We start from the raw sequence: 42,397 nt of genomic DNA on the forward strand, positions 1-42,397 counted from the left end.
TGCTTAGCGAGTCCGACCGACGGAATTACCACCGCGCCGGCATCTTTCAGCTTGCCGATCAAATCTTGCTTAGGTGCCAACGCAAATGACGCGACCTTGACGCCTTCGCGGATCATCAGATCCACCCGGTCGGCTGCGTCGCCTGCGTCAGCGCGGATGTTGACACCGAAGGGCTTGTCGGTGGCCGCCTTGACCTTCCCGATCGCGGCGGCCAGTTCGTCGAGGGTCATGGTGGCCGAGGCCAAGATGCCCAGTCCACCTGCGTTGGCGGTCGCCGAAACCAGCCGTGCGCCGGCCACCCATCCCATTCCGGTTTGCACCACCGGGTGCTCGATACCGACCAGCTCGGTGAGTGACGTGCGCAGTCTCATCAACGTATCTCTCGGTCGCGCAATGCTTTAGGATCAACAACCTCGCGAATCAGGCGCAGTTCGTCGTCGGTGGGCAGCCTCGTCTCTGCCGCCTCGTCGAGACCGTGCACATCGAATGAGGTGGCCTCCCGGACATCGTCGGCCGAAACGCCCGGGTGCAGCGACAGCGCTCGCATCGTGTGGTTCGGCCCGCCGAAGTCGAACACCCCGAGATTCGACACCACTCGGTATGTGTTGGCAAAACGGAACGCCGGGTTTTCGGTGTCCACCTTGTCCCAGCCGATACCGCAGACTATGTCGACGGCATCGCAGAACACCCGCTTGGAATGGTTGCCGACCCAGTAGCTGGTCGCGTGGTTGATGGCGTTACCCGGTGCGCCGCGGAGGCCGAACATCTGCCGGGTCGGGTGCTGCAGCGGCCCGAACGCCGAGATATTCTGATTGCCATGGCGGTCAACCTGATTGGCGCCCATCACGACATGGCGCCGTCCCCAGGCCAGCGTCTCGAACACCCGGCCGAACGGCATCCAGCCCTCGACCGCTCCCGCTGCGCCCAGCGCGGGCGTGTCAGCCAGCAGCTGCGCCTCACCGTCGGTCAACAGGATGTCGGGGGAGAAGGTCAGCCGCGCGAGCCGCGCGCCGACAGAGGCCATATTGGCCATCGGGCTGACCATGATTTCGCCTGCGTCTCTGAACAACTCGGCGCAGGCCACCGCGCAGACTTCGGCTCGGGTGGCACTCACTTTGATGCCTCCTCGGTGAACTTGCGCACGGCCGCCTGGTATTCAGCTTCGTCACCCGACAGATAGGTCTGCACGAACTTCTGCCAGCCCTCCTCGGTGGATGCCGCCTCGGCATAGTGGCGTTGCAACTTCTCGTCTCGGCCGTAATCCGGTGCTGCCGTTGTGAAATGCGCGCCGCCGGGTGCTTCCACTACGGCGTCGACCATCATCCGGTTCACCAACAAGGCTTGTGGCGGCACCGCTTTGACCAGTTCCTCGGTCGAGACGACGCGCTCGACCGACAGGTAGCGCTTGTCGGCGGCCATCAAGAACAGATCGTCGAAGTACGGATCGATGCCGGTGTAGGCGGCATTGCCTTGGGCGTCACCGAGATTGAGGTGCACAAAGGCGGCGTCCAGGCGCAGCGCAGGCATCGCGATCAGTGTTTCGTGTCCGCCGTCCTGTGCCGGGTAAGGACTGGTCACCGTCTGCAATTCGCCTTCCCAGAAGTCCGGGACCGAGCTGCCGAGCCCTGCGCGGATCGGCAGGAACGGCAGCCGCTGTACCGCTGCCTGTAGCCCGCAGCGCAGCATGCCTTCGTCCATCTCCCTGGCCTCGACGGATCCGCTGGTGCGCGCCTTGGCAAACCACGGGTCATAGAACGGTGGCGAGTCCAGTGATACGAAGCCGTAGTAGACCCGCTTCACCTTGCCCGCCGAGCACAACAGCCCCAAATCCGGCCCGCCGTAGGTGACCACGGTCAAGTCTTTGATGTCAGTGCGCAGCATTGCCCGCACGAACGCCATCGGTTTGCGCCGCGACCCCCAGCCGCCGACGCCGATGGTCATCCCGCTGCGCAGTTGCGCGACGGCCTCGTCCAGAGTGGTGCGTTTGTCGCTCACGACTTCTTGCCCTTCGCCGTACCGGCGAACGAGTCGCGGTGCTCGTCGGAGACCCCGGAGAGATTGAGCTCGAAGGTAAAGCCTTGCTCCATACGGTAACTGGAGTTGACGCGCTGCACGTCGATCAGATTCAGCGCCTCCTTGGCCGCACGGATCACCCGGGTGTCCTTGGCGGCGATGTCGCGCGCCACCCGCAGCGCGGCTTCGTCGAGTTCCTCGCGCGGCACCACCTCATGCACCGAGCCGAAGTGATGCAAGGTAGCGGCGTCCACGGTTGCCGCGGTGAAGAACAGCCGTCGCATCAGGTGCTGTGGCACCAACCGGGACAGGTGGGTGGCCGCACCCAGCGCGCCGCGTTCGACCTCGGGCAGCCCGAAGGTTGCATCCTCGGAGGCCACGATTACGTCGGCGTTGCCTACCAGGCCGATGCCGCCGCCGACGCAAAAGCCATTGACGGCGGCGATCACCGGCACCGCGCATTCGTAGACCGCTCGGAAGGCGGCAAAACAGCCGCGGTTGGCGTCAATCAGCGCGGTGAATCCTTCGGTGCGCTGCATCTCCTTGATGTCCACACCGGCATTGAAGCCGCGACCCTCGGCGCGCAAAATCACCGCGTGCGTGTCCGGGTTGGCGCCGGCGGCGGTGAGCGCATCGGCGAGTTCGAACCAGCCCTGCGAGGGGATGGCGTTGACGGGCGGAAAGTCGACGGTGACCGCGACGATCCCCGGTTCGACGGTGCGGGATGTGATTGTCATCGAGATCCTCGGCCACTTCCTGGGGGACGATTTACCTAAGCAAGCACTTGCTTGGTACGCTAGCACAGTGACCGACGCCGAAGGAGCCCCCGCGATCAGCCTGGGCCTCGCCGGCCGGGTCATTCTGGTGACCGGCGGCGTTCGGGGGGTCGGCGCCGGCATCAGCTCAGTCTTCGCCGGACAGGGCGCGACCGTGGTGACCTGCGCCCGCCGCGAGGTCGAGGGCCTGCCCTACGAGTTCCACTCCTGCGACGTCCGCGACGACGACGCCGTGAAGGCGATGATCGATGCGATCGTCGACCGGCACGGCCGCCTCGACGTCGTCGTCAACAACGCCGGCGGATCACCATACGTTCTGACCGCTGATTCCAGCGCGAAGTTCAACCGGAAGATCATCGAGCTCAATCTGATTGGTGCGCTCTCGGTTTCCCAGCATGCCAACGAGAAGATGCAAAACCAGGAACACGGCGGCTCTATCGTCAGCATCTGCAGTCTCAGCGGTCGACGGCCATCCCCGGGCACCGGCGCATACGGCGCGGCCAAGGCCGGCCTGGAAAGCCTCACTCAGACATTGGCCGTGGAGTGGGGTCCGAAAGTCCGCGTGAATGCCTGCGTGGTCGGCATGGTCGAAACCGAACAATCGGAGCTGTTTTACGGCGATGCCGAATCGATCGCGGCGATCTCGAAGAATGTGCCGCTCGGTCGGCTGGCCACACCAGCCGATGTCGGTTGGGCCGCAGCATTTCTGGCCTCGGATGCGGCGTCCTACATCAGCGGTGCCTCATTAGAAGTGCACGGGGGCGGCGAGCCGCCGCATTATCTGGCCACAACCACTGCGAGCGCGATCAAGTAGAGGATTCGAGGAGGATGGGTAGCTAGTGGGAATAGTTGACGGTCGTGTCGTCATCGTCACCGGCGCGGGCGGCGGTATCGGGCGCGCGCATGCGTTAGCCTTCGCCGCCGAGGGCGCCCGCGTCGTGGTCAACGACATCGGGGTGGGCTTGGACGGATCGCCCGCCAGCGGCGGCAGCGCTGCACAATCCGTGGTCGACGAGATCACCGCTGCCGGAGGCGAAGCCGTCGCCAACGGCTCTAACATTGCCGACTGGGACCAGGCGGCAGCTCTGGTAAAGACCGCCGTCGACACGTTCGGTGGTCTGGATGTCCTGGTGAACAACGCCGGCATCGTGCGCGACCGGATGATGGCCAACACCAGCGAGGAGGAGTTCGACGCCGTCATCGCCGTGCACCTCAAGGGCCACTTCGCTGCGATGCGGCACGCCGCGTCGTATTGGCGGGGGCTGTCGAAAGAGGGCAAAACTGTTGACGCACGGATCATCAACACCAGTTCCGGTGCAGGCCTGCAGGGCAGCGTCGGGCAAGGTAACTACAGTGCCGCCAAGGCCGGCATCGCGGCTCTGACCCTCGTCGGCGCCGCCGAAATGGGTCGGTATGGCGTCACCGTCAACGCGATCGCGCCGTCGGCCCGCACCCGGATGACCGAGACCGTCTTCGCTGAGATGATGGCAACGCAGGACGACGCTTTCGATTCCATGGCGCCGGAGAACATCTCGCCACTGGTCGTCTGGTTGGGTAGCGCTGAATCCCGCGATGTCACCGGGAAAGTGTTCGAGGTTGAGGGCGGCAAGATCCGCGTCGCCGAAGGCTGGGCGCACGGCCCTCAGATCGACAACGGCGCTAAATGGGATCCGGCGGAATTGGGCTCGGTAGTCAGCGAGCTACTCGCCAAGTCTCGGCCTGCAGTGCCGGTGTACGGCGCCTAACACAGCATCCGTCCTAGGCCGAGTGTGCACTTCGACTGGGAGCGGCTGACCGACAGTGTGCATCGTTGTCGGCTGCCATTCCTCGACGTGACAGTCGGTTTGGTGCAGGGCCACACCGGAACATTGCTGATCGACACCGGCAGCACGCTGACCGAAGCTGCCGCGATCGACGCCGACGTGCGTCAAATTGCCGGACGTCGTGTGACACACGTGGTGTTGACTCACAAGCATTTCGACCATGTGCTGGGTTCCTCGGTGTTCGCTGATGCCGAAACCTACTGTGCGCCTGAGGTCGTCGAGTATCTCTCGTCAGCTACTGACCATCTTCGCGACGATGCGCTGCGCTACGGTGTCGACGCAGGCGAGCTAGACCGCGCGATCACGGCACTGCGGCCGCCCCAACACGCGGTCGCCAATGCTGTCGTCGATCTCGGGAACTTTCACGTGACGATCGCTTACCTGGGTCGCGGCCACACCACTTCCGACCTAGTCGTGGTGGTGCCCGGCGATGACGGCGACCGGGTGGTGATCTTCACTGGTGATCTGGTCGAGGAATCCGGCGACCCGGCGATTGATGCCGATTCCGATGTGGCAGCCTGGCCCACCACGCTCGAGCGCTTACTTGCCCTCGGCGGGCCCGACGCCATCTACGTTCCGGGTCATGGTGCTGTCGTCGGCGCGGATTTTGTCCGCCAGCAACGGGATTGGCTCAGATAGCACCGGTCACAGCCCGGCGAAGGCGTCACCCACCAGCGCGCCGGCGGCAGCCGGCGTCGCGCCGGTGAAGGCGCCGAGGATGTCATCGAACACAGCGACCGGGAATTGCGCGAGCGCGCTGTCGACTTGGTTGATGCCAGTCTGCAGTGCAGTCTCAATCGTCGCCGAATTGCCGGTCAGGAGAGCCTGATAGATGTCGTAGCCGGCGAACTGCGGCGCCTCGATCACGTTACGGAAGTCCACGAACAGCTCGGTCGGCAGGTCGGGATTCTGTGGGACCGGCACGCCGTCGTAGCTGACCAAGGTCCAGCCGTCTTGCGGATCGCCCTGGATCACCACTTCGCCCCCATTCGGCAGGAACTGACCCTTTTCGAGCAACTCGGTGAGGATGAGTGAAAAATCGGGGTTCTTGACGTTCATCAGTGCCCAGGTGGTGATCGAGCCTTCGCTGGACACGGCGATGTCGGTCGGGTTGGCGCCGGCGTTAGCAGTTTGGTCGTATATCGCGTCAACCGCTTCGGTATAGCGTTGGTCGAACGCGACGCCGTTAACGTCGGGAGAGCCCGGCATCGGCACGAGGTCTGCGCCGAATACCCACGCTATCGGTGTCGTCAGGTAGAGCAGGCCATCGAGGCTGTATATCGGTTGGCCTTCGTAAATGCCGGCATTGATTTCGTCGAGCCCGGCCATCGGCGGCTGCACGGGCATGTTGTCCAGCGCAGCCGAGATGTAGCCTGCGGTTTCAATCGCCCTGAGCTCTTCCGATGACAAGAGCTCAGCGTAGGAACCCTGATTGGCGAGGGCTAGTTGCTCGCCGATGGTCGTCGCCTGTGTGATTCCCTCGGGAGTGAGACCCGTTCCAGGGGGGACCGTGTCGATGATGCCCGCCGCGTTGTCGATCGATTGGCCGTGCCGGATGAAGTCGATCGTGATGTCCGCCGCATCGGCCCACGCGACGGCCGGCGCGATAAAGAGCAAGCCCGTCGAAATGAGCCCGACCGCAACGTAACGGCGTCGATGTTGGCGTAAACCAGGCATAGTTCCCCCTCCGCGTCGGAGCGTCTCAGCGGCGAGGTTAAGTTACCGTAATTCCCGGCCATTTTTGGGAGATTGCAAGGCAATCTATGCCGGTTCGCACACGACCAATGGGATGACCCGGTTGGTGGCCTCCCGGTACCCGCGGTAGGGCGGATAGATACGCATTAGCCGCGGCCAGTAGTGGTTCCGTTCCTCGTCGGTCGCGTCGCGGGCAGTCAGATGTAGCCGCTCGGCACGGATCTGCACTTCGACCGCCGAGTTCTCCTTGAGGTTCAGATACCAGGTCGGGTTCTCGGCGCGACCGCCGAACGACGCCGGCAAGATCACCCGGTCGCCGTCGCGCAGATACAACGTGGGAGTGGTCCGCGGCTCACCCGACTTGCGGCCGGTCGTAGTCAGAAGAGCAGATGGAAACCACAACAACCGGGCGCCGAGTCGACCATTAGTACGGCGGTAGACCCAGATGTGAACGCGGGCAAAGTATTTGAGCAAGAGAGCAAGGAACCGCGAATTGCGGATCCATTGCCGCTGCGTCACGTCAGCGTGCGGGGTCGCAGACGACGATCGGGATGGTCCGGTCGGTCCAGGATTGGTAGTCCTCGTAGGACGGATACATCTTGACCAGCTGCGGCCAATACTTGGCGCGCTCCTCGTCGGTGGCGTCGCGTGCGGTGAGTTCCAGGACCTCTTTTTTGATCTGGACAGAAACCTTGGGGTCGGCCTTGAGGTTGAGATACCACATCGGGTTTTTCGCCGAACCGCCCTTCGAGGCGGCCACGATGACCCGGTCGCCGTCACGCATGAAATACAACGGGCTGACGCGCGGCTGACCGGACTTACGTCCGGTTGTGGTCAGCAGCGCGACCGGAATGTTCTGAAACGTGCCGCCGAGCCCCTCCCCGCCGCCGCGGCGGTACATGAAGGTGTTCAGGCGGGACATCCACTTGATGAAGAAGTCGGTGAACGGCGAATTCAGAAATCGCGGTGCTGATTTCGAGGGCATGGCACTGATCCTAAGCGCGCTGGATGAACGGGCGGAGCTGAGCCCGGATGTGGTGGATCTTGCCGTCGTCGGCAGGAATGAGAAACGTCTCGTCGACGTGCGCGCACACCCGCCGCCCGGCGAGCGACGGTTTGGTGATCACGTCGAACTGCGCTCGCACCCGGTCCCCATCGACACTGAAGTCCGGCGGTGTAGTCGCAACGATGATCCGGAACTGCGGCCCGCGATTCAGGCTGCGCCGCAGGTGGTTTCCGGACAACCCGGTCTTGACGCCCTGTTCGATCCGAACGCAGTCCGGCGCGAACGGGACTTTGTCGGCGTTGTGGCTGACCAGTGCGTCGATATAGGACTGGGCCGCGGCGACGCGGTCGTCGTCGGAAACCTGAGCCACTAGATGCGCTCGATGATTGTGCCCGTCGACAGCGCGCCGCCGGCGCACATGGTGATCAGCGCGGTGTTCTGGTCGGTGCGCTCCAACTCGTGCAGCGCGGTGGTGATCAGCCGGCTGCCGGTGCAGCCCACCGGATGACCCAACGCGATCGCGCCGCCGTTGACGTTGACCCGATCCAGGTCGGCGTTGTGCACCCGCGCCCAAGACAGCACGACCGACGCGAACGCCTCATTGATTTCGGTGATGTCGATGTCGCCCATCTTCATGCCGGCCTTCTCGAGCACCTTCGCCGTGGACTGCACCGGGCCGTCCAGGTGGTAATAGGGCTCGGCACCAACCAGTGCCTGGCTGACGATGCGCGCCCGCGGGCGCAGGCCCAGCGCCTTGGCCTTATCCTCGTCCATCCACAACACCGCTGCCGCGCCGTCGGAGATCTGCGACGACGTGCCCGCGGTGTGGATGCCGCCGTCAATCACCGGCTTGAGCTGGCTCAATCCCTCCAGCGTGGTGTCCCGCAGACCCTGATCGCGGCTCACCATATGCCGCTCGCTGGTCGGCTGCTTCTGCTCGTCGAGCACTGGCGCCTCGATCGGTGAGATCTCCCGGTCGAAGCGGCCCTCGTCCCAGGCCCGCTTGGCGTGGAGTTGGGAGGCCAAGCCGAAGGCGTCGATGTCCTCGCGAGTGATGCCGCGACGCTTGGCGATGCGCTCGGCGGCGGTGAACTGGTCGGGCAGATCGATGTCCCAGGACTCGGCACGCCAATTGCGGTCGGGACCTGCGTTGGCGCCCAGCCCGACCCGGCTCATCGCCTCAACCCCGCAGGCAATGCCGATATCGATGGCGCCGGTTGCGATCAGCCCGGCGATCAGATGGTTGGCCTGCTGCCCGCTACCGCACTGGCAGTCGACGGTCGTGGCGCCCACCTGCTCGGGCAAACCCACGGTCAGCCACGACGTGCGGGTGATGTTGTTGGACTGCTCCGCGAACTGCGTCACGCAGCCGCCGATGAGCTGCTCGACGTCGCCGGCATCGATGCCAGCCTTCTCCACAAGCGCTTTCTGAACCGAGCCCAGCAGCTCGGTGGCGTGCAGCCCGGACAACCATCCGGCGCGTTTGCCGATGGGGCTGCGAGTGGCTTCAACTATTACCGGGTTACCCATGACGTCAGGCTAGAACACGTTTCATTACCCTGACAAGCGGCGATGCTCTGACGCCTTTTGGTCTGCGGTGAAGGCATGTTTTACTGGCACTAGAACACGTTGCATTGAGGAGCGCACTGATGCCCGTCCCCAACATACCCACAGGGTTCGACTTCACCGACCCCGACATCTATACCGAGCGGCTGCCGATGGAGGAGTTCGCCGAGGCGCGCAAGTCCGCGCCGATCTGTTGGATCGAGCAGCCGCCCGGCGAGGGCGGCGGATTCAACGACGGCGGCTACTGGGCCATCACCAAACTCGACGACGTCAAAGAAATCTCGCGGCGCAGCGACGTCTTCTCCAGCTACGAGAACTGCGTAATCCCGCGGTTCAACAACGACATCGCCCGCGAGGACATCGAGCTGCAGCGGTTCGTCATGCTCAACATGGACGCACCGCACCACACCCGGTTGCGCAAGATCATCTCCCGCGGCTTCACGCCGCGCGCCATCGGAGGCCTGCGCGACGAGCTCAACGAACGCGCCCAGAACATCGCGCAGGCCGCCGCAGCCGCCGGCTCGGGCGACTTCGTCGAGCAGCTGTCGTGTGAGCTGCCGCTGCAGGCCATCGCGGGTCTGCTCGGCGTCCCTCAGGAAGACCGCGACAAGCTCTTCCGCTGGTCCAACGAGATGACCGGCAACGACGATCCTGAGTACGCCGACATCGATCCCAAGGCGTCGTCGTTCGAGGTGCTCAACTACGCGATGCAGATGGCCGCGGTGAAAGCCGAGAACCCCGGCGACGACATCGTGACCACGCTGATCAACGCCGACATCGACGGTGAAAAGCTCTCCGATGACGAGTTCGGCTTCTTTGTGATGATGCTTGCCGTGGCCGGCAACGAGACCACCCGTAACTCGATCACCCAGGGCATGATGGCCTTCGCCGATCACCCCGACCAGTGGGAGCTCTTCAAGAAAGAGCGCCCGGAGACAGCCGCCGACGAGATTGTTCGGTGGGCGACCCCGGTCACCTGCTTCCAGCGCACGGCGCTGGAGGACTACGAATTGTCGGGTGTGCAGATCAAGAAGGGCCAGCGGGTGGTGATGTTCTACCGGTCGGCCAATTTCGACGAAGACGTCTTCGAGGACCCATACACGTTCAACATCCTGCGCGATCCCAACCCGCATGTCGGCTTCGGCGGAACGGGTGCGCACTACTGCATCGGCGCCAACCTGGCGAAGATGACGATCAACCTGATTTTCAACGCGGTGGCCGACAATATGCCTGACCTCAAACCGATCTCGAAACCCGAGCGATTGCGTTCGGGGTGGCTCAACGGCATCAAACGCTGGCAGGTCGACTACACCGGCAAATGCCCGGTCGAGCACTGATGGACTTCACTCCGGACCCGGCGCAGCAGGCCGTCGCCGACGTCGTCACGTCGGTATTGGACAGGGATAACAGCTGGGAAGCGTTGGTAGCGGGCGGCGTAACCGCGCTGCCGGCCCCCGAGCGCCTGGGCGGCGACGGCGTCGGACTGCCCGAGATCGCGACGGCGCTGACCGAGATCGGTCGCCACGGCCTGGTCGGTCCGGCGTTGACGACGCTCGGGTTCGGAGCCGTTCTGCTGCTGGATTTGGCGTCCGACGAGCAGCAGGATCGGTACCTCGCCGGCCTGGCCAAGGGCTCGCTGCTGACCGCGGCGCTCAATGAACCCGGCACGGCGCTGCCCGAAAGGCCGGCGACGACCTTCGTACATAGTCGACTGTCCGGCACGAAAGTCGGTGTCGGGTATGCCGAAAATGCAGAGTGGATGATCGTCACCGCCGACAGCGCCGTTGTCGTGGTGTCACCGAAGGCCGAGGGCGTGCAAGTGGCGAAGACGCCGACGTCCAACGGATCCGACGAGTACGTCGTCACGTTCACCGATGTCGCGGTCGGCGATCAGGACGTGCTGGTCGGTGCTACGACTCAGCGGGCGAACCAGTTGGCGCTGGCGGGGATCGGTGCCTATGCCGCCGGTCTGGTCGCCGGCGCATTGCGGTTGACGGCCGACTATGTCGCGAACCGGCACCAATTCGGTAAGCCACTGTCCACCTTCCAGACCGTTGCGGCTCAGCTCGCCGAGGTCTACATCGCTTCGCGGACCATCGATTTGGCGTCGACATCCGTGGTCTGGCGACTGTCCGAAGGTCGGGACGCAAGTGATGATCTTGACGTCCTGGGCTACTGGATCAGCTCGCAGGCGCCGCCGGTGATGCAGATCTGCCACCACCTGCATGGCGGGATGGGCATGGACGTCACCTATCCGATGCACCGGTACTACTCCACGATCAAAGACCTGACCCGGCTGTTGGGCGGGCCATCGCATCGCCTCGATCTGGTGGGAGCGCAATGTTCATCGAACTGACGCCGGAGCAGCGACAGCTGCAAGCCGAGCTACGGCAATACTTTTCGAATCTGATCTCGTCTGACGAGATGAAGGCGATGGAGCAGGATCGCCACAACGCCGCTTACCGCGCGGTGATCCGCCGGATGGGTCAAGACCGCAAGCTCGGCGTCGGCTGGCCGAAAGAGTTCGGCGGCCTGGGGTTCGGTCCGATCGAGCAGCAGATCTTCGTCAACGAGGCCCATCGCGCCGACGTGCCGTTGCCCGCCGTGACGTTGCAGACGGTGGGGCCGACCCTACAGGTGTTCGGCAGCGAGATGCAGAAGAAGAAGTTCCTGCCGGCGATCCTGGCCGGCGAGGTGCACTTCGCGATCGGCTACACCGAGCCGGAGGCGGGAACCGACCTGGCGTCGTTGCGCACCACGGCCGTGCGCCACGGCGACGAGTACATCGTCAACGGGCAGAAAATCTTCACCACCGGCGCGCACGACGCCGACTACATCTGGCTGGCATGCCGCACCGATCCGGAAGCCGTTAAACACAAAGGCATTTCGATTCTGATCGTCGACACCAAGGATCCCGGCTACTCCTGGACACCGATCATCCTTTCCGACGGCGCCCACCACACCAACGCCACGTACTACAACGACGTGCGCGTGCCGGCCGACATGCTGGTCGGTGAGGAGAACGGCGGCTGGCGGTTGATCACCACGCAGCTCAACAACGAGCGGGTAATGCTGGGTCCAGCGGGTCGTACCGCGGGCATTTATGACCGGCTGCACGCCTGGGCGTCCAAGCCGGGCGGTGACGGGGTCACGCCCATCGACCACCAGGACGTCAAGCGCGCGCTCGGTGAAATCTATGCCATGTGGCGGATCAACGAGCTGCTCAACTGGCAGGTGGCGGCCGCGGGCGAGGAGATCAACGTGGCCGACGCCGCCTCGACGAAAGTATTTGGCACGGAGCGTATTCAGTACATCGGCCGGCTCGCCGAAGAGATCGTCGGCAAATACGGCAACCCCGCGGAGTCGGACACTGCCGAGCTGCTGGACTGGCTCGACTCGCAAACCAAGCGCAACCTGGTCATCACCTTCGGCGGCGGTGTCAACGAAGTGATGCGCGAGATGATCGCGGCGTCGGGCCTCAAAGTTCCCCGGGTTCCGCGATGATCGACATTGCCGAAGCCGTCGCCGAGATCAAGGCGGCTGGCGCTGCCAAACCGCGCGCAGCCCGGGATCCGGTGAACCAGCCGACGATCAACAACTGGGTGGAAGCCCTCGGGGACACCAACCCGATCTACCGCGACGAAGCCGCGGCCCGTGCCGCAGGCCACCCGGGAATTGTGGCCCCCCCGGCCATGATTCAGGTGTGGACGATGTTCGGGCTGGGTGGGGACCGCCCGACCGACGACCCCATGGGCCCGATGATGAAGCTGTTCGACGACGCCGGTTACGTCGGCGTGGTCGCCACCAACTGCGAACAGACCTACCACCGGTATCTGCGGCCCGGCGAGGAGGTCAGCATCGCCTCCGAGATGCGCGACGTCGTCGGCCCCAAGCAGACAGCGCTGGGCGAGGGCTGGTTCATCAACCAGCACATCACCTGGCGCGTCGGCGATGAGGATGTCGCCGAGATGGAGTGGCGGATCCTCAAATTCAAGCCGCGCGAGTCGCAGAGCGGTGAGGCTGTCCCTGCGGATCTGGACGCCGACGCCATGATGCGGCCGGCGGTATCGCGGGACACCGCATTCTTCTGGGAGGGCGTCAAGGCGCACGAGTTGCGGATCCAGCGGCTGCAGGACGGTAGCCTGCAGCACCCGCCGGTGCCGGCTATCTGGCAGGACAAAGCTAAGCCGGTCGAGTTCGTGGTAGCCAGCGGCAAAGGGACGGTGTTCAGCTTTGTGGTGCACCACGCTCCGAAGGTGCCTGGCCGCACACTGCCGTTCGTGATCGCACTCGTCGAGCTGGAGGAGGGAGTGCGGATGCTCGGTGAGCTGCGCGACGTCGACCCTGCTGAAGTGAAGATCGGAATGCCGGTTCGGGCAACCTATATCGACTTTCCAGCCGGTGAGAGCGGGCCGGAGTGGTCACTATACGCGTGGGAGCCTGACGCATGAGCGCACCGACAATAGAGGTCGGCACGAAATTGCCTGAGCTGTCGTTGTATGGCGACCCCACGTTCATCATCTCGACTGCGCTGGCCACCAGGGACTTTCAAGACGTGCACCACGACCGCGACTTGGCACAAGCCAAGGGATCTAAGGACATCTTCGTCAACATCCTCACCGACACCGGCCTAGTGCAGCGGTACATCACCGACTGGGCCGGGCCGTCGGCGTTGATCAAGTCGATTGGGCTGCGGCTGGGTGTGCCGTGGTACGCCTATGACACGGTGACATTCTCCGGTGAAGTCACCGCGGTGGATGGTGGCTTGATCACGGTAAAAGTCGTGGGCAGCAACAGCCTTGGCGATCACGTTATCGCCACGACCACGCTCACGATTGAGGATTCTTGATGTCACCGGGTTTGCTCAGTGGGCGAGCCGCCATCGCCGGCATCGGCGCGACCGACTTCTCCAAGGACTCCGGTCGCAGCGAGCTGCGGCTGGCTGCCGAGGCCGTTTTGGACGCCCTCGACGACGCCGGCCTCACGCCTGCCGATGTCGACGGGCTGACCACATTCACGATGGACAGCAACACCGAAGTCGCCGTCGCGCGTGCGGCCGGCATCGGTGAGCTGAAGTTCTTCTCGAAGATCCACTACGGCGGCGGCGCGGCGTGCGCGACCGTCCAGCAGGCGGCGATGGCCGTCGCGACCGGCGTGGCCGATGTGGTGGTGGCGTACCGGGCCTTCAACGAGCGGTCTGGCATGCGGTTCGGCCAGGTGCAGACTCGGTTAGTGGGAGATGCCGGCGCCCAAGCCGATTCGACTGCAGCGGACAATTCGTTTTCGTATCCGCATGGGCTTTCCACGCCCGCGGCGCAGGTGGCGATGATCGCGCAGCGGTATATGCACATGTCCGGCGCGACCAGTCGGGACTTCGGCGCCATCTCGGTGGCTGACCGCAAGCATGCCGCCAAGAACCCGAAGGCCTACTTCTACGAGAAGCCGATAACCATTGAGGACCATCAGAATTCGCGGTGGATCGCCGAGCCGTTACGTCTGCTGGATTGCTGCCAGGAGACCGATGGCGCGGTGGCGATCGTGGTGACGTCGGCCGAGCGCGCCAAGGATCTCAAGCACCGGCCCGCCGTCATCGAGGCGGCGGCCCAAGGTTCGAGCCCCGACCAGTACACGATGGTCAGCTACTACCGGCCCGAACTTGGCCTGCCCGAGATGGGATTGGTGGGCCAGCAGCTGTGGCAGCAGTCCGGGTTGTCGCCCGCCGATATCCAGACGGCGGTGCTCTACGACCACTTCACCCCCTTCACGCTGATCCAGTTGGAGGAGTTGGGATTCTGCGGCAAAGGTGAAGCCAAGGATTTCATCGCCGACGGTGCCGTCGAGGTGGGCGGTCGGCTGCCCATCAACACCCATGGCGGCCAACTCGGTGAGGCCTACATCCACGGCATGAACGGCATCGCGGAGGGAGTGCGCCAACTACGCGGTACGTCGGTCAACCCGGTTCCCGATGTCGAGCACGTGCTGGTTACCGCAGGCACCGGCGTGCCGACATCCGGCCTGATCCTCGGCTGAGTCAACTGGTGCTCGAGCGTGAAGCTAGCTTCACGCTGGGCGCCCAACGTGAAGCTAGCCTCACGCTCGTCGATTGAAGTGACGCCCGGGGTAGCGCGTGCGATCCTGCGGGTTATGAGCGACCCATTCATCGGGAGCGAGGCCATCGCTCAGGGGGCATTGACCAAGAGTCAGCTGTGCACTCGCTATACGCGTCTCTTCCGTGATGTGTACGTCGAACAAGACGCCGAGGTGACGCCCGCTCTGCGTGCGAAAGCAGGGTGGCTGTGGGCTAGGCGTGACGGGGTAGTCGCGGGATTATCTGCTGCGGCATTGCACGGTAGCAAATGGGTCGACAACACAATCGCGGTCGAATTGATTCACGACAATAGACATCGTCTGCCGGGAATTCAGACGCGTGGAGACCGCCTCGAAGATGACGAGGTTGATACTGTCGCCGGCATTCCAGTCACCTCGCCGGCCAGGACAGCACTGGACATCGGTTGTTGGTACCCAACCGTGGCGGCCGTTGCCGCTATCGACGCATTGGCGCGTGTGACCGACATCAAACCGGCTGATGTCGAGATGCTGGCCCAGAGGTACACGGGACGCCGGGGCATTGCTCGCGCACGTCAAGCGGTCCGTCTGTTCGATGCCGGTGCGCAATCTCCGAAAGAGTCGTGGCTACGAGTTGTCCTAGTGCAGGCGGGCTTACCGCGGCCGCAGACACAGATTCCGGTACTCAACGAATTCGGCGACGCGATCGCATATCTCGATATGGGTTGGGAGGACGTGAAAGTCGCAGTCGAATACGACGGCGAACAACACCGAAGTGATCGCCTGCAATACACCTGGGACGTCCGGAGGTTGGAGATGCTCGAGCGTCTTGGATGGATTGTCGTACGAGTGCTGGCGGGAGACCGGCCTGCAGAGATCGTGAGGCGCGTCCGCGCGGCGTTGGCCCGTCGAGCGTGAAGGTGGCTTCACGGTCGTTGTCGAATGTGAAGCCAGCTTCACTCTCGACGTACGCAACAGCAGCGTTAGGCGGGGACCAGCTCCACGCCACTGAGCACAACCGCGTCTTCACGCGAAGGCGCGCTTACGTTGGCCAGCAGTCTGCCGTCTTCCTTCCAGACGGCGGCCTTCAGCGTCTCGCCGGGGTAGGCCACGCCCGTGAAGCGGGCGCCGTAGGACGCGACGGCGGCGACATCGGCGTCGAGTAATGCGTCGACGAGGGCCTTGCACGTCATGCCGTAGGTGCACAAGCCATGCAGGATGGGCCGCGGAAACCCTGCGGCAGCGGCAAATTCGGGATCGGAGTGCAGCGGGTTGCGATCGCCGCAGAGCCGATACAGCAGCGCCTGCTGCGGCGATACCACGATGTCGAGTTCGAGATCCGGCGACCGGTCGGGTGCGCTCGCAGCAGTGGACGCTCCGCGCTCGCCGCCGAACCCGCCTTCGCCGCGGGCGAAGATCGACCGCCGCTGAGTCCATAGCAGCGTGCCGTCTGGCGCCGTCGCTCGCGTCTCGGACCAGATAACCGCGGCCTTGCCCTTGTCCCAGATGTCAGTGAACCGGGTGATGGCTTTCGCGGAGCCGGACGGCGGCAACGGCGCCGGCGCGGTCACCTGCTCACTGGCGTGCAAAACCTTGCTCAGCTCGATGTCGATGCCGGGAAACTGTACGGTCGGCGGCTTTGTGGCGTGAAAGGTGGCGGCGACGTTGCCGAATGTCGGCAATACCTGCGGGGTGTCGTCGACCAAATAGCGCAGCTCACGCGGATCCATCGGGTCGGCGCCGGCGCCCAATCCCAGGTGGTAGAGCTGCACATCGCTGCTGCTCCACGAGAATTCGATCGGATCGAGCTCGGCGGCCAGTGCGACGTCCGGATCAATAGGCATGTCTAGGACCGTCCTGCTGGCGATTGAGAAATGTGCAGAGCTGCCAAGTAGCCGAAGGTCATCGCGGGGCCGATGGTGCCGCCCGGGCCGGGATAGGTATGTCCCATCACCGGTGAACTCACATTGCCTGCCGCGTACAAGCCTTCGATAATGCTGCCGTCGTCGCGCAGCGCACGGCCGTGTTTGTCGGTGCGGATGCCACCCTTGGTGCCCAGATCGCCGGGCACCATCTTCGCGGCGTAATACGGCGGATTGCTGATCTCACCGAGGTTGGGGTTCGGCTTGTTGGTCGGGTCGCCGTAGTACCTGTCGTAGGCGCTCTCGCCGCGGTGGTAGTCGGTGTCGACGCCTGAGCGGGCAAAGCCGTTGAAGCGTTCGACCGTCGCCTTGAATTCGTCGACCGGTAGGCCGGCCTTGCTGGCCAGCTCCTCGAGCGTGTCGGCCTGGACGATCACGCCGGATTCCAGCCATTTGCGCGGAATACGTTGTCCTGGCTGCAATCCGGCGAAGATGTAGCGGTTGCGGTACTGCTGGTCGAATACCAGCCACGCGGGGATGTGTTCCCCGGGACCCGGACCTTGCCCGTACTCGCCGCCGTACATGTGGTGGCAGGCCTCGACGTAGGGCATGGATTCATTCATAAATCGCTGGCCGGACATGTTGACGATGATGGAGCCGGGCGAGTTGCGCTCCGACAACGCAAACCACGGCGCGCCCACCAGCGGGACCGTCGGCCCCCACCAAGCGTCTTCCATGATCTCCAGTGCCGCGCCCAGCTTTTCGGCGGCGAGGATGCCTTCGCCGGTGTTGGCCTTGGCTCCGACTGTCCACTCGGTGGTGATCGGTGCGCGCTGATATTTGACCCGCATCTGCTCGTTGTGTTCGAATCCCCCGCTACCGAGGATCACGCCCTTTCGGGCTCGAATGAGTTGTGGCTCACCGGATTCAGGTGCTTCGGTGTTGCGCACGTAGACGCCGCGGACCACCCCGTCTTCGACGTAGAGGTCGGTCAAGGCGGTGTTGAGCTCTACCGGGACGCCGGCCTCGCGCAGGCCGATTCGAAGTGGCGCGATGAGCGCACGTCCCATCCCGACAAGGTTCTTGCCCGTCGCTTTGGCCCACATCGTCCGCGCGCCAACCTTGAGGCTGCGCAGCACGCCTCTCGGATGCCGCTTGAGCTGGTTCAGTCGCACGTAATCCTGTTGCATCACAACGACGTTGAGCGGAACTTTGCCGTATGCGGGCTCCAGCCCGGGCAGGTCGGGGCCGAGTTTGTTGGCGTTGAACGGCTTCGGCTCGATGGACCGGCCGCCTGGGCGGCCGCCGGCGGCCTCGGGGTAGTAGTCGGAGTACGCGGGCACCCAACACATCTTCAGCGGCGTGTGCTTCAGCACGAACGACAGCATTTCGGGCCCACGTTCGAGGTAGGTGTCGATGCGTTCGGGCTCGACAACATCGCCGATGATCCCGTGCAGGTATGTGCGGGCCGCTTCGGCGGTGTCCTTGACGCCGTCGCGCTTGAGTACCTCGTTGTTGGGAATCCACACGCCGCCGCCCGAGCGTGCCGTTGAGCCGCCGTAGTGGGCAGCCTTTTCGATGACTATCGTCGATAGACCCCGGTGGGCGGCCGCAAGGGCAGCAACCATGCCGGCGCCGCCGCTCCCGACCACGACGACGTCGAACTCCTGAGCTGTCATGTAGAACACGTTATAGAATTGCCGGGGCCGGGCGCTACTGCCCCGGTCACACGAACGAGGGGACTTCGGTAATGATCCCGCTAGCCACCCGTGATTTGCTGGCCGCCGATCTGGCGCAGGCTGAGCGCAGCCGCCAGCCGATCGCCCCGTTGACGGCCGAACAGCCCGAGATCGACGTCGTCGATGCCTACGAGATCCAGCTGATCAACATCCGCCAGCGGGTCGCCGAGGGCGCCCGGGTGGTGGGGCACAAAGTGGGCCTCTCGTCGTTGGCGATGCAACAGATGATGGGGGTCGACGAGCCGGACTACGGACATCTGCTCGACGAGATGCAGGTGTTCGAAGACACCCCGGTCAAGGCGGACCGATACCTCTACCCGCGGGTAGAGGTCGAGGTCGGTTTTGTCCTGGCGCATGACCTGCCGGGCGCCAATTGCACCGAGGACGACGTCCTGGCGGCCACTGAAGCGCTGGTGCCCTCCATCGAGCTGATCGACACACGGATCACCGACTGGAAGATCGCGCTATGCGACACCATCGCCGACAACGCCTCCTCGGCGGGTTTTGTGCTGGGCGCGGGACGGGCGGGGCCGACCGACATCGATATCACCGCGATCGAGGCAGTGCTGACCCGCAATGACGAGGTGGTGGCCAAAGGCCGCAGCGACGCGGTGCTGGGCAATCCGGCGACCGCGGTGGCGTGGTTGTCCCGCAAAGTGGAAAGCTTCGGAGTACGGCTGCGAAAAGGTGACATCGTGTTACCGGGTTCGTGCACCCGGGCCATCGACGCCCGGCCCGGCGACAACTTCGTCGCCGAATTCGCCGGCCTCGGGTCCGTCCGGCTGTCTTTCGAGTAAAAGGAGCATCCATGCCGTCCAAGGCAACTGTTGCCATTGTCGGGTCGGGCAATATCAGCACCGACCTGCTGTACAAACTTCGGCGCTCGGAGTGGCTCGAACCGCGCTGGATGGTGGGGATCGACCCCGAAAGCGAAGGGCTGGCACGCGCTCGCAAGCTGGGCCTGGAGACCACCCACGAGGGGGTCGACTGGCTGCTCGCCCAGCCCGAGAAACCCGATCTGGTGTTCGAGGCGACCAGCGCCTACGTGCACCGGGACGCGGCGCCGAAATACGCCGAAGCGGGGATCCGGGCCATCGACCTGACGCCGGCCGCTGTCGGCCCGGCCGTGATCCCGCCGGCGAACCTCCGTGAGCACCTCGACGCCCCTAACGTCAACATGATCACCTGCGGCGGCCAGGCAACCATCCCGATCGTGTACGCCGTTTCCAGAGTCGTGGACGTGCCCTACGCCGAGATCGTCGCGTCGGTGGCTTCGGTGTCCGCGGGTCCCGGGACCCGCGCGAATATCGACGAGTTCACCAAGACCACCAGCAAGGGTGTGGAAACCATCGGCGGCGCCACACGCGGCAAGGCGATCATCATCCTCAACCCGGCCGACCCGCCGATGATCATGCGTGACACCATCTTCTGCGCAATCCCGGAGGACGCCGACCGCGACGCGATCGCCAAGTCCATCCACGATGTCGTGGCCGAGGTGCAGACCTACGTGCCGGGATACCGGATGCTCAACGAGCCGCAGTTCGACGAGCCGTCGATGCACTCCGGTGGGCAGGCCTTGGTCACCACGTTCGTCGAGGTCGAGGGCGCCGGCGATTACCTGCCCCCATATGCGGGCAATCTCGACATCATGACCGCCGCGGCCACCAAGGTCGGCGAGGAAATCGCGAAGGAAGCCCTATCCGCGACGGCGGGAGGAGCACAGGCATGAGCACCCGCGAGATTTTCTTCAACCCGATCTGGGACGTCCGGATGACCGACACGTCGCTGCGCGACGGCTCGCACCACAAGCGTCACCAGTTCACCAAGGACGAGGTCGGCGCGATCGTGGCCGCCCTGGACGCCGCGGGCGTGCCGGTGATCGAGGTGACTCACGGCGACGGGCTGGGCGGCTCGAGCTTCAATTACGGGTTCTCCAAGACGCCCGAGCAGGAGCTGATCAAGCTGGCCGCCGAGACGGCCAAAGAGGCCAAGATCGCCTTCTTGATGCTGCCCGGGGTGGGCACCAAGGAGGACATCAAGGAGGCCCAGAACAACGGCGGGTCGATCTGCCGGATCGCCACCCACTGCACCGAGGCCGATGTGTCGATCCAGCACTTTGGGCTGGCCCGCGAGCTGGGACTGGAAACCGTCGGGTTCCTGATGATGGCGCACACGATCCCGCCGGAGAAGCTGGCCGCGCAGGCTCGCATCATGGCCGACGCCGGGTGCCAGTGCGTCTATGTTGTCGACTCGGCCGGAGCGCTGGTTCTCGAAGGAGTGCGCGACCGGGTGGCGGCGCTGGTCGCCGAACTGGGCGACGACGCCCAGGTCGGTTTCCACGGTCACGAAAACCTCGGCCTCGGGGTGGCCAACTCGGTGGAGGCGGTACGCGCGGGCGCCAAGCAGATCGACGGCAGCGTGCGGCGCTTCGGTGCAGGTGCGGGTAACGCCCCGGTCGAGGCGCTGATCGGGGTGTTCGACAAGATCGGCGTCAAGACAGGCATCGACTTCTTCGACATCGCCGACGCCGCCGAAGACGTCGTGCGTCCGGCCATGCCCGCCGAATGCCTGCTGGACCGCAATGCGCTGGTCATGGGGTATTCCGGGGTGTACTCGAGCTTCCTCAAGCATGCCGTTCGCCAGGGTGAGCGCTACGGGGTTCCGGCCCACGAGCTGTTGCACCGGGCCGGCCAGCGCAAGCTGATCGGCGGCCAGGAAGACCAGCTCATCGACATCGCGTTGGAGATCAAACGGGAGCAGGCCAGCGGCCAGCAAGCCGTCACACATTAGCCTCATAGCTCCAGCACAGGCTGCGGTAACGCTGTCGCGCGTACTCTCGATTAGCAGATCGAAGTACTGCGAGAGTCAGTGCGCAAAAGGAGCAATTTCATGACCATGACTTCCGGAACCCCATGGTCCCGTCGCCGCGGACTGTTTCGTCTGCTCGCTGGTGGCCTGCTGAGCGCCTCGGCCGCGACGCTCATCGCGTTGCCCATGGCGGGCGTAGCGAGCGCCCAGTGCGATCAGAACGTGGGTAATTCCATTGACCAGTACCTACAGCGGCATCCCGACCTGCACCAGCAGCTGCAGTCAAGGTCCGAGGCGGAGGGTGGCGGGCCCAACGTCATCGATTACCTAAATCGGCATCCGGATGTGCGGCAGCATCTGATCGACCTGTCGCAGCAGTGCGTGCCGTAACCACGTAGCGAGCAAGCCTCGTCGGCGAGCGCCCGCGCCAACACGCGATATGTTCGCCCATTGACGAAAACTAGAACACGTTCTAGCGTCTAGGCGTGTCCGCTCCCCTCTTTTCTGAGCCGCTGGTCTCCGCAATCGCCGAGGCCGAAAATCTGGTAGCCGCCGCACCGCATATCGAGACCGAAGCCGACCTGCTCGAAGGCCTGCAGTATCTGGCGGGGTGTATCGCCGCTTGCACGCACATGGTGTTCGACTACGAGCGTGATCATCCGATGCTGCTGTCCGGCACCGGACCGTTCACCAAGATGGGCTTGGACAACCCCGACACCCTCTACTTCGGCTGCCGAGTCCAGCCTGACCGCGATTACCTGGTCACCGGCGTGCGCGGCACCACCACCGACCTGAGCTTTCAGCTGCTCGGCGGCGAGTACACCGACGACAACGTGCCCGCCAGCCAGGCCGCGTTCGACGACCGCGAGCTGGAGATCGCCGCCGACGGCAGCTTCCAATGGCAGGTGCGACCGAGCAGCCCCGGCCAGCTAGTGATCCGTGAGGTTTACGGCGACTGGTCGGCACGGCGGGGGACGTTGTCCATTTCCCGATTGGATACCGCCGGGACCGCGCCGCCGCCGCTCACTCGCCAGTCCATTGAAAAGCGTTATGCGACAGCGGGAAAGCAGCTAGTCAACCGGATCAAGACATGGTTGCAGTTTCCGCAGTGGTTCTATCTCGATATCCCGGTCAACACGATGGTGCCGCCCCGGTTGACGCCAGGGGGCCTGGCCACCCAGTATTCGTCGGTTGGGCACTTCGACCTGCGGCCCGATCAAGCGCTGGTGATCACCATCCCGGCCTCCGATGCCCCTTACCTCGGCTTCCAGCTGGGTAGCCTGTGGTACATCTCGCTGGACTACATCAACCACCAGACATCGCTGAACAACACTCAGGCACAGGCGGATCCGGATGGCAAGGTGCGAATCGTCGTCGCCGACCAGAATCCGGGCGTTACCAACTGGGTAGAGACCCTCGGCCATCGGCGGGGATTCCTACAGTTCCGCTGGCAACGAGTGTCGCGTCAACTGACCGACGCCGACGGACCGACCGCCGAGTTGGTCGACTTCGACGCGATACCGGCGAAGCTGCCTCATTTCGAGCACAATAAGATTTCCGATGACGAATGGCAGGCGCGAATTACGCTGCGCCAACAGCAAATTGCGGCGAGGATGCTGGGATGACGAAGATGCTCGACGGCAAGGTCGTGGTGATCAGCGGGGTAGGCCCGGGTCTGGGCACGACGCTGGCGCACCGGTGCACGCGGGAGGGCGCTGATTTGGTGCTGGCCGCGCGCACCCCGGAACGCCTGGACGACGTCGCCAAGCAGATCGCCGATGCAGGGGGACGGACGGTGACGGTACCCACCGACATCACCGACGATGATCAGGTCGCCAACTTGGTCGACGTCACCATGGAGGCCTACGGCAAGGTCGACGTGTTGATCAACAACGCGTTCCGGGTGCCGTCGATGAAACCATTGGCCGGCACAAGTTTTCAGCACATCCGCGACGCGATCGAGCTCAGCGCGCTGGGGGCGCTACGGCTGATCCAGGGCTTCACTCCGACGCTGGCTGCGACGCACGGTTCTGTCGTCAACGTGAACTCCATGGTGATCCGGCATTCCCAGGCGAAGTACGGCGCCTACAAGATGGCTAAGTCCGCGCTGCTGTCCATGTCGCAGTCGTTGGCCACCGAGCTGGGTGAGCAGGGCATTCGCGTCAATTCCGTTGCCCCCGGCTATATCTGGGGCGACACATTGCAAGCCTACTTCAACCATCAGGCGGGTAAGTACGGCACCACCGCTGAACAGATATACCAGGCAACTGCGGCGAACTCCGACCTCAAGCGACTGCCCACCGAGGACGAGGTGGCGGCGGCAATTCTATTTATGGCTAGCGACTTATCCAGTGGCATCACCGGCCAGACCCTGGATGTCAACTGCGGCGAGTACCACACCTAATGACTGAACGCACCGACATCGCAACCGTCGACGAACTGCACGCCTCAGCCACCAAGCTAACCGGGCTCGACGACTTCGGCGGCGACGACGACAACTACCGCGAAGCGCTGACTGTGCTGCTGGACTCTTACCAGCGCGAAGCGGGTCTTACCGTGTTGGGCAGCAAGATGAATCGCTTTTTCCTGCGCGGCGCGTTAGTGGCCAGGCTGCTCTCCGAATCGGCGTGGAAGCAATACCCGCAACATGCCGACGTCGTCATCAAGCGGCCGATCTTCGTCACAGGATTGGTGCGGACCGGCACGACGGCGCTGCACCGGCTACTTGGCGCCGATCCGGCTCATCAGGGCCTGCACATGTGGCTGGCCGAGTTCCCGCAGCCCCGTCCGCCGCGGGACACCTGGGAATCCCACCCCCTGTATCGCCAACTCGATGCACAGTTCAATCAGCACCACGAGGAGAACCCCGGCTACACCGGCTTGCATTTCATGGCCGCATACGAGCTGGAGGAATGCTGGCAGCTACTGCGGCAGTCCCTGCATTCGGTGTCCTACGAGACGCTCGCACACCTGCCCAGCTATTCAAAGTGGCTGTCGCAGCAGGACTGGACGCCGGCATACCAGCGGCACCGCAAGAACCTTCAGCTGATCGGACTCAACGATGCCGACAAGCGATGGGTGCTGAAGAACCCCAGTCATCTGTTCGCATTGGATGCGCTGATGGCGACCTATCCCGATGCACTGGTCATCCAGACGCACCGACCTGTCGAGACGATCATGGCCTCGATGTGTTCGCTCGCGCAGCACACTGCCGATGGCTGGTCGACGACCTACGTCGGCTCTCAAATCGGCGCTGACTCAATGGAAACCTGGTCACGTGGTTTGGAGCGGTTCAACACCGCGCGCGCCAATTATGACCCGGCTCAGTTCTATGACGTCGACTACCGCGAGTTGATCGCCGATCCGATCGGCATGGTGACAGACGTCTACCGCCACTTCGATATCCCGCTAACTGATGAGGCCCGGCAGGCCATGGAAAAGAGCCATGCCGAAAGCCAATCCGGCGAACGTGCCCCCAAGCACAAGTACTCGTTAGCCGACTATGGGCTGACCGCCGAAGAGGTCAAGGAGCGCTTCGCCGGGCTGTGATACGCCGTTAGTCGTCGTCGTCGTCGCCGGCGGGCGGAGCGGTCGACTCCGCCTCCAAATAGCCCTCGGCAGCGGCGTGTTCGATGCTGTCGGCCAGCTTCGGGCAGGACCGGGTGCGCGCGCTGTGCTCCCCGGACGTACGCAGTTCGGCGAAATACGCGCAGCGCTGTGATGCGTCGGCGTTCCACTGCACCGCGGTATGCCCCGGTCCGAGCCGTTTGACGTTGACCGTGGCATGACAGAACCGGCAATCCACCGGCTGCAGACCCGACGTCAGGTAACGGGTGCGGTCGGCCTGAGTGGCCTCACGCACCGCGGCGACGCGCTGTGGATCATTAGCGAAAACCGGTGCCTTAGACCAGGTTCCGCCGCGTCCCCCAGGAGCTGCCGGTGCCGGCTCGTCATGGCTGTCGTGATCGCCATGAAGCATCAGCATCGACCGAGCCAGCCGATCGACGTCGGGCGGCTCCTCGCCTCGGTTCAAGCGCCGCTCCTCCTCATCGCTGCGTCCCCCTCGCCGCTACGCGGCTGGGAGGTGCCCCCACTGCATCGTCGCCGGCGCGGTCATGTCGCTGGCTGCTCCGCCTTTGCATCTTGGTCAGAGGCCTGCCGTTGCAAATTTTCTTCGACCTCGACATGCCACTTCTCGTTGGCGATGGTGGTATCCACCTCAATCTCGAAGCGATCGGTCATGTCCGGCGTGACATCGGCGGCGTCGACGTAGAACTGCTGATACCACCGTCGCATCTGGTAGACGGCGCCGTCCTCCTCGACCAACAGCGGATTGTCGATGCGGGTCTTGTGCTTCCAGATCTCGACGTCTTGCAAAAAGCCCTTGCTGACACCCTCGGTGAAGACTCTGGAGAGCTTCTCGGTCATGGCCTCGTCCATGCCCTTGGGCTTTTCGACGATGACGCCCCACTGCAGGACGAACGAATCCTGGGTTACCGGGTAGTGGCAGTTGATCAGGATCGACTCGGCTTTGTAGTCGCCGTAGCGGTTGTGCAGCCAGTTGATCATGAATGACGGCCCGAAGTAGGACGCCTCCGAATCCAGGTGCGCCTCACCGTAAGACGTTCCGAGATCGTTGACGTCGGGCCGACCGACATTGTGCAGGTATTGCGACGCGATGTGACCCTCGAAGACGTTTTTGAAGTAGGTCGGCAACCCCAGATGGATGTAGAAGAAGTGCGCCATGTCGGTGACGTTGTCGATGATGTCGCGGCAGTTGGACCCCTCAATGAGGATGCTGTTCCAACGCCATTCGGTCCACTCGTCGCTGTGGGCTTCCGGAATGTCGGGAATCTGCACGGCGGGATCCGGCGGATTGTTTTCGTGGTCATGCCATACGAACAGCAGTCCGCCGCGCACATCGGTGTTCCACGACCGGGTGCGGGCCGTCTTGGGTGTGCGCTTGGCGTAGGGCACCAGCTTGCAGCGGCCATCGCCGCCCCAGCGCCAGTCGTGGAACGGGCAGGCCACCTCGTCGCCCTTGACGGTGCCCTGTGCCAGGTTGCCGCCCATGTGCCGGCAGTAGCCGTCGATGACGTGCACGTCGCCGTGGGAGTCGGCGAACACCACAAGGTGGGTGCCGAAGGCCTCGACCCCATGAGGTTCGCCGTCCAGGTAATCCTTGACCGGGCCAAGGCAATGCCAGCCGCGCGCGTAGCGGTCGGGCAGGGTGCCGGCGTCGATCTCGCGAACACCGGCTGTCTCGGTAGCCATGCGGCCTCCAACTTCGTCAGCTTCTAACTAGAACACGTTACAGTTTTCATGCGCGGTAGCGCAATCACAGCGCAACGACGGCGGGCTTTACTGCCGGTTAATAAGGTCTGGACGCTGGAATACCCGGCCTGGGGTATATGTGAACGATGCCGCTGTTCTCCTTCGAAGGCCAATCGCCGAAGGTCGATCCCACGGCCTTCGTGGCACCCACCGCTACCTTGATCGGCGACGTCACGATCGAGGCCGGGGCGTCGGTGTGGTTCAACACCGTGTTGCGCGCCGACTACGCGCCCGTCATCGTGCGTGAGGGGGCCAATGTGCAGGACGGCTCGGTGTTGCACGCACCTCCCGGCATCCCGGTGGACATCGGACCGGGCGCAACGGTGGCGCACATGTGCCTCATCCACGGGGCCCATATCGGGGCCGAGGCGCTGATCGCCAACCATGCCACCGTCCTCGACGGCGCGGTGATCGGTTCACGCACCATGGTCGCCGCCGGCGCATTGGTAGTGGGCGGCACCAAGATTCCCGATGAGGTGCTGGTGGTCGGGGTACCTGCCACGGTCAAGGGTCCGATCGCGGGTACCGGCGCGGAAATGTGGGTGAACGTGAACCCGAAGGCCTATCAGGACCTGGCCCAGCGTTATCGGACTGGTCTGAAACCTATTTAGCCTGGCGGCATTTCACCGCCGCGCTTAGTTATGCGGAGGCTTATCGCATCCAGTCCGGGGTCACCGAAAGCCCATTGTGATGGCGGTATTCGGCGATTGCTTTGAGGTTTTTCATCTCCAGTAGATGGCCGGCGCCGAACATGTCCCAGAAATCGCCGACCCAGACCGGGCGTTCCGACGGGGCCGCGTCCGGGTACGGGTTCTGCTCGTAGAACGGATGGTGGCAGTTGGTCCACAGCACCACTGAGCCGGGCTTGTCTAGCACCGTTTGTGCGTCGACGACCCGCATCAGGTAGATCATCCACAGATGCTTGCCCTGGTCCCACGCGCAGTGGTAATCCACGGTGCGACCCTGCTCGCCAGCCACCGTACGGACGTAGATCTTGGTCTCCGACCCCAGCCGGTCGTAGGCCTGCCAGAGTCCTGGCTCATCGGTCTCGGTAAACCCGCGCAGGCTGTAGGTCCACTCTTCCAAGCACCGGGTATCGGCCATGTAAGCGAACAGTTCATCGGGCGGGCAATCGATGTAGTCGTTGACGGTGATGTACTGGCCGAATACCTCATCGTGCGGGTACACCGAGTGCATCATCTCCATGATGATCGGCGTGGCCTTCTCTCGCGGGCTGGTTTCGATCCGGGTTACTCCGTCGATCGGCTCGGTGTTGCCGGTGTGGGCGACGATATCTTCAAGCGCGGGCAGCGACATCGGATCGGTCTCCTGTTAAAAACGTTGCAAACACGGGGATTTCGCCAATCGAATTATACACGTATTGTAAATCTGTGGACGGGGATTTATCCGGGCTATCACGATTGAACCGATTGGGCTTCGGGCTCGTTATACCCCATACCAGTGCCTTTGCGACATGATGCTCGCATGGGCCTGCCAGTCGGTCGCGTACAGGTCGCCGCGGCCGGCCGAATGCTGCGGTCTCGCGGGAGGACCATGATCGGACGACTCGATACCTGCGACACACCAAAGCACCAGCTGACGATTGAACTTCGCGATGTGGTGCGCGAATACCGGGTCGGCGGTCAGCGTGTGCGCGCGCTCGACGAGATCAGCCTTCGGTTCGGGGGCGGGCAGTTTGTCTCGGTCGTCGGGCCGTCGGGGGCCGGCAAGAGCACGTTGCTGCACCTGCTCGGCGCATTGGATTCCCCCGATTCAGGCTCGATCAAATTCGATGGCGACGAGATTGGCCACCTCAGCGACGAACAGCAGTCGCAATTTCGCCATCATCGCGTGGGTTTCGTCTTTCAGTTCTTCAACTTGTTGCCGACGTTGTCGGCGTGGGAAAACGTGGCAGTCCCGAAGCTGCTAGACGGTGTCAGGCTGGGCAAGGTCAAGTCGGATGCCATTCGGCTGTTGGACCGGGTTGGCCTCGGTAACCGGACCCAGCACCGGCCGGCGGAACTGTCGGGTGGTCAAATGCAGCGGGTTGCGGTGGCGCGGGCGTTGATGATGAACCCATCGCTGATTCTGGCCGACGAACCGACCGGGAACCTGGACTCCGCCACGGGCGCTTCGATCCTGGCGCTCCTTGCCGAGGTGGCGCACGAGGATGGCGATAGCCGGCTGGTGGTGATGGTGACCCACAACTCCAGTGCCGCAGCGACAACGGATCGAGTGATCACCCTCCAAGACGGACGGGTCGGTTCCGACCAGTTGTCAGCGGTGCCGGGATGAGACCGGCTTCCGCCGTCGCGGCTACGGCGAGCCGGCTACGTGTGTTCAGCCTGCGCGAACTTGTTGTGCACCGTCGGCGTACCACAGCCTCAATCGCCGTAATGGCCGTATCTGCAATGTATCTCGTTGCGGTATTCGGAATTTTCGGATCGATCACCGGATCGGTTAACCGGCTGGCCGACGGGATCGCGGGAGTCGCCGCGCTCGAGGTGTCGGGCATTACCGACGCGGGATTTCCCGACGCAATCACGGCCGATGTCGCAGCGGTTCCCGGCGTGGCGACCGCGGCACCGATGATTCGGACTTCTGCGCCCACGTCATCAGGTCCCGTTCTGCTCTTCGGCGCAGACAAAAGCAGCGCTGCGTTGGGTGGCGCCTTGAAAGACGCCGTGCAGAAGCCCCTAAAGACGCTGTCCGACAATCCCAACGGCGTCCAGGTCGGGCCCGGTGTCGGTCACACTAAAGGCCAGACGTTCCGGCTGGGCTCGGCTTCGGTCGCAGTCACCGAAGTGCTCACCGGCAAGCAGCTTGCGAACCTCAACGGCGGGCACTACGTCCTTGCTCCACTTGCATTGGCGCAGAACATCGCCGGGCGAAAAGGGCAGCTCGACTCGATACTGATCACTACGAAACCCGGTGCCAATCTCGCAACAGTGCGCGCCGCGGTCACCGCGGCCGTGAAAGCCAGGGCAATCGTTGCGGATCCGAGTATGCGGGCGACCCGGGCCGGCGACGGCGTCAAGCTGATGAACTACATGGCGTTGATGGGTGCGGGAGTTGCGTTGGTGGTCGGCGCTTTCCTGATTTACACCACGATGACGATGGCGATCACCCAGCGCCGGCCGGTCATCTCGATGCTGCGCGCGATCGGCGGCCGGCGCGTCACCATCGTTCGCGACTTGCTCGCCGAAGCTGCGATTCTCGGCGTGATCGGCGGAGCGATCGGGTCGGGCCTCGGAATAGTCATGGGCCGTATGGCGATTGGACGATTGCCGCCGGCGATAACCCAAGGTCTCGAAGCTCGAATCGAGTACTGGCTGCCCGGCTACGCGATACCGGTGGCACTGGCCGCGACGGTGCTCACCAGCGCGGCAGCATCGGCGATGGCTGCGCGGCAGGTGTACAAGGTTTCGCCGATCGAGGCGTTGGCACCGGTCGGGGTGTCAGCAGCCGATTTCGTGCCGCGATGGCTGCGGCTGGTAACCGGTATTGCCGCTGTCGCGATGTTCGCGGCGTCGATCCTGATCGTCGTCGCCCAACGCGGCAGTCTCGCATTCGTTGCGATCTTTGCTCTGTTCAGTGCTGAGATCGCGCTCGGCTTCGCACTCACCGCGCCCATCGTCAAAGCGACGGCGGCTACGGCCCGGATCTTCGGATCGGTTGGGCCACTTGCGGCGGCGACGATCGAGCGTGCGCCGCGGCGGGTATGGGCCACGGTGATGACGGTGCTCATCGCAGTAGTCACCACAGTCGTGATCACCGGTACGAACGGCGACATGATCCGGTCGGCGCGGGCCATCTTCGCTCCGGTCGCCGGCGTGGACGTGTGGGTGACCGCGGATCCTCCGGACAGTTATGCGGCTGACCCGCTGCCGCAAGATCTTGCCGGCAAGGTCGCGAAAGTGCCGGGGGTAGAACGTGTCACCGAGGGCGCATTCGGCTTCGCCGAGGTCGGCGGCACCCGGGTGATGCTCGACGGGTTTTCCGCCGGGAGCGCCGATCCGCTGTATCGCGCGCTCGGGGAGCAGGTACGCAACGCGGTGCTCGCCGGTCGGGGCGTGGTGCTTTCGCAGAACCTCGGCAAAACTCTTCACGTACGGGTCGGCGACAATCTTCAGCTGCAAACGCCACATGGCCCGCGGCAGACGGCTGTGCTTGCGTTGGTTCCGTACTTCTCGACGGTCATCGGCACCGTCGGGATTGACCTCGGTCGAATGCGGACGTGGTTCGACCGTCCAGCTGCAACAGCACTCCAGATCTCTGCGGCGCCAGGCGTGGATCCGAATCGGTTATTGGCCGACGTCCGCCATGTGGTGCCTGCGCCGAACTACGTATACAACGGTCACACAGCACTGGCCGGGATCGAGGCGCCGCTGCATCAGAGCATGTTCATCGCCAACGCCGTATGGATCATTGTTGTATTCGTTGCTGCGGTAGCGCTTTTCAACACGTTGACGCTCTCGGTGCTCGAACGGCGTCGTGAGATCGGAGTGCTGCGGGCGATGGGAACCAGCCGTCGGTTCACCGTGCAGATGATCCTGGCCGAGGCGGCGGCCATCGGTGTCGTCGGCGGCGTCTGCGGCCTGCTATTCGGCTTGACGGACCAGTGGCTTTACAGCCTCGTCAGCGGCGACATCATGAATTTCAACGTTGGCTTCCGGCCAAGCCCGATGGCAGTCCTGTTCACCGTGGGCGCGCTGGCGATCAGCCTGCTCGGATCGCTGCCGCCAGCGCGACGCGCGGCCCGGCTGAACATCATCGAGGCCGTCGGCGTCGAGTAGCGCGTAGGTCTCTGAAGTTCAGCGATCTACCTCAGAGGCCGAAGAAGGCGTTTGCGACAAGGAAATCCCACAGCTGGGCGAGGGGATCCTCGAAGGGAATGATGAACGAGCTGTCCAGGGCCGGGTTCATCGTATCGACGAACGTGTTGACCGAGACGCCGGCCATCCCTATGCCCGTGTCGTCGGGAATCGGTATCCCAAGGCCAGCCAAGAGATCTGAGGAATCTTTCCCAGAAGTCAACACATCGGTGATGCCCATAGACGGAATGTTGAAAATCATCCCCTCAAAATTGTCGTCGGGGTCGGCCGCCCCAATGTCCGTGATGCCAAACATCTTAAGAATTGGGTCGGTGGCAAAGATGAAGTCCGCGTCGCACCCCAAGCTGTCGTCCGGTGCGCAAATGGCGTGGGCGACGGGGGTGTTTGCCAACGGGATGAGCCCGGCGGCCAGGAAAGCACCGGCAGCCGTGCCGACAACGAGCGTCATACGCCGAGTACTCATTGAAAACTCCATTCATGAGTGTGATCTAGCTCACTTCTAGGCTAGTGACGACCTGAGGATATACCCACGAAAGCCTGAGTGAAACCTCCTCTCCGTTGACTATTTGCTGCTGAAGCCATCAGGCGCCGAACGGAAGAAGTGCAACCCACAAGTCGGTCAGCGGATCCGTGAACGGGATGGTGAAAGTGCTGTCGAGGGTGGGATTCATCGTGTCCGTCAACGTGTTGACTGTGGCATCGACGGTCCCGGCCGTCACGTCCGCGGGCAGTCCCAGCCCCGGGTCGGCAAGAGCCAGGTGATCCGAGGGATCGATCCCCGACGTCAAAATATCTGTAATGCCGAGGGACGGAATTTGCATGATTGCCACGTCAAAATGTTCATCCGGGTCGGCGAAGCCCTGCATCGCGAAAGGGCCGAAATTTTGCAGGGGTCCAATCAGAAAGTCTGTGTCGGGCCCCGGGGGGTTGGCGATGGGGATGCCATCCCCGTCGTCTGCGTGGGCGCCGGGGATGGCACCCAACGAGGCGAGTCCGGCGGCCAGGAACGCACCGGCAGCCGTGCTGAAAACGAGTGTCATAAGCCGAGCACTCATTGGAGACTCCAATCAAACCTGAGTGAAACTGCTTCGTCAGGCCCGAGCTCGCGGGCCGGTGAGATCAGAAGCCGAACGGGAGAAGCAACGTAAATAGCTCAGCCAACGGATCGGTGAATGGAAGCGTGAATGTGGAATCGAGGGCCGGGTTCATCGTGTCGATGAACGTATTTACTGTCTCCCCGGATACGCCGACGCCCGCGGCCCCGAACCCGACACCGTCTGACGGGTCGGCTCCGGAAGTCAAAATATCTGTGATGCCGAGTTGCGGAATTTGGAAAACCGTCGCTACGAACTCATTGTCGCTTGGGTCGGCAAATGACTGGTTGGTGAAGAAGCCGAAGTCTTGGAAGGGTCCGGTCATGAAGTCGGTGTCTAACCCCGGGGCGCCATCGTCCCCGTCGGCGTGCGCGATTGGGCCGGTTGCCAGCGAAATGAGTGCGGCGGCGAGGAAACCGCCGGCGGCCGTGCCGAGGCCGGCCAGGACCTTGTGACTCATAGGAGACTCCACTTCGTACATCGTTGGATGAGGGGTGTGGACTCCCCGCGGCGACGCCCGCTCCCTTCGATGCAATGAATGATGTTGTGGGTCGCCCACCGTCGGACCTTCGCGAGCGGCGAATGTTCGGCTTAACGGGTACACGGATCGATGGTTAACAACGGATGGCTAAAAGCTGAACAACAGATGAACGACAGATAAGAATTTGCCAGCTCTGAATCCATAGGTTTCACCCGTTGTGGTCGATAACGGTGGCGAACCCCTGCAGATGAGGAGTGCACGGAGGCGGCACCAGGGTTCGTGGGATGCTGCGCAGCCCCTCGGTGTCGAATCCGGCCGCGGCAATGGCATCGATGGTTCGGCGGTTCGGCTCGCAACCGGACGCCAACCAAGACCACGGTTTGGCGATCAGGTCTTGGAACCGACCGATCACGCCATCCCCGCGGACATGCTCCAGGACCACCAGCCTGCCGCCGGGTGTGAGCACCCGGCGGATCTCACCGAGGGTGGCGGCAACATCGTCGACCGAGCACAGCACAAGCCCGACGTGCACCGAGTCAAAACTGTTGTCCGGAAAGGGAATCGCCTCCCCGGTCCCGTCGACAATGTCGGCTGCGATGCCCCGACGTCGAGCCAGCGCGGAAGCCATCCGGCGCATCGCCGCCTCCGGTTCTACGGCAGCGACCGATGTCACCGCGGGCGGAAGGAAGAGCAAGTCGGTTCCCGGCCCGAGACCGACGAGCAGCAGCCGGCCGGTTGCATTGCCCATCGCCTCTCGGCGATACCGGCGGTAGAACAGCCGGTCGAAGATCGGCATGCCGAGTCGATAGATATAGGGAAATAACGGATTACGGCGTGCCACTTCTCACCTGCAGGTTACCCAGATCCATTCGGAACGGCGGATACTCATCGCGCATCAACGAGACGTAGACGGCCACTCGGTACCGCCACCGAACCATGCCCAGGAGAAGGTCGAACATGCCCTGGTTGATCGTCCCCTTGCAGAGCAACCACACCGCGTTGATAACGCAAAGCACTTGCAAAAACGGCTCCATCGCCCAGCACAGCAATATCTGCGGTAGGCCCAGCAGCCACCACTTCACCAGCACCGCCCAGTTGGTGAGCCGTTCCGGATAGTCGACCTCGAGATCGCCGGGGTAGTCCGGCCGAGACGCGAGCGTGAAAGGCGGGTACTGGTCGGTGCCGTTCATCGGAAATCGGTAATTCATCACCCGCCACGACCACCGCAGCACCCCGACGTTGAAGTCGAAAAGTGGGCGCGGATACCGTCCGGTGAACAAGATGGCGACGCCGGCAACGATGGTCACCAGCGGGTAGACCAGGTAGAGCAGTATCAATATCGGGTAGTGCGGCACCGCCAGCACGCACCACTTGAACAGGCAGAGCCAGCGCGAAGGCGCATCTAAATCGCCTCGCACCCGTACGGGATCGTCCCTGAGAACAGGCTCGTCCACGCTGTCCATCCTGCAACTCCCCAGGCCGATATGCAGGTCACTCCAATGTGAATACGGGGGAGCGGGGTGCTGGGTTCAGATTTTTCGCGCGTTCGCGGTCGCCTGGTCGACCTCCCAGTACGCACGCAGCGCCACCAACTGGCCCTGGTCATTGGCCTTGTAGGTGAACACGCCTTCGGCGGTGACCTGGTATCCGGCCGCGGTGATCAGGATGTGGCCGACGTTGGCTTCCTCGTTGCCGCATTGGTAGGTGTCGCGGAAGTGGAACTCGATGTTGTCCGTCGGCGCAATCGCCTTGTCCCAGAACGCCGAAATAGCGTCGCGGCCGCGATGCCCCTTGCCCTCGGGATCGAAATGTGAAGGCCCGATCGGGTCCTCGACGATCGCATCGTCGGCGAACACCGCCAGCCACGTGTCTTTGTCTCTGGCTGTCACCGCATCGCGAGAGCGCTTTCCGGCCAGGTGTGCGGGCGATGTGCTCATTTGTCCTGCCATCCCGAGTGGATAAAAGTGTCGGCGAATCGCTTCAGTGAGTCTTTCTTCTTGTCCAGCGGCGCATCGAAGCCGAGCCCGTCGAACATCCAGGGGATGACGATGTTGTCGGTGACGCCTACCTCGGCCAGTTCCCGATGGCCGTCTACGCCGAACTTGTCGATGCACACCGCCTGATATTCGAAAGGCACATCTGCACGGTCGTATTCGGCGAGCAACGCCTTGATCTTGCCGATTGTCTCGGCGAGCTGGTCGCAGGTCATCATCGCGCTGGTCCACCCGTCGCTGACCCGCGCGGCACGCTTGAGCGCGACGTCGGTGTGGCCGCCGACGTAGAACGGCACCGGTTTACTCGGGGCAGGGCTCATCTGCAGGCGGTCGAAGTCGAAGAAGTCGCCGTGGAATTCGACCATCCCGCCGTCCAGCACGAGCTTGATGACCTTGATCATCTCATCGACCCGCGCCCCGCGTCGCGCATACGGCACCCCACACCATTCGAATTCTTCTGGCGCCCAGCCGATTCCTACACCGAAGCCTAACCTGTTGTTGGTCAGGTTGGCCACCGAGCCGACCTGGCGGGCCAGCAGCAGCGGGTTGCGCGAGCCCAGTTTCATCACGTTGGTGTAGAAAAACAGCTTCGAGGTGACCGCGCCCATCGCGCCGGCTGCGATCAGAGGATCAACCCATGGGGTGTCCTCGTTCCACATCCGTGATCCGTCGGCGGTGTACGGGTAATCGGCGGCGGCCTTCTCCATGTAGAACAGCGAGTCGGGTAGCGCGATCGCGTCGAACCCAACCTCCTCGGCGGTTTTGGCCAGCTCGGTCAACTGATCGACCGGCCCCATCGCGACGCTGCAGGTGTACTTCACGGCTTATCAGCCCCCACCACCCACATCGAGTAATACTGCGAGCCGCCGCCGTAGGCGTGACCAAGTGCCTTGCGCGCGTTCGGAACTTGGTGATCGCCCGCCTTGCCCATCACCTGGATGGCCGCCTCGGCGAAGCGGATCAGCCCGGAGGCGCCGATCGGGTTCGACGACAGCACGCCGCCCGAGGCGTTGAGCGGGATCCGGCCGCCGATCTCGGTTTCGCCCGCCTCGGTGAGCTTCCAGCCTTCGCCCTCGGGCGCAAATCCGAGGTTCTCCAACCACATCGGCTCGAACCACGAGAACGGCACGTAGATCTCGGCGGCGTCGATCTCGTCGATCGGGCTGGTGATGCCCGCCGCCTTCCACAGCGCCTGCGCGGCATCGCGCCCGGCCTGCGGGTTGACCTGGTCGCGCCCGGAGTACGCCAGCGGTTCGGTGCGCAACGCGGTGGCGTGAATCCATGCCACCGGGTGGCCTTCGCCGACCCGCTTGTCGGCGGCGTCCTCGTTGCCGATCACGACCGCACACGCACCATCGGACGACGGGCAGGTCTCGTCGAAGCGAATGGGGTCCCACAGCATCTGCGACGCCATCACCTTCTCTAGCGTGATGTCCGGTTGATGCAGATGCGCCAACGGGTTCTTCGCGCCATTTAGCCGGTCCTTGACCGCCACCATGGCACCGATGTGCGTCGGCGCGCCCGATCGGCGGATGTAGGACCGCACGTGCGGGGCGAAGTAGCCACCCGCGCCCGCGCCGACCGGCTTGGTGAACGGCACCGGAATGCTCAACGCCCACATGGCATTCGACTCGGACTGCTTTTCCCACGCCATCGCCAGCACGCGCCGGTATTTGCCAGACTGCACCAGGCTGGCCGCCACCACGCCGGTCGACCCACCGACCGAACCCGCAGTGTGCACCCGGATCAGCGGCTTGCCGGTTGCGCCGACGGCGTCGGCCATGAACAGCTCCGGCATCATGACGCCTTCGAAGAAGTCGGGCGCCTTGCCGACGACGACCGCGTCGATGTCGTCCATGGTCGACCCGGAGTCTGCCAACGCCTTATCGATGGCCTCGCGAACCAGGCCGCTCATCGAGACGTCCTGACGCTTGGCGACGTACTTCGTCTGGCCGGTGCCGAGCACCGCAGCGAGCCTGCCGGCCATATTTATTTCCCTTCCAGCACGGCGACGAGATTTTGTTGCAACACCGGGCCGCTGGTCGCGTGCGCGAGAACCCGTCCTGCAGAGCCGTCGAAAATATGTTGTGCGGCAAAGCCGATGCGTTCCAACCCGGCAGAGAACATCGGGTTGGCCGCCAGGGTGCCACCCGACGGGTTGACCTTTGTCGTCGACGACAGGCCGATCGCCTCGGTGAGGATCAGCTGCTGATGCGTGAACGGCGCATAAATCTCGGCCACCTCGATCGAGTTGGTGTCCCCGCCCGTCGCGGCCTTGGCGGACGCCGCTGTCGACGGAGACGTGGTCAGGTCCCGGGCGCCGAGGACCGGAGTCTCGATGCGGTGCTCGATCCCGGCGATCCACGCGGGGTTCTTCCGCAGCTCGCGGGCCCTGTCGCCGGCGGCCAGCACGATCGCCGAGGCGCCATCCGTGATCGGTGCAATGTCGTGGCGCCGAAGAGGATCGGCGAAGAACGGCCGGGCCAGCAACTCGTCGATGCTCTTAGCGGGCTTCTCCGAATCGGTTCGCTGGGCAACGGCGAACGAATCCAGCGCTACTTGGGCCATCTGTTCGGCCGTCCACTTGCCCGCGTCCAGGCCGAGGCGGGCCTGCAGCCCAGCCATCGACACCGCGTCCGGCCACAGCGGTGCGACCGAATACGGATCGGTCTGCAACGAAAGCACCCGGCGTAGCGTGCCGGCCGAGGACTTGCCGAAGCCGTAAACCAATGCGGTGTCGACCTGCCCGGTGAGGATTTTGATGTAGGCCTCGTAGAGTGCAAACGCGGCGTCCATCTCCACGTGCGACTCGTTGATCGGCGGCACCGCCCCGATCGAGTCGATCGCGGAGATGAACGAAAATGCTCGGCCGGCAAGGTAATCCGACGAGCCGGAGCACCAGAAGCCGATATCGGTCTGCTCGAGCCCGAGTTCGGTGTAAAGGGCATGGAAACACGGCATCAGCATTTCGACGCCGTTGGTGGTGCCGTCGGTGCGGCGCACATGCGGTGCATGGGCGAACCCGACGACAGCTACATCGCGATCGGTCACGTTATTCCCTCTTACAGGTGGTGTTTGTAGGTGTCGTAGTCGGCGTCGGGTTCGCCGCTCGGCTTGAAGTATTCGATGTTGTCGATGCCCAGGCCCCATTCCTCGCGGGGCTTCCACACCGCTTGCACCCGCATGCCCATCCGTACCTCGGTGGCGTCGATCTCCTGAATCAGGTGCAGGAACGCGATATCGGCGCCGTCGAGAAGGACGTAGGCCGCGACGTAGGGCGGCTTGATGCGTTGGCCGGCGAACGGGATGTTGATGATCGCGAACGTCGTCACCGTGCCCTTATCGGGCAGCTCGACGAAGTTGTCGAGTTCCAGACCGGTCGCCGGGTCCGCTTCCTTCGGTGGGAAGTACACCTTCCCGTTCTCGCCGGTGCGCGCGCCGAGTAGCTTGCCCTCTTCGAGACCACGCAGAAACGCGCTCTCGGGAAGTGAAGCGGTGTGCTGGATTTCGATGGTGCTCGGCGTTACCTGGACCGTCACCGGGTCACGGTCGTCGGTCGTTTCGGGAACCGGCTCGGCCTTGTCGCCGAGCGCGAAGTAGGCGATGTCGGTGATCGCGCCTGCCGGCTCGTCGACCCAATGGGCGTGCACCCGCGCGCCGGTACTGATCGCATCGGAGGATCCAGCGTCGACGGCGTGCAGCATTGCGATGTCGGCACCGTCGAGCTTGATCAGTGCCCACGCGAATGGCCGGTCCAGCGGCTGCCCAGCCAACGGCTCGGGCTGCCAGGTCCAGGACAGCACGGTCCCGACGCTGGCCACCGGTACGATCTCGGTCAATCGTTCGTAGGTCACGGGATCGAACTCGGCGGGCGGCACGTAGACCCGGCCATCCGAGCCCCGGACACCGACGATGCGTCGCTCGCGCAGGGCGGTGAAGAACTGGCTGAGGGTGGATCCGACTGAACGGGTGTAGTCGAAGGACAGCTTCAGAGGCGCCGATAGCGGCGGCTGATGGGTATCGATCTGCACCGGGCTGCTTTGGCTGGTGGTCACAGCATCGAGTAGAACAGGTTCTAAGAATGGTTTCAAGACACGGTCGGGACCTGCAGGAAAGGCGGCTCGCATGAAGCTCGGACTCCAGCTGGGATATTGGGGCGCTCAGCCGCCGGAAAACCACGCGGAACTCGTCACCGCGGCCGAGGAGGCCGGATTCGACGCGGTGTTCACCGCCGAAGCATGGGGATCGGACGCCTACACGCCGCTGGCCTGGTGGGGTTCGTCGACACAGCGGCTAAGGCTGGGCACGTCGGTGGTGCAACTGTCCGCGCGTACCCCGACTGCGTGCGCGATGGCGGCGCTGACACTCGATCACTTGTCCGGTGGCCGGCACATCCTTGGTCTCGGGGTCTCGGGTCCGCAGGTGGTGGAGGGTTGGTATGGGCAGTCGTTCCCCAAGCCGTTGGCCCGCACCCGCGAATACATCGACATCATCCGGCAGGTGTGGGCACGCGAGAAGCCGGTGACCAGCGATGGCCCGCACTACCCGCTGCCATTGACGGGGGAGCGCGCGACGGGTTTGGGCAAGCCGCTCAAGCCCATTACCCACCCGCTGCGGTCCGACATCCCGATCATGCTGGGCGCCGAGGGGCCGAAGAATGTCGCGTTGGCCGCGGAGATCTGCGACGGCTGGCTGCCGATCTTCTACACGCCGCGGATGGCCAACACCTACAACGAGTGGTTGGACGAGGGCTTCGCCCGGCCGGGCGCACGCCGCAGCCGAGAGAACTTTGAGATCTGCGCCACCGCCAACATCGTCATCACCGAAGACCGCAGCGCCGCCTTCGCAGCGATGAAGCCCTACATCGCCCTCTACATGGGCGGGATGGGCGCCGAGGACACCAACTTCCACGCCGACGTGTACCGCCGGATGGGCTACGCCGAGGTGGTCGACGAGGTGACGAGGCTCTTCCGCAGCAACCAGAAGGACAAGGCCGCGGAGATCATCCCCGACGAGGTCATCGACGACGCGGCGATCGTCGGCGACGTGGACTACGTGCGTAAGCAGATCAAGGCCTGGGAAGCCGCGGGCGTCACGATGATGGTCGTATCTGGCCGCAGTACAGAGCAGGTCCGCGAGCTCGCGTCGTTGATCTGAGCGCGTCCTTGCCAGAGCATTAGAACGCGTTCTAGATTGACCGGATGACAGCCTCGCAACACACCATCGCGGGCACGGTACTCACGATGCCGGTGCAGATCCGCAAGGCGACTCAGCATATGGCGATGTTCTCGGTGGACGCCGAGGCCGCACAACGAATGATCGACTACAGCGGCCTGCAGGTCTGCCGTTACCTGCCTGGGCGTGCGGTCCTGGTCCTGATGTTGATGCATTACGTCGACGGCGACCTGGGCCAGTACTACGAATTCGGCACCAGCGTGATGGTCAACCCGCCCGGGTCGGACGCACGCGGCCCGCGCGCCCTGCAGTCGGCCGGCGCCTTCATCCATCATCTGCCCGTCGACCAGCCGTTCACCCTCGAGGCGGGAACCAAGATTTGGGGCTACCCAAAAGTCATGGCGGACTTCACCGTTCGAGAAGGCCGTCAGTTCGGGTTCGATTGCACCGTGGACGGTCAACTGGTGATCGGCATGGACTTTCGCCGCGGCCTGCCCTTCCGGCTGGGCCCACGCCATCAAGAGCAGCGCAGCTATTCGCACCGCGACGGCGTCACCCGTGAGATCGCCTTCGAACACACGCTAGACGATGTGCACACCCGTCTCGGTGGAGCGCGGATCCGACTGGGCGACCACCCTTACGCCAAAGAGCTTGCATCGCTGGGCCTTCCGAAGCGCGCGATGTTGTCCAGCTCTGCTGGCCACGTACAGATGACATTCGGCGATGCCAGGGAGATCTCATGACGGTCACTGCAACGACCAGGCCCGATGTCGACCTGACCGACGGCACGTTCTATGCGGGTGACTCCCGGTCCGTCTACCGCTGGATGCGGGAAAACGAGCCGGTGTTCCGGGACCGCAACGGTTTGGCCGCCGCGTCGACGTACCAGGCCGTCATTGATGCCGAGCGCAACCCCGAATTGTTCTCCAACGCCGGCGGCATCCGACCCGACCAAGACGGCATCGAGATGATGATCGAGATGGACGATCCGCAACATCTGTTGCGGCGCAAGCTCGTCAACTCGGGCTTCACCCGCAAGCGGGTGAAAGATCTGTAGTCCAAGATCGTTTCATTGTGCGACACGCTGATCGACGCGGTCTGCGAACGCGGGGAGTGCGACTTCGTCTGGGACCTGGCCGCGCCGCTGCCGATGGCGGTCATCGGCGACATGCTCGGGGTGCGTCCCGAAGAACGCAACATGTTCCTCAAGTGGTCCGACGATTTGGTCAGCTTCCTGAGTAGCACTGCGTCGCCAGAGGGTGTCCAGGCCAGCATGGAGGCCTTCGCCGCCTACAACGAATACATGATGGGGATGATCGCGGCGCGCAAAACACAACCGACCGACGATCTGGTCAGCGTCCTGACGCACGCCGAGGTCGAGGGGTCGCGCCTGGAGGATCACCAGATCGTCGTCGAGGTTGTGCTGTTGCTGGTCGGCGGCGACGAGACCACCCGTCATACCTTGTCCGGCGGCACGAGGCAGCTACTGCTGCACCTCGATCAGCACAAACGGCTGGCCTCGGATCTGGGATTGCTGCCCAACGCGATCGAAGAGATGCTGCGCTGGACGGCGCCGGTGAAGAATATGGCACGCACGATCACCGCGGACACCGAGTTTCACGGCACCCAATTGCATCAGGGCGAAAAAATGATCCTGTTGTTCGAGTCGGCGAACTTCGACGAGAAGGTCTTCGGCGATCCGGACACCTTCAACATCGAGCGCTACCCCAACAACCACCTCGCGTTCGGCTTCGGCACACACTTCTGCCTGGGCAACCAACTTGCGCGGCTAGAGCTGTCGATCATGTTAACCCGTCTGCTGCAACGCATTCCAAACCTACGGCTGGCCGACGATTCCGCGCTGCCGCTGCGGCCGGCGAACTTCGTCAGCGGCCTGGAGTCGATGCCGGTCGTCTTCACCCCAAGCGCGCCGCTGGGGGCTTAGCTAGTAGCGCGCGAAAGCGGGGAGGTTAGCGCCCTTTGAACTGCGGGGTGCGCTTCTCCTTGAACGCCAGCGGGCCTTCTTTCGCGTCATCGGACAAGAACACGTCGATGCCGAGCTTGGTGTCGATCTTGAACGCTTCGTTCTCGTGCATGCCCTCTGTCTCGTGGATCGCGCGCAGGATCGCC

Annotated in this window: 45 protein-coding genes and 4 pseudogenes; 23 read left to right on the forward strand and 26 right to left on the reverse strand. The window is 63.7% G+C overall.

The window, feature by feature from the left end; translation table 11 throughout:
• The 4 genes and pseudogenes from ipdC to echA20 all read right to left on the reverse strand — a co-directional run.
• Window positions 1-371 (reverse strand): annotated as a pseudogene (ipdC, locus tag WB785_RS20470) ((3aS,4S,5R,7aS)-5-hydroxy-7a-methyl-1-oxo-octahydro-1H-indene-4-carboxyl-CoA dehydrogenase); the annotation flags it as partial.
• Window positions 371-1,114 carry a cholesterol ring-cleaving hydrolase subunit IpdB gene (gene ipdB / locus WB785_RS20475; protein ID WP_424081264.1) on the reverse strand — a complete coding sequence of 248 codons (744 nt, stop codon included), beginning with the start codon at window positions 1,112-1,114 and terminating at the stop codon, window positions 371-373. The pseudogene ipdC and the gene ipdB, both read right to left, overlap by 1 nt.
• Window positions 1,111-1,995 carry a cholesterol ring-cleaving hydrolase subunit IpdA gene (gene ipdA, locus WB785_RS20480; protein ID WP_424081265.1) on the reverse strand — a complete coding sequence of 295 codons (885 nt, stop codon included), beginning with the start codon at window positions 1,993-1,995 and terminating at the stop codon, window positions 1,111-1,113. Before ipdA ends, ipdB begins: the two co-directional genes overlap by 4 nt.
• Complete coding sequence (gene echA20 / locus WB785_RS20485; protein ID WP_424081267.1) at window positions 1,992-2,750, reverse strand: (7aS)-7a-methyl-1,5-dioxo-2,3,5,6,7,7a-hexahydro-1H-indene-carboxyl-CoA hydrolase; 759 nt, start codon at window positions 2,748-2,750, stop codon at window positions 1,992-1,994. The genes ipdA and echA20 overlap by 4 nt, the downstream gene beginning before the upstream one ends.
• Before the next feature lie 67 nt (window positions 2,751-2,817).
• Between echA20 and WB785_RS20490 the strand changes: the two genes are divergently transcribed.
• The 3 genes from WB785_RS20490 to WB785_RS20500 are packed head-to-tail and all read left to right on the forward strand — an operon-like array spanning window position 2,818 to window position 5,251.
• A complete protein-coding gene (locus WB785_RS20490; RefSeq protein WP_424081269.1) occupies window positions 2,818-3,603 on the forward strand; it encodes an SDR family oxidoreductase in 786 nt (261 codons plus the stop codon).
• A gap of 25 nt (window positions 3,604-3,628) precedes the next feature.
• The gene (locus WB785_RS20495) at window positions 3,629-4,534 is read left to right on the forward strand and encodes an SDR family oxidoreductase (RefSeq protein ID WP_424081271.1); all 906 of its coding nucleotides are present in this window, start codon (window positions 3,629-3,631) and stop codon (window positions 4,532-4,534) included.
• Window positions 4,535-4,558: 24 nt separating this feature from the next.
• Window positions 4,559-5,251 carry an MBL fold metallo-hydrolase gene (locus WB785_RS20500; RefSeq protein ID WP_424081273.1) on the forward strand — a complete coding sequence of 231 codons (693 nt, stop codon included), beginning with the start codon at window positions 4,559-4,561 and terminating at the stop codon, window positions 5,249-5,251.
• A gap of 6 nt (window positions 5,252-5,257) precedes the next feature.
• Here the strand turns inward: WB785_RS20500 and WB785_RS20505 are convergent, their stop codons facing one another.
• The 5 genes from WB785_RS20505 to WB785_RS20525 form a co-directional block, all read right to left on the reverse strand.
• Entirely contained in the window at window positions 5,258-6,289 is a 1,032-nt protein-coding gene (locus WB785_RS20505) for a phosphoglycerate mutase family protein (protein WP_424081275.1), read from the reverse strand.
• Between the two features lie 84 nt (window positions 6,290-6,373).
• On the reverse strand, window positions 6,374-6,826 hold the full coding sequence (locus WB785_RS20510) for a nitroreductase family deazaflavin-dependent oxidoreductase (protein WP_424081276.1): 453 nt from the start codon (window positions 6,824-6,826) through the stop codon (window positions 6,374-6,376).
• A 1-nt stretch (window position 6,827) separates the two neighbouring features.
• Window positions 6,828-7,292, reverse strand: coding sequence for a nitroreductase family deazaflavin-dependent oxidoreductase (locus tag WB785_RS20515; protein WP_424081277.1), 465 nt, complete (start codon window positions 7,290-7,292; stop codon window positions 6,828-6,830).
• A gap of 10 nt (window positions 7,293-7,302) precedes the next feature.
• Complete coding sequence (locus WB785_RS20520; protein ID WP_424081279.1) at window positions 7,303-7,683, reverse strand: nuclear transport factor 2 family protein; 381 nt, start codon at window positions 7,681-7,683, stop codon at window positions 7,303-7,305.
• On the reverse strand, window positions 7,683-8,843 hold the full coding sequence (locus WB785_RS20525) for a steroid 3-ketoacyl-CoA thiolase (RefSeq protein WP_424081281.1): 1,161 nt from the start codon (window positions 8,841-8,843) through the stop codon (window positions 7,683-7,685). The genes WB785_RS20520 and WB785_RS20525 overlap by 1 nt, the downstream gene beginning before the upstream one ends.
• Before the next feature lie 119 nt (window positions 8,844-8,962).
• On the opposite strand from WB785_RS20525, the gene WB785_RS20530 reads away from it, so the two are divergent.
• The 7 genes from WB785_RS20530 (at window position 8,963) to WB785_RS20560 (ending at window position 15,863) form a co-directional block, all read left to right on the forward strand.
• Window positions 8,963-10,216, forward strand: coding sequence for a cytochrome P450 (locus tag WB785_RS20530; RefSeq protein ID WP_424081283.1), 1,254 nt, complete (start codon window positions 8,963-8,965; stop codon window positions 10,214-10,216).
• The gene (locus WB785_RS20535) at window positions 10,216-11,235 is read left to right on the forward strand and encodes an acyl-CoA dehydrogenase family protein (RefSeq protein WP_424081285.1); all 1,020 of its coding nucleotides are present in this window, start codon (window positions 10,216-10,218) and stop codon (window positions 11,233-11,235) included. The genes WB785_RS20530 and WB785_RS20535 overlap by 1 nt, the downstream gene beginning before the upstream one ends.
• Complete coding sequence (gene fadE29, locus WB785_RS20540; RefSeq protein WP_424081287.1) at window positions 11,220-12,383, forward strand: acyl-CoA dehydrogenase FadE29; 1,164 nt, start codon at window positions 11,220-11,222, stop codon at window positions 12,381-12,383. The genes WB785_RS20535 and fadE29 overlap by 16 nt, the downstream gene beginning before the upstream one ends.
• Window positions 12,380-13,330 carry a bifunctional MaoC family dehydratase N-terminal/OB-fold nucleic acid binding domain-containing protein gene (locus WB785_RS20545; protein ID WP_424081289.1) on the forward strand — a complete coding sequence of 317 codons (951 nt, stop codon included), beginning with the start codon at window positions 12,380-12,382 and terminating at the stop codon, window positions 13,328-13,330. The genes fadE29 and WB785_RS20545 overlap by 4 nt, the downstream gene beginning before the upstream one ends.
• A complete protein-coding gene (locus WB785_RS20550; RefSeq protein WP_424081291.1) occupies window positions 13,327-13,728 on the forward strand; it encodes a MaoC family dehydratase in 402 nt (133 codons plus the stop codon). The genes WB785_RS20545 and WB785_RS20550 overlap by 4 nt, the downstream gene beginning before the upstream one ends.
• Before the next feature lie 11 nt (window positions 13,729-13,739).
• Window positions 13,740-14,909 carry a lipid-transfer protein gene (locus WB785_RS20555; protein WP_424081341.1) on the forward strand — a complete coding sequence of 390 codons (1,170 nt, stop codon included), beginning with the start codon at window positions 13,740-13,742 and terminating at the stop codon, window positions 14,907-14,909.
• A gap of 114 nt (window positions 14,910-15,023) precedes the next feature.
• Entirely contained in the window at window positions 15,024-15,863 is an 840-nt protein-coding gene (locus WB785_RS20560) for a DUF559 domain-containing protein (protein ID WP_424081293.1), read from the forward strand.
• A 65-nt stretch (window positions 15,864-15,928) separates the two neighbouring features.
• Here WB785_RS20560 and WB785_RS20565 read toward each other — a convergent pair whose 3' ends face one another.
• Both WB785_RS20565 and kstD read right to left on the reverse strand, forming a co-directional pair.
• Window positions 15,929-16,789 carry a MaoC/PaaZ C-terminal domain-containing protein gene (locus tag WB785_RS20565; RefSeq protein WP_424081295.1) on the reverse strand — a complete coding sequence of 287 codons (861 nt, stop codon included), beginning with the start codon at window positions 16,787-16,789 and terminating at the stop codon, window positions 15,929-15,931.
• A gap of 2 nt (window positions 16,790-16,791) precedes the next feature.
• Entirely contained in the window at window positions 16,792-18,486 is a 1,695-nt protein-coding gene (gene kstD / locus WB785_RS20570; protein WP_424081297.1) for a 3-oxosteroid 1-dehydrogenase, read from the reverse strand.
• A gap of 71 nt (window positions 18,487-18,557) precedes the next feature.
• Between kstD and WB785_RS20575 the strand changes: the two genes are divergently transcribed.
• The 7 genes from WB785_RS20575 to WB785_RS20605 all read left to right on the forward strand — a co-directional run bounded on the left by WB785_RS20575 (window position 18,558) and on the right by WB785_RS20605 (window position 24,903).
• Window positions 18,558-19,343: a 2-keto-4-pentenoate hydratase gene (locus tag WB785_RS20575; RefSeq protein WP_424081299.1), complete on the forward strand. Its 786-nt coding sequence runs from the start codon at window positions 18,558-18,560 to the stop codon at window positions 19,341-19,343.
• A gap of 11 nt (window positions 19,344-19,354) precedes the next feature.
• Entirely contained in the window at window positions 19,355-20,275 is a 921-nt protein-coding gene (locus WB785_RS20580; protein ID WP_424081301.1) for an acetaldehyde dehydrogenase (acetylating), read from the forward strand.
• Complete coding sequence (gene dmpG / locus WB785_RS20585) at window positions 20,272-21,336, forward strand: 4-hydroxy-2-oxovalerate aldolase (RefSeq protein ID WP_424081303.1); 1,065 nt, start codon at window positions 20,272-20,274, stop codon at window positions 21,334-21,336. The genes WB785_RS20580 and dmpG overlap by 4 nt, the downstream gene beginning before the upstream one ends.
• 99 nt (window positions 21,337-21,435) lie before the next feature.
• Entirely contained in the window at window positions 21,436-21,744 is a 309-nt protein-coding gene (locus tag WB785_RS20590) for a hypothetical protein (RefSeq protein ID WP_424081305.1), read from the forward strand.
• Between the two features lie 95 nt (window positions 21,745-21,839).
• On the forward strand, window positions 21,840-22,979 hold the full coding sequence (locus WB785_RS20595) for a hypothetical protein (RefSeq protein ID WP_424081307.1): 1,140 nt from the start codon (window positions 21,840-21,842) through the stop codon (window positions 22,977-22,979).
• Entirely contained in the window at window positions 22,976-23,758 is a 783-nt protein-coding gene (locus tag WB785_RS20600) for an SDR family oxidoreductase (RefSeq protein ID WP_424081309.1), read from the forward strand. The genes WB785_RS20595 and WB785_RS20600 overlap by 4 nt, the downstream gene beginning before the upstream one ends.
• A complete protein-coding gene (locus tag WB785_RS20605; protein ID WP_424081311.1) occupies window positions 23,758-24,903 on the forward strand; it encodes a sulfotransferase family protein in 1,146 nt (381 codons plus the stop codon). Before WB785_RS20600 ends, WB785_RS20605 begins: the two co-directional genes overlap by 1 nt.
• Window positions 24,904-24,910: 7 nt before the next feature.
• On the opposite strand, the gene WB785_RS20610 is transcribed toward WB785_RS20605, so the two are convergent.
• The 3 genes and pseudogenes from WB785_RS20610 to WB785_RS20620 form a co-directional block, all read right to left on the reverse strand.
• Window positions 24,911-25,339 carry a hypothetical protein gene (locus tag WB785_RS20610; RefSeq protein WP_424081342.1) on the reverse strand — a complete coding sequence of 143 codons (429 nt, stop codon included), beginning with the start codon at window positions 25,337-25,339 and terminating at the stop codon, window positions 24,911-24,913.
• Window positions 25,340-25,384: 45 nt separating this feature from the next.
• A pseudogene (locus WB785_RS20615) lies at window positions 25,385-25,466 on the reverse strand (hypothetical protein); the annotation flags it as partial.
• A 1-nt stretch (window position 25,467) separates the two neighbouring features.
• Complete coding sequence (locus WB785_RS20620; protein ID WP_424081313.1) at window positions 25,468-26,628, reverse strand: Rieske 2Fe-2S domain-containing protein; 1,161 nt, start codon at window positions 26,626-26,628, stop codon at window positions 25,468-25,470.
• A gap of 146 nt (window positions 26,629-26,774) precedes the next feature.
• Between WB785_RS20620 and WB785_RS20625 the strand changes: the two genes are divergently transcribed.
• Window positions 26,775-27,299, forward strand: a complete 525-nt coding sequence (locus WB785_RS20625; protein ID WP_424081315.1) for a gamma carbonic anhydrase family protein — start codon at window positions 26,775-26,777, stop codon at window positions 27,297-27,299.
• 40 nt (window positions 27,300-27,339) lie between these two features.
• On the opposite strand, the gene WB785_RS20630 is transcribed toward WB785_RS20625, so the two are convergent.
• Window positions 27,340-28,005, reverse strand: a complete 666-nt coding sequence (locus WB785_RS20630) for an SRPBCC family protein (protein WP_424081316.1) — start codon at window positions 28,003-28,005, stop codon at window positions 27,340-27,342.
• A 279-nt stretch (window positions 28,006-28,284) separates the two neighbouring features.
• Here WB785_RS20630 and WB785_RS20635 point away from each other — a divergent pair, with 279 nt between their 5' ends.
• A complete protein-coding gene (locus WB785_RS20635; RefSeq protein WP_424081344.1) occupies window positions 28,285-28,983 on the forward strand; it encodes an ABC transporter ATP-binding protein in 699 nt (232 codons plus the stop codon).
• Window positions 28,980-31,484 carry an FtsX-like permease family protein gene (locus tag WB785_RS20640; RefSeq protein ID WP_424081318.1) on the forward strand — a complete coding sequence of 835 codons (2,505 nt, stop codon included), beginning with the start codon at window positions 28,980-28,982 and terminating at the stop codon, window positions 31,482-31,484. Before WB785_RS20635 ends, WB785_RS20640 begins: the two co-directional genes overlap by 4 nt.
• Before the next feature lie 31 nt (window positions 31,485-31,515).
• Here the strand turns inward: WB785_RS20640 and WB785_RS20645 are convergent, their stop codons facing one another.
• The 10 genes from WB785_RS20645 to WB785_RS20690 form a co-directional block, all read right to left on the reverse strand.
• A complete protein-coding gene (locus WB785_RS20645) occupies window positions 31,516-31,971 on the reverse strand; it encodes a hypothetical protein (protein WP_424081320.1) in 456 nt (151 codons plus the stop codon).
• A gap of 133 nt (window positions 31,972-32,104) precedes the next feature.
• Window positions 32,105-32,563: a hypothetical protein gene (locus tag WB785_RS20650; RefSeq protein WP_424081322.1), complete on the reverse strand. Its 459-nt coding sequence runs from the start codon at window positions 32,561-32,563 to the stop codon at window positions 32,105-32,107.
• A gap of 79 nt (window positions 32,564-32,642) precedes the next feature.
• The gene (locus tag WB785_RS20655) at window positions 32,643-33,077 is read right to left on the reverse strand and encodes a hypothetical protein (RefSeq protein ID WP_424081324.1); all 435 of its coding nucleotides are present in this window, start codon (window positions 33,075-33,077) and stop codon (window positions 32,643-32,645) included.
• Between the two features lie 229 nt (window positions 33,078-33,306).
• Window positions 33,307-33,894 carry a class I SAM-dependent methyltransferase gene (locus WB785_RS20660; protein ID WP_424081326.1) on the reverse strand — a complete coding sequence of 196 codons (588 nt, stop codon included), beginning with the start codon at window positions 33,892-33,894 and terminating at the stop codon, window positions 33,307-33,309.
• Window positions 33,895-33,925: 31 nt separating this feature from the next.
• Window positions 33,926-34,516 (reverse strand): DUF4389 domain-containing protein, encoded by a 591-nt coding sequence (locus WB785_RS20665; RefSeq protein ID WP_424081346.1) that lies wholly within the window; start codon window positions 34,514-34,516, stop codon window positions 33,926-33,928.
• A 111-nt stretch (window positions 34,517-34,627) separates the two neighbouring features.
• Window positions 34,628-35,035 carry a nuclear transport factor 2 family protein gene (locus WB785_RS20670; RefSeq protein WP_424081328.1) on the reverse strand — a complete coding sequence of 136 codons (408 nt, stop codon included), beginning with the start codon at window positions 35,033-35,035 and terminating at the stop codon, window positions 34,628-34,630.
• A complete protein-coding gene (locus WB785_RS20675) occupies window positions 35,032-35,913 on the reverse strand; it encodes a TIGR03619 family F420-dependent LLM class oxidoreductase (protein ID WP_424081330.1) in 882 nt (293 codons plus the stop codon). The genes WB785_RS20670 and WB785_RS20675 overlap by 4 nt, the downstream gene beginning before the upstream one ends.
• Window positions 35,910-37,079: a thiolase domain-containing protein gene (locus WB785_RS20680; protein WP_424081332.1), complete on the reverse strand. Its 1,170-nt coding sequence runs from the start codon at window positions 37,077-37,079 to the stop codon at window positions 35,910-35,912. The genes WB785_RS20675 and WB785_RS20680 overlap by 4 nt, the downstream gene beginning before the upstream one ends.
• 2 nt (window positions 37,080-37,081) lie before the next feature.
• Complete coding sequence (locus WB785_RS20685; RefSeq protein WP_424081334.1) at window positions 37,082-38,143, reverse strand: thiolase domain-containing protein; 1,062 nt, start codon at window positions 38,141-38,143, stop codon at window positions 37,082-37,084.
• 11 nt (window positions 38,144-38,154) lie between these two features.
• Window positions 38,155-39,147 carry a Zn-ribbon domain-containing OB-fold protein gene (locus WB785_RS20690; RefSeq protein ID WP_424081336.1) on the reverse strand — a complete coding sequence of 331 codons (993 nt, stop codon included), beginning with the start codon at window positions 39,145-39,147 and terminating at the stop codon, window positions 38,155-38,157.
• A 70-nt stretch (window positions 39,148-39,217) separates the two neighbouring features.
• Between WB785_RS20690 and WB785_RS20695 the strand changes: the two genes are divergently transcribed.
• The 3 genes and pseudogenes from WB785_RS20695 to WB785_RS20705 all read left to right on the forward strand — a co-directional run bounded on the left by WB785_RS20695 (window position 39,218) and on the right by WB785_RS20705 (window position 42,212).
• On the forward strand, window positions 39,218-40,249 hold the full coding sequence (locus tag WB785_RS20695; RefSeq protein WP_424081338.1) for an LLM class F420-dependent oxidoreductase: 1,032 nt from the start codon (window positions 39,218-39,220) through the stop codon (window positions 40,247-40,249).
• Between the two features lie 44 nt (window positions 40,250-40,293).
• Entirely contained in the window at window positions 40,294-41,010 is a 717-nt protein-coding gene (locus WB785_RS20700; protein WP_424081340.1) for an acetoacetate decarboxylase family protein, read from the forward strand.
• A pseudogene (locus WB785_RS20705) lies at window positions 41,007-42,212 on the forward strand (cytochrome P450). The gene WB785_RS20700 and the pseudogene WB785_RS20705 overlap by 4 nt, the downstream one beginning before the upstream one ends.
• Window positions 42,213-42,237: 25 nt before the next feature.
• On the opposite strand, the pseudogene WB785_RS20710 reads toward WB785_RS20705, so the two are convergent.
• A pseudogene (locus tag WB785_RS20710) lies at window positions 42,238-42,397 on the reverse strand (crotonase/enoyl-CoA hydratase family protein); the annotation flags it as partial.

It is taken from the genome of Mycobacterium sp. (assembly GCF_049585075.1).
Classification (GTDB): Bacteria; Actinomycetota; Actinomycetes; order Mycobacteriales; family Mycobacteriaceae; genus Mycobacterium.

Coding starts and splice junctions, on each gene's coding strand:
- echA20 (WP_424081267.1), bottom strand. CDS start 2,750: ATGACAATCACATCCCGCACCGTCGAACCGGGGATCGTCGCGGTCACC.
- WB785_RS20505 (WP_424081275.1), bottom strand. CDS start 6,289: ATGCCTGGTTTACGCCAACATCGACGCCGTTACGTTGCGGTCGGGCTC.
- WB785_RS20515 (WP_424081277.1), bottom strand. CDS start 7,292: ATGCCCTCGAAATCAGCACCGCGATTTCTGAATTCGCCGTTCACCGAC.
- WB785_RS20525 (WP_424081281.1), bottom strand. CDS start 8,843: ATGGGTAACCCGGTAATAGTTGAAGCCACTCGCAGCCCCATCGGCAAA.
- WB785_RS20530 (WP_424081283.1), top strand. CDS start 8,963: ATGCCCGTCCCCAACATACCCACAGGGTTCGACTTCACCGACCCCGAC.
- WB785_RS20535 (WP_424081285.1), top strand. CDS start 10,216: ATGGACTTCACTCCGGACCCGGCGCAGCAGGCCGTCGCCGACGTCGTC.
- fadE29 (WP_424081287.1), top strand. CDS start 11,220: ATGTTCATCGAACTGACGCCGGAGCAGCGACAGCTGCAAGCCGAGCTA.
- WB785_RS20545 (WP_424081289.1), top strand. CDS start 12,380: ATGATCGACATTGCCGAAGCCGTCGCCGAGATCAAGGCGGCTGGCGCT.
- WB785_RS20550 (WP_424081291.1), top strand. CDS start 13,327: ATGAGCGCACCGACAATAGAGGTCGGCACGAAATTGCCTGAGCTGTCG.
- WB785_RS20560 (WP_424081293.1), top strand. CDS start 15,024: ATGAGCGACCCATTCATCGGGAGCGAGGCCATCGCTCAGGGGGCATTG.
- WB785_RS20565 (WP_424081295.1), bottom strand. CDS start 16,789: ATGCCTATTGATCCGGACGTCGCACTGGCCGCCGAGCTCGATCCGATC.
- kstD (WP_424081297.1), bottom strand. CDS start 18,486: ATGACAGCTCAGGAGTTCGACGTCGTCGTGGTCGGGAGCGGCGGCGCC.
- WB785_RS20575 (WP_424081299.1), top strand. CDS start 18,558: ATGATCCCGCTAGCCACCCGTGATTTGCTGGCCGCCGATCTGGCGCAG.
- WB785_RS20580 (WP_424081301.1), top strand. CDS start 19,355: ATGCCGTCCAAGGCAACTGTTGCCATTGTCGGGTCGGGCAATATCAGC.
- dmpG (WP_424081303.1), top strand. CDS start 20,272: ATGAGCACCCGCGAGATTTTCTTCAACCCGATCTGGGACGTCCGGATG.
- WB785_RS20590 (WP_424081305.1), top strand. CDS start 21,436: ATGACCATGACTTCCGGAACCCCATGGTCCCGTCGCCGCGGACTGTTT.
- WB785_RS20600 (WP_424081309.1), top strand. CDS start 22,976: ATGACGAAGATGCTCGACGGCAAGGTCGTGGTGATCAGCGGGGTAGGC.
- WB785_RS20605 (WP_424081311.1), top strand. CDS start 23,758: ATGACTGAACGCACCGACATCGCAACCGTCGACGAACTGCACGCCTCA.
- WB785_RS20610 (WP_424081342.1), bottom strand. CDS start 25,339: ATGCTGATGCTTCATGGCGATCACGACAGCCATGACGAGCCGGCACCG.
- WB785_RS20620 (WP_424081313.1), bottom strand. CDS start 26,628: ATGGCTACCGAGACAGCCGGTGTTCGCGAGATCGACGCCGGCACCCTG.
- WB785_RS20625 (WP_424081315.1), top strand. CDS start 26,775: ATGCCGCTGTTCTCCTTCGAAGGCCAATCGCCGAAGGTCGATCCCACG.
- WB785_RS20630 (WP_424081316.1), bottom strand. CDS start 28,005: ATGTCGCTGCCCGCGCTTGAAGATATCGTCGCCCACACCGGCAACACC.
- WB785_RS20640 (WP_424081318.1), top strand. CDS start 28,980: ATGAGACCGGCTTCCGCCGTCGCGGCTACGGCGAGCCGGCTACGTGTG.
- WB785_RS20645 (WP_424081320.1), bottom strand. CDS start 31,971: ATGACGCTCGTTGTCGGCACGGCTGCCGGTGCTTTCCTGGCCGCCGGG.
- WB785_RS20650 (WP_424081322.1), bottom strand. CDS start 32,563: ATGACACTCGTTTTCAGCACGGCTGCCGGTGCGTTCCTGGCCGCCGGA.
- WB785_RS20655 (WP_424081324.1), bottom strand. CDS start 33,077: ATGAGTCACAAGGTCCTGGCCGGCCTCGGCACGGCCGCCGGCGGTTTC.
- WB785_RS20660 (WP_424081326.1), bottom strand. CDS start 33,894: ATGCCGATCTTCGACCGGCTGTTCTACCGCCGGTATCGCCGAGAGGCG.
- WB785_RS20670 (WP_424081328.1), bottom strand. CDS start 35,035: ATGAGCACATCGCCCGCACACCTGGCCGGAAAGCGCTCTCGCGATGCG.
- WB785_RS20680 (WP_424081332.1), bottom strand. CDS start 37,079: ATGGCCGGCAGGCTCGCTGCGGTGCTCGGCACCGGCCAGACGAAGTAC.
- WB785_RS20695 (WP_424081338.1), top strand. CDS start 39,218: ATGAAGCTCGGACTCCAGCTGGGATATTGGGGCGCTCAGCCGCCGGAA.
- WB785_RS20700 (WP_424081340.1), top strand. CDS start 40,294: ATGACAGCCTCGCAACACACCATCGCGGGCACGGTACTCACGATGCCG.